This window comes from Pseudomonas sp. S12(2018) (assembly GCF_024355235.1).
GTDB lineage: Bacteria > Pseudomonadota > Gammaproteobacteria > Pseudomonadales > Pseudomonadaceae > Aquipseudomonas > Aquipseudomonas palmensis.
On record NZ_QLAD01000001.1, the window covers coordinates 224706 to 281492 of the forward strand.

The following is a 56787-nucleotide window of genomic DNA, read 5'->3' on the forward strand; positions in this document are numbered from 1 at the left end:
AAGATCAAAAGCAAAGCAACAGCAAGAGCAAGAAAACCAGCACCGGTAGACACCACTGCCGAAAAAATCTGGATCCAATTGCCCCACCCGCCCCGCCTCTCTACAATCCGCGCCATTACGGTCGACCCCGCCCATTCCCCGTCGACCCCGGAGCCTTCTATTCATGGAAGAGATTGAACAGCACTGGCTGTACGCCCTTTCTGCACCCATGGCCGCCCTCAACGGCGCCAGCCTCACCTCCCCCCGTTATTTCGAAGCCGAAGGGGACCTGGACCTGAAAAAATGGTGGGGCATCAACAACCGCCGCGAGCTGCTCGACATGCTGCGCATGGCCGACACCGGCCACGCCGAAAAACTCAACGATGCCTACTGGCAATACCCTCGCCGCCAACCCAGCCAATGGCAGGCACTGCTTGACGAGCTGGGCCCGCGCGAGCGCGCCAACTATGAATTTGCCGCACGCACCTATGCCGATTGCGGCTTCGGCGGCACCCGCGCCTGGGACCTGGGCCGCATGGGCTACCTGCTGCGCGCCGGTGTGTTCGAGAACCTGATCACCGAGCCCGAAAGCCTCTGGCTGCACAGCCGCCTGGCACTGCGCGCACGCCACTTCTACAACAGCTGGGACACCTACATCGCCGGCTACATGTTCGGCAAATCGCTATGGAACTGCTCCAGCCATGACGACGACGTCTACCCCTACCGTATCGACCGCCAGGGCGCCGAGCACTGGAACCGCTGCATCATCATGAACATGCTCAAGCGCGGCAAGGCACTGTTCGCCAGCCTGCCCTGGGACCTACCACTGGACTACCCGCCCCGGCCCGATTCGCTCGAGGAGGGCACCTGGTCATGAGTTGCTGGATAAAGCTGGGCATCGAGCCCACCAAGGACCAGGACGTCATCCGCGGCGCCTACCGCGCCCGCCTGCCGGAGTTTCACCCCGAAACCGACCCGCAGGGCTTCCAACTGCTGCGCCAGGCCTACGAGCACGCGCTCAAGCTCGCCACCCGCACGGATGACGAAGACGACGAAGAGGACGAGGACGTCGGCGAAGAACAGGCCTACGCAGAACGCCCGCCGCGCCCGCCTCGCGTGCACCCGGTCATCGCCACCTTCGCCCGCATGCTCGCCGACCCGGCCCGGCGCTACAACGTCGATGCCTGGCAGGACTACTTGCGTGAGCTCGACCAGTTGCCCCTCGAAGAACTCGAGGACGTCAGCTGGGAGCTGCTGTGGCGCCTGGAAGAAGCCGGCCAGCTGTCCAATGCCTGCGTGCAGGTGCTGGCCAAGCGCCTGGCCTGGGACAAGCAGTTGCTGCGCCTGGGCTTCGAAGAGGCGCAGGAAGTCGAGACGCTGCTGGCTCGCTTCGCCGCCCCCGACCCGTTCGACATGCGCCTGATGAACGACTGGTCTACGGCCGCGCAGTTGGAAACCCTGTGGTACCTGCGCAGCCTGGACCACCTCTACAACAACCGCCCGCTGTTCGAACTGGCCGCCTTCGCCCGGGAACACACCGTGGTCGCCCTGCCCCCGGACGCCGCACTGGTCGAACGCCTGCTGCTGCAGATCGGCCAGGCCGGGGTGGCCAGCCCGAGCCTGTACGCGCTGTGCGTCGAACGCCAGGCGCTACAACCCGACGATGTCGACGCGCTGTACCAGCTGGCCTGCCAGGCCAGCCTGCTGGGCAAGGAAGAAGAAGCGCTGTCGTGCTGGAGCCGCCTGTGGCTGGAGTTCCGCCACCCGGTGGCCGCCCGCGAGCTGCTGGACCTGTGCACCGCGCACCAGCCGCAACGCCTGCCGCTGATGATCCAGGCCTTCGACCGCCTGGCACCGGTGCGCACCTGGCCCGACGACCTGAGCGAAGACGAACAGACCCTGGGCAGCCCGGCGCAGCGCCCGGAAACCCTGACGCGCTGGTTCCAGGCCGCGCGCCTGGAACTGGACGGCATCGCGGGGCAGTTCGTCGACTGGCGGGCCACCGATGAGCGTGAGCTGGAACTGCTCGCCAGCCTGATCGACGAACACCCGGACCCGGCCCTGCAGCGTCTGTACCGCCACGCCTGGGCCCTGCACTGCGGCGACGCCGCGCTGCTGCAACAGGTGCTCGACGAACCTAAAAGCAGCCACCTGATCGATGAACTGATCCTCGACGGCTTGCGCTACCAGGCCCAACAGCAACTGGCCTGGCTGCAACAGGCGCCGATCCCCCTGGCGATCCAGGCGTTCCTGAACAGCAACTCGCCGCACCCACAACTGCCCGACGTGCTCAAGGACGGCGCCACCACGCTGTGCCGCGACTGGCTGCGCCGCCTGCGCGCCTACGACGGGCGCACCCTGGCCCGCCTGCACGAGACCTTCAGCCCGCGCGCCATGATGCCGGTACCATTCGGCCTGGAGATGCAATGCGAGCTGGGCGCCGCAGGCGTGGTGCTGCCTCCCGCACCGGCCGGCGCCGAGTTGTGGCACTGGCACCGCCAGGCACTGTTCATGCTGGCCCTGGCCCAGGCGCCACAACGCTGGCTGGCGCTGGTGACGCCGAGCATGCTCGACACCCTGCAGTGCCCACCCGGCCATCCGTTGGCAAAGGTCCATACCCTGCTGCTGAACCTGCTGCAGGAACAAGGCAACCTCGATGGGCTGCTGGGCTGGCTGGACAGCCGCGACCCGCTGCAAAAAGCCATTGCCGACAGCCTGCCCGCGCCGGACCAGGCCCTGAGCAGTGCGCGCCTGCCCAGCACGCTGGCGTTGCTGGCCAGCTACCAGAAGGACGAAGAGGCCTTCGCCGACGACCTGCTGGGCATGATGCTGTTCTGGGCGGTGCTCTACCACGACCCGGCACTGGATGCCGAACAGCACCGCGTGTTGCTGCGCACCATGGCCGACATCTCCAGTGAAGAGCCGTGGTTCGAAGCCTTTCGCAGCGGCCTGATCAAGGGCGAGCCGAGCCGGCCGCCGCGCGAGAAGCTCGATGCCTACGGCATGGACAGCGCGGTGTTCTACCAGGTCATGGATACGCTCAAGGGCCTGATCCGCTACGGCCGTGTCGGCGTACCGCGCCTCAAGGTGCTCAAGCAGCTGCAAAAGGCCAAGGATGACCCCAGCACCGGTATCGGCCTGCGCTTTGCGCTGACAGCGGTGTTGTCCTGGAGCGAGCGCCTGCTGCTGGCCCAGGCCGATCTTCAGCCGGTATCGCCCTGGGCCTTCTGGCGCTGGAACACGCGCCTGGGCCGTGGCGCATTCGTCGGCCAGCTGATGTTGTGGTTCTTCGTCACCCTGGTGCTTGCCATCACCTCCAGCGATGCGCCCGAGGCCATGGTCAAGATCGGCCTGGGCCTGGCCCTGCTGTTCGGCACCTGCCTGCGCCGGCTGCACGACATTGGCCACGGGATCGTGGTGATGGTGCTGCTGGCTGCACTGTCGGTAGCGCTGCCGTTCCTGCCGCTGGTGCTGGTGGTGATGCCCGGCGACGTGCTGCCCAACCGCTGGGGCGTGTCGCCGGAGCATCATGACCCCGACGCTCTCAGCGGCGGGCTGCAGGCTGTGCTGCGGCGCCTGATCGGCTAGAGGTTGAGTGCGTCCAGCGCCTCGTTCAACTGCTGGCGCTGGCTGGCGATCAGGCTGGACTGCTGGGTGGCCAGCACCTGGCTGAAGTCGCTCAGCCAGGTGCCGATCTGCTCGCGCTCATCGCCCAGGCACTGCATCCAGGCGCGCTCCAGGCGCGCCGTCAGGGTGCGGTTGGGCAATGCATCGCGCGGGTGGATCTTCAGCCCGGCCAGGCGCTGATGGCTGTTCTGGCGTGCCTCTTCATCCAACCCGGTGGGGCTGCGGTCGATGCTGTGGCTGTGGCGCTTGCCGGTGTCCACCAGGGTCACGTCGACTTCGAGCAGGCCGTTGATGTCGTAACTGAAGCGGATGTCCAGTGACTGGATCTTGTCCATCGGGGTCAGCTCGACGACGAAGCTGTCGATGAAGATGTTGTCACGCACCCACGGCCGCTCACCCTGGTAGACCTCGACGTTGATGGTCTTCTGCTGTTCGTGGGAGGTGTAGAAGCGCTGCACCCGCGAGGTCGGTATCACCGTGTTGCGCTCGATGATCGGCGAGAATACCCCGCTGATGTTGGCGCCGCGGGTGGTCTCGATGCCCAGGGTGTAGGGGCATACGTCGGTCAGGATCAGCTCTTCGATGGCCGAGTCGCGGGCCTTGCAGGCCGCCTGGCTGGCAGCGCCCAGGGCGACGATGGTGTCGGGGTCGAGGTGGCGGTACGGCAGGCGGCCGAACAGCTTGGCCACCATCTGCTGCACCACCGGCATGCGCGTGGCACCGCCCACCAGCACCAGGCTGTCGAGGTCGCGCGGGCTCAGCCGCGCGTCGCGCAGGGCCTGCTCGATGGGCGCGCGCACCCGGCCCAGCAGCGGCTCCCAGATCGTCTGCGCGCCCAGCTCGTCCAGGGTCCACTCGCGGGGCTCGCCGGCCCCCTTCCAGTAGACCGTCTGCGGGCCTTCGCCCAGCTTGCACTTGAGCAGTTCGATGCTGTCGTACAGGCTCGCCAGCGCCTGCGGTTCGACGCTGGACAGGGTCATGCCCCAGTCCTTCAGGCAGGCCTGCAGCAGCGCTTCGGTGAAGTCTTCGCCGCCAAGAAAGTTGTCGCCGGTGGAAGCATGCACCTCGATAAGCGGCAGGGCGTATTCGAGCACAGTGACGTCGAAGGTACCGCCCCCCAGGTCGAAGATGAGGGTGCGCTCGAATTTCTGCTCGTGCAGGCCGTAGGCCATGGCCGCGGCGGTCGGTTCGTTGATCAGGCGCTGCACCTTGAGACCCGCCAGCTCGGCGGCGAACACGGTGCGCTTGCGCTGTTCATCGCTGAAATAGGCCGGCACCGAAATCACCGCCTCGTGCACCGCGCAGCCCAGAAAGGCCTCGGCGTCGTGCTTCAGCGAGCCCAGCACCAGGGCCGAGAGCTCTTCGGGGCTGAATGCCTGCCCGCCCAGCTCCAGGCGCTTTTCGCTGCCCATGAAACGCTTGAATGCCGCGACGCTGCGATCGGGGTGGGTGGTCAATCGCGAACGGGCGGCGCGCCCCACCAGGATGCTGCCGTCGTCATCGATACTGACCACCGAGGGGGTAAGCACCTCGCCAAGGGCATTCGGGATCAGTTGGGCACGGCCTTGCTGCCATACGGCGATCAGGCTGTTGGTGGTGCCCAGGTCAATGCCCAGCAAGGGCGCGGCGGCGGGGGTTGCATCCTGCATATGAGGTCTCTGGCAGTGGTCGTCATCGGCCAGCGGCCGGAGCTCGCCCGGCCTGCTGAAAGGCGCCCTACTTTAACTGAACCCCCCACCTCGACAAACAGCGAATGCACACACGGCGAAAAAGGCCTGACCTGTAAAAAAACATATCTATGATAGTCATTCTCATTTGAGATAAGCTTGCGCATTACGTCGCACGAGCACAATGGATGTCCACCCCAACCTCCGCCGTCAACCCGCTGGTCAGCGCCTTCCAGGAGCATTACGCCGACCTTCTGGCGTTTCTTGCACGGCGCATGGGCAATGTGGAAAAGGCCGCGGACGTGGCCCAGGACACCTACCTGCGACTGGCCAGCCTGTCCGATACGGCGCAGATTCTCGAACCGCGTGCCTTTGTCTTTCGCGTTGCCAGCAACCTTGCCATCGACCGCCTGCGCCAGGAACAGCGACGCTCGGCGCTGCATGACGACGTCAGTGACAACCTGGACGTCTGCGACCCCCTCGCCTCCCCCGAGAAGCAGTTCCTGGCTGCCGAAGCAATCGAACAACTGGACCGCAGCCTGGCCCAGTTGCCCAGCAAGGCGCGCCTGGCACTGTTGCTCAATCGCCTCGAAGGCTTGACCCATGCACAGATCGCCGTGCGCCTGGACGTGTCAGAAAGCACGGTGGGCAAGTACATTGTGCAAGCCATGCGGCACTGCCGCGATTGGCTACGTCAGTCGGAATCTATTTAGAATGCCCGGTACGCCCCCTCTGAAGGTTTCAGCAGCCCCTCATCATGACTAGACCCAACCCTTCCCAACCATCCCCTGTCGAGCTGGAGGATCAGGCCATCGAGCAGTGGGTGATGCTGATGTCGGGGAATGCCAGCGAGTCGGATCATGCCGCGTTTCGCCAGTGGCGACAGCGCAGCCCGGCGCACGAAGCGGCGGCGCGGCTGGCCGAGCAGATGTGGCACGGGGTAGCACAGACGGCCACCGCGCAATCCTTCGTGCCGCCAGCGCCCCAACGCCGTGCAAAACCCTTGCGATGGGCTGCGCTGGCCGCCGGGCTGGCGGTGCTGGCCGTGACCCAGTTGGGGCAGCCAATGAAGGTGTACATGGCCGACCAGTCGACCGCCGTCGGCGAACGCAGGCACCTGGTGCTGGAGGACGGCAGCGAGGTCTGGCTCAACAGCGCCAGCGCACTGTCGGTGCGCTATTCGTCCACGCGTCGCGATATCGACCTGATCAAGGGCGAGGCGCTTTTCCAGGTCAGCAAGAACCCGGCGCGTCCATTCGTGGTGCATGCCGCCGCAGGCACGGCCCAGGCACTGGGCACCCGGTTCGACGTGAACCTGCTCGAACAGCAGGTGCGGGTCGGCGTCAGCGAGGGCGTGGTGCAGGTAACGTCCGGTGGCCAGAGCGCGCGCTTGGAACCGGCCCAGCAACTGGACTATGCCCAGGGCCTGCCACCGTCCTCCACGCGCCCGCTGGACCTGACCAGTGATTCGGCATGGCAGCGCGGCAAGCTGATCTTCAATCGACGCCCACTCGACGAGGTGGTCAGCGAAATCGGGCGCTATGTACCCGGCGCACTGGTGGTGACCGGGCAATTGCCGAGCACGGCGGTGAGCGGGGTGTTCAACCTGGACGACGGTGCGCAGATGTTCAGTACCCTGGCGCGCACCCAACCGCTGCGGGTCGTGCAACTGCCGTGGCTGACCCTGGTGATGAACCGCGAGAGCGTCGAAGAAAAATAAATCCGGATTTTGTTGGCAAGGTTGACGGCAATGAATCGTCGTTGGTTTGAACGCGAATACTTCTCATAAATATCGCTTCTTACCAACATTTGATGACGGACGATTTCAATGCAGGCGCTTTCCAACGCTTTTCCGTTCAGTGGCCGTACCCTGACGCTGGCCATCGCTCTGACCCTGGGTGGCGGGGTGCCGCTGACCCTGCCGCTGGCCCACGCAGCCGAAACCACCACGCGCCTGACCCTGAACCTGGCGCCCCAGGCGCTGGACCGGATGCTCACTCAACTGGCCGACCAGGCCAACGTACGTCTGGTGTTCAACTCCAGCGACCTGTCTGGCCGGTCCGGCCCGGCCCTGCAGGGTGCCTTTACCCTGGCCCAGGCCCTGGACCGGTTGCTGCAGGGTAGCGGCCATACCTGGCAGTTGCTGGACGGTCAGACCCTGTTGCTGGAAAAACTGCCTGCTGCCGATGCGTCCGTGGTGCTGGGCGCCACCAACATCGACAGCCGCGCAACCGAATCGGCCTACGGCCCGGTCGACGGGATCGTGGCCAAGCGCAGCGCCACCGGCTCCAAGACCGACACGGCCCTGAGCGAGATCCCGCAGACGATCAACGTCATCACCCAGGACGAAGTGAAGATGCGCGGCGCCCAGTCGGTCACCGAGGCCCTGCGCTACACCGCCGGCATGACCGGTGGCGGCTTCGCCGACCGGGTGAAGGTGTTCGATGAACCCACCTCCCGCGGCTTCTCCCCCACCCCGCTGTACCTGGACGGCCTGCACCTGCCCTACAGCGGCGGCAGCACGGGTGGCTCGCTGCAGATCGACCCCTACACCCTGGAGCGCATCGAAGTGCTCAAGGGCCCGGCGTCGGTGCTGTATGGCCAGAACCAGCCGGGCGGCATCGTCAACATGGTGAGCAAGCGCCCCACCGCCACGCCGCTGCATGAAGTGGTCATCGGTGGCGGCAGCTACGATCGCAAGTACGGGGCCTTCGACCTCGGAGGCCCGATCGACGATCAGGGTCAGTTCCTCTATCGCCTGACCGGCGTGGTCAACGACAGCAACTCGCAGATCGACTACGCCGACCAGAACCGCATGCTGCTGGCGCCCAGCCTGACCTGGCTGGCCAACGAGCGCACCACCGTCACGGTGTTCGGCCAGTACCAGAAAGACCGCGACACCCCGGAAGCCCAGGGCCTGCCGGCCAAGGGCACGGTGTACAGCACCGCCAACGGGCGCATCAGCCGCAGCCTGTTCATCGGCGAGCCGGGCCTGAACAAATATGACCGCGAGCAGTTCGTGGTCGGCTACGAGATCGCCCACGAGCTCAACGACACCTGGACCCTCAAGCAGAACGCACGCTACGCCGACCTCGACGACCGCTACGTCGCGCCACTGCACGGCTATTCATTCGGCCCCAACCCGGTCACCGGCGCCAACGACTTCAGCTACCAGGCAGACCGCTTCGGGGTGGACTGGGCGCAGCACAACCGGGTCTACGGCATCGATAGCACCGCCCAGGCCAAGTTCAAGACCGGCGAGCTGGACCACACCCTGCTGCTGGGGGTGGACTACTACCACTTCAACTCCGAGTTCCTCGGCCGATACGACCGTCGCGGCCCGGGCATCGACCTGTACAAGCCGGTCTACGGCAGCAAGTTCACCTTCACCCAGCCTTACCGCTGGGACAACACCATTACCCAGACCGGCCTGTATGCCCAGGATCAACTGCTGTGGAACAAATGGTTCCTGACCGTGGGCGGCCGCTATGACTTTGCCGAAACCGACAACAAGACGCCGCTCAACGGCGGCCACACCAACCAGAAGGATGAAAAGTTCACCGCGCGTGCGGGGCTGGGCTACTCGTTCGACAACGGTGTGACGCCCTACGTGAGTTACGCCGAGTCGTTTTTGCCGCTGTCCGGTGTCGACGCCAACGGTTCGGGTTTCGACCCCACCAACGGCAAGCAGTATGAAGTGGGCATCAAGTACGAGCCCAGGTCGATCGACGGTTTCATCCAGCTGTCCGCCTACCAGATCGACCAGGACAACATGCTGACCAACGACCGCGACGACCCGAGCCTGAGCGTGCAGAGCGGCTCGGTGCGTTCGCGTGGTGTCGAGCTGGAAGGCAAGGTCAATGTCACCGACAACCTGAGCGTGCTGGCTGCGGTATCACGCAACCAGATCAAGTGGCGCAGCATCAACGACGGCCGCGAAGGCCGTACCCTGGCCATGCAGCCACCGCTGACCGCTTCGGCGTGGGTCAACTACGACTTCGACGTTTCCACCGTACTGGCCGGGTTCGGTGTGGGCCTGGGCGCGCGCTACGTGCGCAGCAGCTACGGTTCGGACTACGTGGGCGACTCTTTCCAGATTCCGTCCTACACCGTGTATGACGCCATGGTGTCCTATGACCTGGAAAAATCGCCGCTGCACGTCAAGGGCGTGAAGCTCAAGGCCAACCTGCAGAACCTCACGGACGAGAAGTACGTGGCGGCCTGCAATGGCGGGCTGGACTGCTATTACGGCGAAGGCCGCACCCTGAGTGCAGATGTGACCTACAACTGGTAAGACGGCGCGAGGCTGTCTGGAAAAGGCGCCCTCAGCGGCGCCTTTTTCGTTGTTGGAGGGGGATGCATGGCAGGCGCGGCCAAACGCCAGGCACAAAAAAAGCGACCCTAGGGTCGCTTCGTTTGTGGCTTCAGGGAGTTCAGTGGGCCCTGAAGCTAATATATGGCGCAGCGGACGGGACTCGAACCCGCGACCCCCGGCGTGACAGGCCGGTATTCTAACCGACTGAACTACCGCTGCGCGATACACTGAGAAGTGGTGGGTGATGACGGGATCGAACCGCCGACCCTCTGCTTGTAAGGCAGATGCTCTCCCGGCTGAGCTAATCACCCTTCGTCTCGGTGTGGCGCGCATTCTACGGAGCACCTCACACTCTGGCAAGCACTTTTTTAAAATTATTTTTCAGGCCTTCCAATGACTTAGCGGGCTTGGCCTGAACACGCCGCTCGGAGAATAATGCCCTCCTTATGTACCGAGGAGAGATGCACCCCATGTGGTTCAAAAACCTGCTGCCCTACCGCCTTACCCAGGACATCCAGTTCGACGCCGAGGCGTTGGAAACCGCACTGGCCAGCAAGCCGGCGCGCCCCTGTGCCAGCCAGGAGTTGACCACCTACGGTTTCGTCGCGCCCTTCGGCAAGGGCGAAGATGCGCCCCTGGTGCATGTCAGTGGCGACTTCATGCTGATCGCGGCACGCAAGGAAGAACGCATCCTGCCCGGCAGCGTGGTGCGTGACGCGGTCAAGGAGAAGATCGACGAGATCGAAGCCGAGCAGATGCGCAAGGTCTACAAGAAGGAGCGCGACCAGATCAAGGACGAGATCATCCAGGCCTTCCTGCCCCGCGCCTTTATCCGTCGTTCGATGATCTTCGCCGCCATCGCGCCCAAGCAGGGCCTGATCCTGGTCAACTCGGCCAGCGCCAAGCGTGCCGAGGACCTGCTGTCGACCCTGCGTGAAGTGATGGGCTCATTGCCGGTGCGCCCGGTGACCGTGAAGATCGCCCCGAGCGCGACCCTGACCGACTGGGTCAAGTCGCAGAAGGCTGCGCCCGACTTCTATGTGCTGGACGAGTGCGAGCTGCGCGACACCCACGAAGACGGCGGCATCGTACGCTGCAAGCGCCAGGACCTGACCAGCGACGAGATCCAGCTGCACCTGGGTACCGGCAAGGTGGTGACGCAGCTGTCGCTGGCCTGGCAGGACAAGCTGTCGTTCGTGCTGGACGACAAGATGGTGATCAAGCGCCTGAAGTTCGAAGAGCTGCTGCAGGACCAGGCCGAGGAAGACGGCGGCGAAGAGGCCCTTGGCCAGCTCGATGCCAGCTTCACCCTGATGATGCTGACCTTCGGCGACTTCCTGCCGGCGCTGTTCGAAGCGCTGGGTGGAGAGGAGATCCCGCAGGGGGTCTGATCGTCTGCTCTCTATATAGCTATGTAGAGGCCTTGCGGGCCTCATCGCGGGTCAAGCCCGCTCCTACAGGGTCGCTGCAATCCTTGTGGGAGCGGGCTTGACCCGCGATGGGGCCGCCGATAATAAAAAAGGAGTCCCCCATGCGCGCCCTCGCCGCCCTCAGCCGCTTCGTCGGCAATACATTCGCCTGGTGGGTGCTGCTGTTTGCCCTCCTGGCCTTCTTCCAACCCGCCTGGTTCATCGGCCTCAAGGTCGCCATCGTGCCGCTGCTGGGCCTGGTGATGTTCGGCATGGGCCTGACCCTCAAGGTCGAAGACTTCGCCGCCGTGTTCCGCCAGCCCTGGCGCGTGGCCCTGGGCGTGGTCGCCCACTTCGTGATCATGCCGGGCGTGGCCTGGCTGCTGTGCCAGCTGTTCCACCTGCCCGCCGAAATCGCCGTGGGCGTGATCCTGGTCGGCTGCTGCCCAAGCGGTACTTCCTCCAATGTGATGGCGTGGCTGGCCAAGGGCGACCTGGCCCTGGCCGTGGCGATAGCCGCCGTCACCACCCTGCTCGCCCCGCTGCTGACCCCCGCGCTCATCTGGCTGCTGGCCTCGGCGTGGCTGCCGGTCTCGTTCATGGAGATGTTCTGGTCGATCCTGCAACTGGTGATGCTGCCGATCGTGCTCGGCGTGCTCGCCCAGCGCCTGCTCGGCCCGCGCGTACACCTGGCGGTGCAGGTGCTGCCGCTGGTGTCGGTGGTGAGCATCGTGCTGATCGTGTGCGCGGTGGTGGCGGCCAGCCAGGCCAAGATCGCCGAATCGGGCCTGCTGATCATGGCGGTGGTGATCCTGCACAACACCTTCGGGTTCGCCCTGGGCTACGTCACCGGCAAGCTGTTCAAGCTGCCGCTGGCCCAGCGCAAATCCCTGGCGCTGGAAGTCGGCATGCAGAACTCCGGGCTGGGCGCGGCACTGGCCAGTGCGCACTTCTCGCCCCTGGCGGCGGTGCCCAGCGCGCTGTTCAGCGTGTGGCACAACATCTCCGGTGCGCTACTCTCGACCTGGTTCCGGCGCATGGAAGAACCCGTCGCCGAAACGGCAGCGGTCGACGCCACGCGTTGACCGCCACTTGCCCCCCGGCAAGGAAATGTGCACTATAGTGCGCACTGTGAGGACGACCTCACGACGCACCGCGTGACCGATCCGGGGACGGCCCCATCAACAGATGGAGTACTGCGCATGTCCTGGATCATCCTGTTTTTCGCAGGCCTGTTCGAAGTCGGCTGGGCCATCGGCCTCAAATACACCGACGGCTTCACCCGCCCCCTGCCCACTGTGCTCACGGTTGCCGCCATGGCGGTCAGCCTCGGCCTGCTCGGCCTTGCCATGAAGGAACTGCCGCTGGGCACCGCCTATGCGATCTGGACCGGTGTGGGCGCAGTGGGTACGGTGATCGCCGGGATCATCCTGTTTGGCGAATCCATGGCGTTGATGCGCCTGGCCAGCGTGGCACTGATCATCATCGGCCTGGTGGGGCTCAAGGTCAGCGCCAGCTGACCCTGGCCCCCGCGCCTAGCGCCAGGTGCCGCGTAGTTCGCTGACCCGCTCGCGCAACAGCGCCGGTTGCGCCGTTTCCACCGGTACGGCGCTACCGGCCACCAGGGTCACCCGCGACCACAGGCGCCGGAAAAACCCCTTGGCCGGGTCACGGCTGAAGAAACTCCCCCACAGACCCTGCAGCGCCAACGGAATCACCGGCACCGGGGTGCGCTCCAGAATCAGGCTCAATCCGCCCTTGAATGCATCGATCTCGCCATCGGAGGTCAGCTTGCCTTCCGGGAAGATGCACACCAGCTCGCCGTCGGCCAGGTAGGCGGCAATTTTCTCGAACGCACGCTCGTAGGTCGGCAGGTCTTCGTTGCGCCCGGCAATCGGGATCGCCCCCGCAGTACGGAAGATGAAATTGAGCACCGGCAGGCGGTAGATCTTGTAGTACATGACAAAGCGGATCGGCCGGCGCACGGCCCCGGCAATCAGCAGCGCATCGACGAACGACACGTGGTTGCACACCAGCAGCGCCGCGCCTTCATCCGGGATCTTGTCCAGGTCGCGGTGTTCGACGCGGTACATGGAATGGCTGAGCAGCCAGATCATGAAGCGCATGCTGAACTCGGGCACGATGCGGAAGATGTAGGTGTTGACCGCGATATTGAGCAGCGACACCACCAGAAACAGCTGCGGGATACTCAGCTTGGCCAGCCCCAGCAACAGCATGGTGACCACGGCCGAGACCACCATGAACAGTGCATTGAGGATGTTGTTGGCCGCGATCACCCGGGCACGCTCGTCTTCGGGGGTGCGCGACTGGATCAGCGCGTACAGCGGCACGATGTAGAAACCACCGAAAACACCCAGGCCCATGATCGACAGCAGGATCCACCAGGCCTTGCTCATGCCCAGCAGGGCGAGCCAGTCATACGGCGCGCCGGCGGCCGGGATATCCCCCGAATGCCACCACCACAGCAGGCCGAACACCGTCAGGCCGAACGATCCGAACGGCACCAGGCCGATCTCCACCTTGCGCCCGCTGAGGCGCTCGCACAGCAGCGACCCCACCGCGATGCCCACCGAGAACAGCGTGAGAATCAGCGTGACCACGGTTTCGTCGCCGTGCATCCACTCCTGGGCATAGGCCGGGATCTGCGTGAGGTAGATGGCACCGACAAACCAGAACCACGAGTTGCCCACGATCGAGCGCGATACCGCCGGGGTCTGTTTCAGGCCCATGCGCAGGGTCGCGACGGTCTGGCTGAAGATGTTCCATTGCAGCTTGAGTTGCGGCGACGAGGCCGCGGCACGGGGGATTGCGCGGCTGGCCAGGTAGCCCAGCACCGCCACCAGCACCACCGCGCTGGCCACGATGGGCGCGTAGTGGGTGCTGGACATCATCACCCCGGCGCCGATGGTGCCGGCCAGGATCGCCAGGAAGGTACCCATCTCCACCAGGCCGTTGCCGCCCACCAGCTCCTCTTCGCGCAGGGCCTGGGGCAGGATCGAGTACTTGACCGGGCCGAACAGTGCCGAATGGGTCCCCATGGCGAACAGCGCCACCAGCATCATCCACAGGTGGTTATAGAGAAAGCCCGCGGCGCCCACGCCCATGATGACGATCTCGGCCAGCTTGATGGTGCGGATCAGCGCATCCTTGGCGAACTTTTCGCCGAACTGGCCGGCCAGGGCCGAGAACAGGAAGAACGGCAGGATGAACAGCAGCGCGCAGAGGTTGACCAGCATCGTGCCGTCGCCGCCCAGGCTGAGCTTGTAGAGAATGGCCAGGATCAGCGATTGCTTGAACAGGTTGTCGTTGAACGCCCCCAGCGACTGGGTGACGAAAAACGGCAGAAAGCGCCGTTTTTGCAGCAGGGCAAACTGTGAGGGGTGACTCATCGTCCAGGGTCCTGAGTGGGGCTTTGTTATTGGAGGAAGCCAGCCCGCAAAAAGCCACAGATGCACGGGTAAATGCAAGCCACTGCATGAACCGCTTCGCCGACAAGGCCTTCTAGCGCCAGCAAAACCCTGCCGGAGCCGGCCTTGCCGGCGAAACTGCCACCCTTGTCACTTGCCCGTGCACCCCGCAATGCACGGCGACACGAACAGTTCGCCACGCCAGGCCCCCGCCAGGGTACGGCTGGCCACCACCAGCCACAGCCCTGCCAGCGCCACCACCAGCACGTGGCCCATCACCGTGAAGAACCCCAACTGCAGCCACGCCGCCAGCTTCAACGTGGCCAGGGCATACACCCCCAGCGGAAAGGTGAAGCCCCACCAGCCCAGGTTGAACGGCATGCCATCGCGCAGATGGCGCAGCGTGATCAACACGGCAGTGAGCAACCACCACAGCCCCGCGCCCCACAGCACGATACCGGCCACCAGCCCCAGCCCGCGGGCAATCTCGCCCAGGCTGCCCAGGCCATTGGCAGCGAAGATCGCGGGTGCATCACTGCCCAGCAACATCATGCCCAGGGCACCGGTGCCGATCGGCCCGAGTGCCAGCCAGCTCGAAGCGGCCATGCTCGCCTGGGGCAGCTTGTGCAGCGCCATGCGCAGGGTGAGGATGGTCAGGATGCTGAACGCCACCGGCAACGACACCGCCCACAGCACATAGCTGGTGATCAGTACCTGGAACTGGCGATGGACGTCCGTCAGGTGCGGGGCCAGCAGGCCGCCGCTGGCCGCGGCCACTTCGGCCGCCACCACCGGCAGCAGCCATACCGCGGTCATCTGGTCGATGCTGTGCTCCTGGCGGGTGAACATCAGGTAAGGGATCGCCACCCCGCACAGCAGCGCCAGGGCCACGTCCAGCCACCACAACGCCTCGACCCACGGCAGCACCCCCGTGCCCCACCGCTCGACTCCGAATACCAGCGCCCCATTGAGAATGGTCGCCAGGCCCATGGGGATGGTGCCGAAAAACATCGAGACCGTGGAATGCGCGAAAATCCGCCGCGCCTCATCGAAGAACATCACCCAGCGCGCGGTGTAGAGCACGCTGAACAGCACGAACAGGCCAATGGTCAGCAGCCACAGCGCCTCGGCCATACCCGACAACCCCGGCACCGCCTGCCGCAGCGCCAGCGCCAGCACGCCGGTGCCCATGGTCGCGGCGAACCAGTTGGGGGTGAACTGTCGGATCACCTCGCGCGGGTGAGCCAGGCGGCTCAGCGGGCGCAAGGGGTGGGCTATCTTGCTGCAGGTCATGGTGTCGGTCTCCTGTCCTCCGGTGAGGTGAAATCGATGTTACAACCCTATGGAATATCGATATAACGGGTAATATCTCTAACTGTTATCTGTTTTACCTATATATAAGCCGTTCGCGAGCCTTTCAAGGCTGACGTATGCTGGCGGCTGACCTCACCGGACAAGGACGTGAACATGCTCGAAAGCCTGCGGGGCTATGGCGCCGAGGTTCGCCTGCTGCTGTGCACCACCTTCGTGCTGACCCTGGCGCGGGCCATCACCCTGCCGTACCTGGTGGTGTACCTGTCGGAGCACTTCGCCCTGGGCATCAGCGCCATCGGCCTGATGATCGGCGGTGCACTGATCGTCGGCTCGCTGCTGAGCCTGTACGGCGGCTACCTGATCGACACCCTGCGCAGCTACACGGTGATCGTGTTCTCCACCCTGGCCTTCGCCCTGGCGTTCTTCGTGGCCGTGGCCAGCCGGCAACTGGGGATGCTGTTTGCCTGCCTGGTGGTGATCAACCTCACCCTGGCAGTGGTGGACATTGCCGCCAAGGCCGGCTTCTGCGCGCTGTTGCCAGTGCAGGCACGCGGCGAGGTGTTCTCGATCAAGTACACCCTGAGCAACGTCGCCTATGCCGTCGGGCCTTTTGTGGGGGTGGCGCTGGTGCTATTGGATGACCGGCTGCCGTTCGTGCTGTCGGCATTGCTGGGGCTGGGCATGTGCCTGAGCTATCAACGCCGGGGCGAGCGTGCTGCACGCGCCGGGCTCGGCGGGCCGACGCTGGGCCTGCTGGCGGTCGGCAGGCACCTGCTCGGCGATCGGCGCCTGGTGTACTTCACCCTGGGCGGCGCGCTCAGTGCGGTGGTGTTCGGCCAGTTCACGGCCTACCTGTCGCAGTACCTGGTGACCACCACATCGGCCATCCAGGCCAACCAGACCGTCAGCTACCTGGTGGCGACCAACGCCATCACGGTGATCGCCCTGCAATACGCCATCGGCCGGCGCATCGGCAGTCGCCAGCTGATGCCCTGGCTGCTGGCCGGGATGCTGCTGTTCGTGATCGGGTTGCTGGGGTTCTCGCTGGCGCAGACATTGTGGGTGTGGTGCCTGGCGATGCTGGTGTTCACATTGGGCGAGATCATCGTGATCCCGGCCGAATACATGTTCATCGACAGCATTGCCCCGGAGCACCTGCGCGGGGTGTATTACGGCGCACAGAACCTGTCCAACCTGGGGGCAGCGCTGGGGCCGGTGCTGTGCGGGTTTGCGCTGGCACACCTGATGCCGACAGCGATGTTCTACCTGATGATGCTGTCGGTGGGGCTTGCGGGGCTGTTCTATTGCCTGGGGGCACGGCGCCAGGCCTGAAGGCCGGCGCCGACAAAGATCCACGCTGCTCTTGCCGCAAAACACACCACCACCGAGATCAGATAGATCGCGCTCCGCGCATCGCCGGCAGGTTCAACACCCCCGCCACCGCGCACAACCCGACCAGCACCAGCGCATACACCTCGCTGGTGACCACCAGCCCGAACTGGCGCACCATCAACCCGGCCGCCAGCGCGGGCACACAGAACGCCAGGTAGCTCAGCACGTAGAACGTGGCCATCAAGCCCGCCCGTTCATGGGCCTCGGCCAGTGGCAGGGTACTGCGCAACGCACCCAGAAACCCCGCACCAAAGCCGCTGCCCGCCACCAGCGTGGCGGCGAAGAACAGCACCAGGCTGGCGTTGTACAGCGCCAGCAGAATCAGCCCCACCCCGCCGGCCAGCAGCCCGGTGCCCAGCGCCAGCACCTGCTGTGCCGGGCGCAGGCGCAGCCGATAGATCGCCAGCGCACCACTGAGGGTCAGGGTCGCCACCAGCGCGCCACCGACCAGGCTTGAGCCCAGGCCGCTCACCTCCCGCACCAGCGACGGCCCCAGTGAGAGGAAGAACCCGCCAAGCGCCCACACCGCAATGTTAACCGGCAGCATGCGCCACACCGCGCCACGCGCCTGAGGCGGCACCAGCAGGCTCGGACGCAGGGCGCGCAGCGCGCCCGGCTGGCGGCTGACGCTCTCCGGCAAACGCCACACCAGCAGCGCCAGCACCACGAACAGCGCCAGCAGCACCCCATACACAAGGCGCAGCGGCCACGGCGCGAACTCCACCAGCACGCTGGTGCCCAGCGCCCCGCAGGCCATGCCCAGCAGCGGCGCCAGGCTGTTGACCAACGGCCCCTGTTCGCGGTCGGTATCGAGCAGCGCGGCGCCCAGCACACTGGTGGCCATGCCGGTGGCAAAGCCTTGCAGCAACCGCGCCGCAAGCAGCCAGGGCACCGACTCGGCCTGGATGAACAGCAGCATCGCCACGCTCTCGAGCAGCAACGACACGAAGATCACCGGCCGGCGCCCCAGGTAATCGGACAGCGACCCCACCGTCAGCAACGCCGCCAGCAGGCTCAAGGCATACACCGCAAACACCAGGGTCAGGGTTGCCGGCGAAAACTGCCACGCATGCTGATACAGCTGGTACAACGGCGTCGGCGCACTCGAAGCCGCCAGAAACCCGAGCAGCGCGACGGCCAGGTACACCAGCCGCAAACGCGCCGACGCCGGACGGCTGAACAATCCGATCATGTGCTTTCTCCACTAAAGCTAACCGTTAGCTTTTGTGCAGTCTGCGCGCCCTTAATCCTTAACGCAAACCCTTTGTGTTAAGGTCGCGCCATGGCGATCAAAGAAGGTATTCGCACGGGCGGTCGCAGCGCCCGTGTCCAGCAATCGGTGCACAGCGCCGTGCGGGCCCTGCTCCAGGAGCAGGACCGCGCGAGCCTGACCGTGCCCATGGTGGCCGCACGTGCCGGCGTCACCCCCTCGACCATCTACCGGCGCTGGGGTGAACTGGCGGCGCTGCTGGCCGACGTGGCGGTGGAGCGCCTGCACCCCGACAGTGAACCCCTCGACACCGGCACCTTGCGCGGCGACCTGCTGGCCTGGGCCGAGCAGTACCTGGACGAGATGAGCTCCGAGCCCGGCCGACACATGATGCGCGACGTGCTCAGCAGCGCCTGCCCCGGCTACTGCACCACCCTGCTGCGCGGCCAGCTGCAGACCCTGCTGGACCGCGCGCAACAGCGTGGCGAAGCCGGCCCCGGGGTGGAACGGCTGCTCGACCTGCTGGTGGCTCCCACGGTGTTTCGCATACTGTTCGCCGAAGCGCCCCCGAGCCTGCAGCAGCTGCATGAACTGGTCGAACTGGCCCTGCGCGACTGAGCACTGCGACGCTCTGCCACTGCGACCTTCGTCGGCGCTGACGAAGTGAGAACGGCGTGCCAGACTGATTGATCGTGGTTGGCCGTTACCGTTTTTTCGTTCGGAGTTTTCATGTCGCTGTCCAGCGGGCTGATCGCCCTGGTCGCCCTGGCCTATATGGCCATCATGTTCGCCATCGCCTTCTACGGCGACCGGCGCAGCACCCCGCTGCCGCCACGCCTGCGCGCGTGGGTGTACAGCCTGTCGCTGGCGGTGTACTGCACCAGCTGGACCTTCTTCGGCGCGGTCGGCCAGGCCGCCGAACAACTCTGGGCCTTTCTGCCCATCTACCTGGGGCCGGTACTGCTGATGCTGTTTGCACCCTGGGTGCTGCAGAAGATGGTGCTGATCAGCAAGCAGGAGAACATCACCTCCATCGCCGACTTCATTGCCGCGCGCTATGGCAAGTCCCAGACCCTGGCGGTGGTGGTGGCGCTGATCTGCCTGGTGGGCGTGCTGCCGTACATCGCCTTGCAGCTCAAGGGCATCGTGCTGGGGGTCAACCTGCTGATCGGTGCCGGGGCCGATGCCACCGGCAGCCGCGTGCAGGACACCGCGCTGGTGGTGTCGCTGGTGCTGGCGCTGTTCAGCATCGTGTTCGGTACCCGCAGCCTGGATGTGACCGAGCACCACCGCGGCATGGTGCTGGCCATCGCCTTCGAATCGCTGGTCAAGCTGCTGGCGTTTCTCGCCGTGGGCGCGTTCATCACCTTCAGTCTGTATGACGGCTTCGACGACCTGTTCAGCCAGGCCCGCCTGGCGCCCGCCCTTGACGGCTACTGGCAGGAAACCATCAACTGGCCGTCGATGATCGTGCAGACCGGCGTGGCGATGATGGCGATCATCTGCCTGCCGCGCCAGTTCCATGTCACCGTGGTGGAGAACATCGAACCGCAGGACATGCGCCTGGCACGCTGGGTGTTTCCGGCCTACCTGATCCTCGCCGCGCTGTTCGTGGTGCCGATTGCCCTGGCCGGGCAGATGCTGCTGCCCAACTCGGTGCTGCCGGACTCGTTCGTGATCAGCCTGCCGCTGGCCGAAGCACACCCGGCGCTGGCCTTGCTGGCCTTCATCGGCGGCGCCTCGGCCGCCACCGGCATGGTCATCGTCGAGGCCGTGGCGCTGTCGACCATGGTCTCCAACGACATGCTGCTGCCCTGGCTGCTGCGGCGCAACAACGCCGAGCGCCCGTTCGAGGTGTTCCGCCACTGGATGCTCACGGTACGCCGGGTGACCATCGTGGTGATCCTGCTGCTGGCCTACGTCAGCTACCGCCTGCTGGGCTCCACCGCCAGCCTGGCCACCATCGGCCAGGTCGCCTTTGCCGCCGTCACCCAACTGGCCCCGGCCATGCTCGGTGCGCTGTACTGGAAGCAGGCCAACCGCCGCGGCGTGTTCGCCGGCCTGGCCACCGGCACCTTCCTGTGGTTCTACACCCTGGTACTGCCGATTGCCGCCCACAGCGTGGGCTGGTCGCTGGAGCTGTTCCCGGGCCTGGCCTGGCTGCACGGCAACCCGCTCAACCTGCCGATCACTCCGCTGACCCAGGGCGTGGTGCTGTCGCTGGCAGGCAACTTCACGGTGTTCGCCTGGGTTTCGATCCTGTCGCGCACGCGGGTATCGGAGCACTGGCAGGCCGGGCGCTTCATTGGCCAGGAAACCAGCGCGCGGCCCAGCAGCCGTTCGCTGCTGGCGGTACAGATCGACGACCTGCTGCACCTGGCCGCGCGCTTCGTCGGCGAAGAGCGTGCGCGCCAGAGCTTCATCCGCTTCGCCTATCGCCAGGGCAAGGGCTTCAACCCCAACCAGAACGCCGACGGCGAATGGATCGAGCACACCGAGCGCCTGCTGTCCGGCGTGCTCGGCACCTCCTCGACCCGCGCCGTGGTCAAGGCGGCCATCGAAGGCCGCGACATGCAGCTGGAGGACGTGGTACGCATCGCCGATGAAGCCTCCGAGGTGCTGCAGTTCAACCGCGCCCTGCTGCAAGGGGCCATCGAGAACATCAGCCAGGGCATCAGCGTGGTCGACCAGTCGCTGCGCCTGGTGGCCTGGAACCGTCGCTACCTGGAACTGTTCAACTACCCCGACGGGCTGATCAGTGTCGGCCGGCCGATTGCCGACATCATCCGCTACAACGCCGAACGCGGCCTGTGCGGCCCGGGCGAGGCCCAGGTGCATGTGGCGCGGCGCCTGCACTGGATGCGTCAGGGGCGCGCGCACACCTCCGAGCGGCTGTTCCCCAATGGCCGGGTGATCGAGCTGATCGGCAACCCCATGCCCGGCGGCGGGTTCGTGATGAGCTTTACCGACATCACCCCCTTCCGCGAGGCCGAGCAGGCCCTCAAGGACGCCAACGAAGGCCTGGAGCAGCGCGTGGCCGAGCGAACCCACGAGCTGTCGCAACTGAACCTGGCGCTGACCGAGGCCAAGAGCCATGCCGAAGCGGCCAACAAGTCCAAGACCCGCTTCCTGGCGGCCGTGAGCCACGACCTGATGCAGCCGCTGAACGCCGCACGGCTGTTCTCCGCCGCGTTGTCGCACCAGGAAGAGGGCCTGTCGGGCGACGCCCAGCAACTGGTGCAGCACATGGACAGCGCCCTGCGTTCGGCCGAAGAGCTGATCAGCGACCTGCTGGACATCTCGCGCCTGGAGAACGGCAAGATCAACCCGGACGCCAAGCCGTTCGCCCTCAGCGAACTGTTCGACGCCCTGGGTGCCGAGTTCAAGGTACTGGCCCAGCAGCAGGGCCTGGATTTTCGCGTGCGTGGCAGCAAGCTGCGGGTGCATAGCGACGTCAAGCTGCTGCGGCGTATCCTGCAGAACTTCCTCACCAACGCCTTCCGCTATGGCAAGAGCCCGATCCTGCTGGGCGTGCGCCGCGCCGGGGACCGCCTGTGGCTGGAAGTATGGGACCGCGGCCCGGGCATTGCCGACGACAAGCTGCAGGTGATCTTCGAGGAATTCAAGCGCCTGGACAGCCACCAGACCCGCGCCGAAAAAGGCCTGGGCCTGGGCCTGGCGATCGCCGACGGCCTGTGCAAGGTGCTCGGCCACCCGCTGGAGGTGCGCTCATCGCCCGGCAAGGGCAGCGTGTTCCGCGTCAGCGTACCGCTGGCCAGCGCCGCGAGCCCGGCCCAGGCCAAGCCAGCCGAACAGGCCGGCCAGCCGCTGGCGGGGTTGCAGGTGCTGTGCGTGGACAACGAAGACAGCATCCTGATCGGCATGAACAGCCTGCTCAGCCGCTGGGGTTGCCTGGTGTCGACGGCGCGCAACCGCGAGGAATGCGCCGCCCTGCTCGACAAGGGCCTGCGCCCGCATCTGGCGCTGGTGGACTACCACCTGGACAACGGCGAAATCGGTACCGAACTGATGGCCTGGCTACGCACGCGCCTGGGCGAGCCGGTGCCGGGGGTGGTGATCAGTGCCGACGGCCACGGCGAGACCGTGGCGCGGGTACATGCCGCCGGCCTCGACTACCTGAGCAAGCCGGTCAAGCCGGCGGCCCTGCGCGCCCTGCTCAATCGTCATCTGAGCCTGGTGCAGTAAGGCCTTCGGCAAGGTTGTCGGTGCCGCCCATGGCGCGTTCCAGCAGGTCGGCCGGCAGGCTCTTGCTGGCCCGCGCGCCGAGCAGCTTGAGCTGCTCGCTGCGACTGATCAGGTTGCCGCGCCCCTCGCAGAGCTTGTTGCGCGCTGCGGCATAGGCCTTGTCGACCTGCTGCAGGCGGTTGCCCAGCTCGTCCAGGTCCTGGATGAACAACACGAACTTGTCGTACAGCCAGCCGGCGCGCTCGGCGATCTCGCGGGCGTTCTGGCTCTGGCGCTCCTGTTTCCACAGGCTGTCGATGACCCGCAGGGTGGCGAGCAACGTGGTCGGGCTGACGATCACGATCTGGCGGTCGAAGGCCTCCTGGAACAGGTTGGGCTCGGCCTGCAGCGCCGCCGAAAACGCCGCCTCGATGGGCACGAACAACAGCACGAAATCCAGGCTGTGCAGGCCTTCAAGGCGATTGTAGTCCTTGCCCGAGAGGCCTTTGACATGGTTGCGCAGCGACAGCACATGCTGCTTGAGCGCAGCCTGGGCCACGTCGGTTTCACTGGCGTTTACATATTGCTGGTAGGCCGTGAGGCTGACCTTGGAGTCGACCACCACCTGCTTGTCGCCGGGCAGCATGATCAGCACGTCGGGCTGGAAACGCTCGCCATCGGCGCTCTTGAGGCTGACCTGGGTCTGGTATTCGCGGCCCTTTTCGAGCCCCGCATGTTCCAGCACCCGCTCCAGAATCAACTCGCCCCAGTTGCCCTGGGTCTTCTGGCCCTTGAGTGCCTGGGTCAGGTTGGTGGCCTCGTCGCTCAAGCGCTGGTTCAACTGTTGCAGGCGCTCGAGTTCCTTGCCCAGCGAAAAGCGCTCGCGGGCTTCCTGCTGGTAGCTTTCCTCGACGCGCTTCTCGAACGACTGGATACGCTCCTTGAGCGGGTCGAGCAGTTGCCCCAGGTGCTGCTGGCTGGTCTGGGCGAAACGCTGCTCGCGCTCGTCGAAAATCTTCGTCGCCATTTCGGCAAACTGTGCACGCAGCTCGTCGCGCGAGCCCTGCAGATCGTTCAGGCGCTGCTGGTGGCTGTCCTGCTGCTCGCGCAGTTCGGCGGCAAGGCCGGCGCAGCGCGCTTCGAGGCGGCGCAGCTCGGCTTCACGGGCGTTGCGTTCAAGGTTCCAGGCATGGGCGGCATCGCGTGCGTTGTCGCGCTCGATCTGCAGCAACTCCAGCTCGCGGCCCTGAGCGGCCAGGCTGGCCTGCTTGGCGGCATTGGCCTGGCCCAGGTCGCTGATTTCGTCACGGCTGGCGTCGAGTTGCGCGCTCAGGCCCTCCTGGGCCAACAGCGCACTGCTCAGGCGCTCCTCGGCCAGTGCGGCGGCGGCCTGCCTGTCAGCCAACTGACGTTGCAGACGCACCAGCACCACCACAGCGGGCAAAGCCGCCACCACCATTCCCAGCACGATGCTGGTCAGATCCATTGCAGCCATAGACAGCATGCTCACCCCCAGGGAAATCCTCCAGAGCTTAACAGCCCCGGGCGGTCGATCAGTGGCTCGTGAGTTGCCCGAGCAGCCGCACGGCTTCTTTGGAGCCCTGCGCGGCAGCTTGTTCCAGCCAGTAACGTGCCTGCTCCGGCTCGTTGACCTGGGGCTGGGTGCACAGACGGCCGTATTCGAGCTGTGCCCTGCGGTCACCGGCCCGGGCAGCCTGGCGCAGCAGCTCGTGGCCGATGCGCCGGTCACGGGCGTTGCCGCAATCGCGGCACAGCATCTGCCCCAGCCGGCTCTGCGCCACCACCACACCCTGGCGTGCCGGTTGCTTGAGCAGGCGCCCGGCGAAGTGCTTGACGTTGGGGTTGTCGCCCAGGCGCGGGCTGTCGAGCAGCCACAGGGCCACCTTCAACGAAAAACGTCGGGGCTCGGCAACGGGGGGTTGGGCAGTGGGGCTTGGGGTTTTGCTGCGAAACTTCATAAAAAACGGCGAAGGCAACTCGAGAGGCGCGCCACTCTACCGGATTTTCTCGTGCATGGCCCGAGGGAATTCGAGGCTTTTTTTCCGTCAGGCGATGTTTTTTTTTGACACGTCAGTAGACATTTCGCGCGAGCCGAAATGCGCCGCGAAAATTGTCAGACACTTCCTGCATTGCTGGCACCCGCGTCCTAGAGCAGACCCGCATGACAATCCACAGAAGCTGTGGATAACTCGGTGGACAACCCCCTCCTACACCCCGCAAACCCCGGTAGAATGGGGCCCGCGCTCAAACTGACGATTTTTTCACCAGCTAAAAAAAGTGTTTTTTTTCATTGACTTGTACTTTCGAACTGGTCATCGCCAGGGCCCTGCCGCGGTGTAGCGCCACATTGACAAGAGGTGTTACAGGTGTGGACAGGTGCCCCAAAGCGAGGCACGGCATTGCACAAAAATGCTCCGCACGCGCGGTGGTGCCTCCTGGGGCCCTCTTCACAGAACAGCCTGAAATCGAGATAATGGCCGGCTTGGCGCACGAAAAGCACAAAGGGTTGCCACAACCTGGAAACTGCTGTAGTGTTGCCGGCGTTAGTACCAAGCTGAAACTCAATTCTGGCCAAAGCAGTCCTTGCAGCGTCCTGATCCGACAACGGAACAGCACCTGTTGAAACCAGGACCGGCCCACTTGATGACTCCCAGGTAACCATTACCTACTCTTGGCGAGTCACCCTGCAGATTGAACAGGATCTTCACACAGCGGCGCAGAACCTTAGCCCTGACGTGTTGCCTGTCTTCCTAGTACCTACCAGTCAGCCCTGGCGCCACCTAATCAATGCGCTTACCTCTGGCTGCCCTGTTCCAGTCAGGTTCTTCGCTCTAGCCCTAAAGCTTTGCGTTACTGGAACGTTTTATATGAACACGGCTCTTATGCTGTGTCTTTTGCAGGAACATCTAATAACTATGAATACATCCATCCATACTCAGGCTGCCATTCGCACCCTTAGCCAGGCATTTGCCCCGTTGAACTGCATGATCCATGCGGCGCGCAAGGGCAGCTTCAGCTTTACCCTGGTCAATGAACACGGCATTGCTCGTCACAGCGAGCGTCTGTATCCGGAGCAGTACGAGAGTGCTGAGCCGCTGCAAGCGGTGATTGACCGGACTCGCCAGGCACTGGTTGCCTGATGGTCGTCTGAGACGCAAGAAGCCCTGCCGGTTGGCGGGGCTTTTTTATGCCTGAAATTCAGTGACCGCCGCGCTCGACCTGCCCTCTGCAAGGCCCGGATTCATTGGCCAAACCCCAACCACCGAAAGCGCTTTAACCCCCACGGCCTAATACCCAAGCGTCATATGGGTTATGCCAAGCCACCACAATCGATTTAAAAACAGTCCTTTACAGCATAGATATGACACTACACTTCAACTCAAGCGGCCTTGCCCGCTTCCGGCGGGCCTGACCCCGACCCACCTGCTGCCAAGCACCAGCGTCCCGCCGGCCATTTACGAAGTTCGAGGGCATTATGGCTATCGCCGCGAGCGAGTTGAGTGAATTCGTCATCCGCCCCACCCTGTTGTACCTGGGCCGCTACTGCCCCAGCGCCGAAGCCCTGCTGCTGGGCATCGCAGCCAGCCAGTCGGGCATGGGTTCGGCCCTGCACGACCGCCGTGGCCACGGCCTGTACCGCATCGGCGAACTGCGCCACCAATCGATCTGGGACCAGTTCCTGGCCCACGACCCCGAACTGGCCAGCCTGGTCCGCGGCCTCGCCAGCCAGCACGCGTTCCTCAGCGGCCCGCACCTGGAACTGACCGTCAACCTGCGCTACGCCACTGCCATCGCCTGGATGCTGGTCGAAGAAAAGGCGCTGCCGCTACCAGAATCCGACGACCTGCTAGGTCTCGCAAGAATCTGGCGTCAAACATTCCAGCCCCACGCCCGTTTACGCGACTTCACCCAGGCCTGGCAGGCATGCGTCGGCAAACCGGCACTCCAGGCCTGCTGAGAACCATTTTCAAACAACCGGATAAAATCAGCGAATCTGGTCGGATTGTCCTACAAAAACGCGGTATCTCCTGATTTAGAGCCTATAGCGCACGTCCAAAATTATTGATACTTTGCGCTCCGGTGATCCCATGGAGTTCTAATAATGAAAAAAGTAATACTCAAATCCTCACTCGGCCTCGCTGTCGCTTTCGCATCAACTCAACTCTTCGCCAGCGGTTTTGCCCTCAACGAGCAAAGCATCAGCGGCATGGGCACAGGTTTCGCGGGTCGTTCTTCTTCTGCCGATGACGCCAGCACCGTGTTTGGCAACCCTGCCGGCATGTCCCGCCTCAAACGCGAACAAGTGACCGTCGGCGGCGCGGCCATCATTGCCAAGTCCGACATCAAGGGCAGCGGCACCTTCGGCGGCAGCAACGACGGCGACATGGTCCCCGTGGTTGGCGTACCGATGGGCTACTACGTCAAGCCGATCGATGACCACTGGGCATTCGGCTTCGGGGTCTACGTGCCTTTCGGCCTGATCACCGACTACGAGCACGGCTTTGCCGGCCGCTACTTCGGCAGCAAGAGCGAAGTTCAGGTCGTGACCCTGCAACCGACCATCAGCTACGCCTTCAACGACAAGGTCTCGATCGGTTTCGGCCCGACCATCAACCGTATCGACGGCACCCTGGAGTCCGCCGCGCTGAACCGCGCCACCCCAGGCAGCAACGACGGCAAGGTCAAGATCACCGGTGACGACACCGCCGTCGGCTACAACATCGGCGTGATGGTGCAGGCCACCGACAGAACCCGCGTCGGCCTGACCTACCACTCGATGGTCGACTACAAGCTCAAGGGCGACACCAAGATCAGCGGCCCGGGCTTCGGCCCGTTCAGCGGCAGCAAGTTCGACGCCTCGCTGAAGATCAAGACCCCCGAGTCGGTCGACTTCTCGGTCACCCACGAACTGGATGACAACTGGACCCTGTACGCGGGCAGCACCTGGACCCGCTGGAGCCGCCTGGAGTCCATCGTGGTCAACAACGAGGGCACCGGGCCACTGGCACCGGCACTGGGCCAGATCGCCGAAGAACAGAACTGGCACGACACCTGGGCCCACGCCATCGGCGCTGCCTACAAGCTGAACAAGGAATGGACCCTGCGCGCCGGCTTCTCCGTCGACCAGTCGCCAGCCAACAACCAGAACCGTTCGCCACGCATCCCAACCGGCGACCGCAAGGTGTTCAGCCTGGGCGCCGGCTGGAACCCGAGCGACGACATGACCATCGACGTGGCCTACTCGTACCTGATGGAAGAAGACGTCAAGATTCACCAGAGCACCGCCATCACCGACCCTTCGTTCAAGGGCTCGTACAACGCCAAGTACGAAAACAGTGCACACGGCCTGGGTGCTTCGCTGACCTACCGCTTCTGATCGCTGTTGCATGAAAAAACCGCCTTCCAAAGGCGGTTTTTTTATGCCCGCGCGCGCACGCGCCAGGCCTGCGCCAGGCAGTCCTCCACATACGCCATGAAGGCTCGCACCTTGGGCGTCAGCGCCGAGCGGTCGGCCACGCACAGGTAGATGTCCATTGGCGAGGTCTGTGCATAGGCCTGGTGGGGTTGGGCATATTCGAACAGCGGCACCAGTTGCCCGTTCTCCAGGTAAGGCCGCGCCACGAACTCGGCCAGGCGCACGATCCCCCCCCCCATCACCGCCATCTGCGCCAGCACGTCGATGTCATCGCTGATCGACACATCCCCGAACTCGGCATCGAAACGCAGGCCGTCACGCACAAAGCCCCACCGCAGAAAGCGGCCGTCCACCGGGTAACGGAACACCAGGCAGCGATGCCCCTTCAAGGCTTCCGGGGTGCCGGGCCGGCCGGCACGCTCCAGGTAGGCAGGCGCTGCGCAACAGATGAACGGGATCTGGGCAACGTGCCGCGCCAGCAGGCCGTCTTCCAGCTGGGGGGTGATGCGCACACTCACGTCAATCGACTCGCGCGCGTGGTCCACACGCCGGTCGCTCGTAAGCAATTCAATTGAAAGCTGCGGATAGCGCAGGTTGAATGCCGGCATCAGTGGCGCCAGCACATAGCGCGCGAAGGCCGAAGAAGAGGAGATGCACAACCGGCCCTGGGGTTCGCCGTCATCGGCCGTGACGGCCAGCTGCGCCAGCTCCAGATCACGCTCCACATGCCTGACCTTGTCGTAATAGGCGCGACCATTGGGCGTCAACGCCATGCTGCGGGTGGTGCGGGCCAGCAGGCGCACTTGCAGATGGGCTTCCAGGCGCGCGATGTTCTGGCTCACTGCGGCGGCGCTCAAGCCCAGGGTGCGGGCCCCACCGGCGATGCTGCCAGCCTCGACCACCTTGATGAAACTGCGTATCGAGCCCAACAGGTTCACGGCCAAACTCCAGGATTCGTAAGGTTCTCTTTATAAAGACCTAAGCTGGCGTCGTCTACCTCGTACCCTGGCAGCCTGCTAGTCTGGCGCCTCCCCTACCCTCAGGAGCCTGCATGACCAGCCAGACCCGCCCTCGCCCACGCCTGAAACTCGGCGTACGCGCCACCCCCTACGTATTCGCGTTCTACATGTCATCGATCATGGCGCTGCTGATGTGCTTCGTGATCACCGCCGCCAACAGCGGGGTCGGCGAGCATTACCTGGCCAATGTGCTCAAGGCCTACCAGCTGGCCATGCCGGTGGCCTTCGCCTGCGTGCTGGTGGTACGGCCAATCGTGCTCAAGCTGGTGGCCTGGACCGTCCACCCGGGCAAGGCCTGAGCCCGCCTCAGGGCTGCGAGGCGATGGCCTTCTCGATGGCAGCCCTGAACGCTGGATCGTCCGGCTTGGTCAGGCTGGAGAAGCTGGCCACCACCTTGCCCTGACGATCGACCACATACTTGTAGAAATTCCACCTGGGCGCATTGCTCTGCCTGGCCAGCTCGCGAAACAGCGGCGTGGCGTCGTCGCCGCGCACCTTCTGTGGCTCGGTCATGGTGAAGGTCACGCCGTAGTTGGCATAGCACACCTTGGCGGTCTTCTCGCTGTCGGCGTCTTCCTGCTTGAAGTCGTTGGACGGCACCCCGAGCATTTCCAGGCCCTGCCCGTGATAAGCCTTGTAGGTGCTCTCGAGCCCTTCGAATTGCGGCGCGAAGCCGCAATAGCTGGCGGTGTTGATCACCACCAGCGGCTTGCCGGCGAAGCGCTCGCACAGGTTCACCTGTTCCTTGGCGCGCAGCTTGGGCAACTCGCCCTGCAGCAAGGCCGGGCAGTCGGCGGCCAGCACGGCCCCCGAACCAGCCAGTATCAATAGCGGTACCAACAGCCAGCGTGCGTACATGGTGCGTCTCCCTTGCCTGAGTGCAGGGGTTCAGCTTACGCCTAGCACACGCCCATGCCCAACTGCATCAGCGCCAGACCGCCCTGGTGCCAGCCCCACCACACCAGCGCCAGCACCAGGCCAGCCAGCACCAACGCTACCAGGCGCGCGGTCATGCCGCCTCCGGCCGCGCCTGCAGCCGCGCCACCGGGCGCTCGCGCACCGGCCAGTTGAGCGCGGCAGCCAGCAGGCTGAGCAGGATCGAGATCTGCCACACCAGGTCATAGTTGCCGGTACGGTCGTACACCACACCGCCCAGCCAGCCGCCCAGGAATGCGCCCAACTGATGGAACAGAAAGACGATGCCGCCCAACATGGACAGGTTGCGCACCCCGAACAGGGTGGCGACGGTGCCGTTGGTCAGCGGCACCGTCGACAGCCACAGCAGGCCCATGGCGATACCGAACAGGTAGGCGCTGAACTGGGTCACCGGCGCCCACAGGAACAGCACGATCACCACCGCCCGCAGCAGGTACAGGGTGGTCAACAGACGCGGCTTGGACATGCGCCCGCCCAGCCAGCCGGCGGTGTAGGTGCCGACGATATTGAACAGCCCGACCAGTGCCAGCACCGTGGTGCCGATGGTGGCCGGCAGGTGCTGGTCGACCAGGTAGGCCGGCAGGTGCACGCCGATGAACACCACCTGGAAACCGCACACGAAAAAGCCCAGCGCCAGCAACCAGAAGCCCGAGTGCGAACAGGCTTCGCGCAGCGCCTGCATCAGGGTCTGTTCGTGCCCCTGGCTGGGCAGCGGGTTATCGCGCAGCATGCCCACCAGCGGCACGATGAAGGCCACCAGCAGGCCCAGCACCAGCAATGCCGCCGACCAGCCCAGCCAGCCGATCAGGCCCAGGGTGCCCGGCAGCATGGCGAACTGGCCGAAGGAGCCTGCGGCGCTGGCGATGCCCATGGCCATGCTGCGCTTGTCTGCCGGCACGGCACGTCCTACCACACCCAGGATCACCGAGAACGAGGTGCCCGACAGGCCGATGCCGATCAGCAGCCCGGCACTGAGCGACAGTGACCACGCCGAGTCCGCCATGCCCATCATCACCAGCCCCACGGCGTAGAGAATGCCGCCGATGATCACCACCTTGGCCGCGCCCAGGCGATCGGCCAGGGCACCGGCAAACGGCTGGGCCAGGCCCCAGATCAGGTTCTGCAAGGCGATGGCGAAGGCGAACACTTCGCGCCCCCAGCCGAATTCGGCGCTCATCGGCGCCAGGAACAGGCCGAAGCCATGCCGCACCCCCAGCGACAATGCCAGGATCAGCGCCGCCCCCAACAGCACCCAACCGCTCGTGCGCCATACCGATGTCATTCTTGTTCTCCCAGACCGCCGCAAGGTTACACGGGTATATACCCGCTTATTGGTGTAATACGCTCAAGCCAACTGTTCCAACAGGCGCACCAGTTCATCGCGCTGCCCTTCGCCCAGGTTGCTCACCAGGGCATCCTGGGCCTGCTCCCAGGCAGGCGTGGCGGCCACCAGGCGCGCCAGGCCTTTCTCCGTCAGCAGTACGATGCGGTTGCGCAAGTCGACACCTTCGGCCAACGCCACCAGGCCGTCGGCTTCCAACACCCGCACGTTGCGACCCAGCGTGCTGCGATCCAGGCCCATGGACTCGGCCAGCACCGAGATGCTGGGCTGATCGAGACGCTGCAGATGCCGCAGCAGGGAAAACTGGGCGACATTGATGCCGAAGCCCACAAGGGCTTCGTCATAGTGCCGGCTGACCCCACGGGCGGCCCGGCGCAGATGAGTACAGATGCAATGGCTCTTCAACATAGATGCGTGTATATACCCGGAGTTTCCAGGATGCAAGCGTTCAGTGGGGTACGCCATTGAGGGCAAGGCGTTTTCGAATCGGTTCCAACAGGCTGGAGGGCGTGCGCTTGAGCGGGTCCGGCAGGCCCTTTTCGATCGCCTGCCAATAAGCCCACGGCACTTTGGCGCTGCCCAGCTCGTAGTCCATCCCGTCCCAACTGTCTTCGCGAAAACTGTAGAAGGCCCAGTGCACCTGCTGGCGATCTAGGGTGCCCAGTACATCCTCCAGATAGGCGGTACAGCCCGCCCAGCGGCGCATGCAGCCGAACTCGCCGGCCACCAGGCGATTGGCCGGCACCGCGTGCCTGCCGGCCCAGTCCAGCGGGCGCTGCAGATACTGCTGCACCCGGGCCTTGTTCCATTGCGCAACGCTGCCGCCAAAGGGCGCGGGCCCAGGGTAGGCATAGGGCGTGGCGCGCTCCAGGTTGGGCGCGCTGGTGGCCGCGTAGGGTTCGTACATGTGAAAGCTGTAGAGCAGGCGCTGGTCGTCGAGCGCGCCAGGCCAGTACTCGAAGGCATCGGCCGCGGCGTACCAGCCGGCATCGAGCATGATCGGGGTAAGTGGATCGACTTCGCGTATCGACGCCACCAACTGGCGATACAGCGCCGGCAGGTCGCGGGTGCTGCCCTGCTGCTGTCGGTACCAGGCGCGCATCTGCTCGGCGCTGGCGTGCTCGGCCAGGCCGCCGAGTTTCTCGGGCGCCGGTTCGTTGATCAGGTTGTAGGCCGCCACGGCAGGATGGTCCTTGAGCGCCCGCGCCAGGTCACGCCAGAAGTCGGCGGCCTGGGCCCAGTAGGCCTTGTCCTGCCAGAGCCGGTCATCGAACTGGCCGGCGTTGTTCTGTGCCCAGCGCATGCCGGGCAGTGAGAGGGGCGTGATAACGACCTTGAGGCCTGCGGCGTGCGCGCGGTCCAGGGTGGCCTTGAGCGTGGCAAGGTCGGCGGCCGGCAGCCCTTGGTAGGTATCGGCATTACCGAGCAGAAAATCACGCTGCGCCGCTTGCCACTTGTCATAGGACAACCGCACCCAGCTCGCCCCGTAGCCGTGCAGCGCCTCGAAATAGGCCTGGTCGGGCGGCAGGCGGTTGAAGCTGTTGCCGCCATGGCGCGGCGTGTTCCAGAAGTCGATCAGGTCGGCGGCGTGGGCCGGCAGGGACGAACAGGCGATAAGGCAGGCCAGCAGTTGGTTGCGCATCGGGGCACCCCGCAAAGACAGAGGGACGTAAGGCTAGCGCTTGCGAAGGCTGACCACGTGCTGCATTCAGTTGCAAAACACTACGGATTCATGACCGCAGCGAAGAGCTCCTGACAGCCCCTTCAGAGTGCCAGGCTTACCACCACCGCCAGCTCCAGCAGCTCCAGCAACGCCCCTGCTGTATCCCCGGTGGTGCCCCCCAGGCGCTTGAGCATCACCTGGCGCAGCAGCGCGAACACCAGCAGCGCCACGCCCACGGCCAGGATACCGTTCCATCCCGCCAGCACCAGGCACCCCAAACCGGTCGCCAGCAACACGGCCTTGGCTTCGCCACGCGGCAGATGCTCGGCCAGCGCCTGTCCCAGGCCGCCTGCGCGCACATACGGCGTGCACAGGAACAACCCCAGCATCGCCGCCCGCCCCAGTACCGGTGCCAGCAGCAGGCCCACCGCCTGCCCGCTGTCGACCAGCGCGAGCAACGCGCAGAACTTGAGCAGCAGCACCAGTACCAGCGTCACCACCGCAATCGGACCGCTGCGCGGGTCCTTCATGATCGTCAGGGTGCGTTCGCGATCGCCGAACCCGCCCAGCCAGGCATCGGCGCTGTCGGCCAGGCCATCCAGGTGCAACGCACCGCTCAACCACACCCAGATGCACAGCAGCAGGGCCGCCTGCAGCATCGACGGGCTGCCCGCCAGCAGCGCGCTAGCCGCCCACAGCACCCCGCCGAACAACAGCCCCACCAGCGGGTAGCACAGCAGGGAGCGCCCCATCTGCTCGGGCGCGGGCATGCCCGCCAGGCGCACCGGCAGGCTGCTGAGAAACTGCAGGGCAATCCAGAACGCCTGCATCAGGCGGCTTCCGTGAAACGACCGTCGGCCGCGCAATGCAGACGGTGCACCGCGCCGTGCCCGACCACCACCTGCAGCAGCTGCTCGCGCGGCAGGCCGCGGGCACAGGCCAGCAGCAGGCGCATCACGCCGCCGTGGGTCACCAGCAGCACGCGCTCGCCGGCGTGGGCCTGATACGCCCGCGCCATGGCCGCCAGCACCCGCTCGGCAAACGCCGTGACCGGCTCGCCACCCGGCGGCGTGAAGGCATAAGGGTCGGCCCAGAACAGCCCCAGGCCCTGTTCGTCGGTAAGCATGAGGTCAGCGGTGCTGCGCCCCTCCCAGTCGCCGAAGTGCAGCTCCTGCAGGCCGGCCTCCAGTTGCATGGGCACGCCCACTTGGCCGGCAAGTTCTTCGGCAAATCGCGCGCAGCGCTGCAGCGGCGAGCTGATGATCCGCGTCCACGGCCCGCCCTCGACCACAGCCGCACGCATCTGCGCCCAGCCAAGTTCGGTCAGCGCGTCGTCCAGGCTGCCGCGCAGCCCACCGCCCAGTTCGGTTTCACCATGACGCAGCAGGTCGACGATCATGTATCGCGGTCCGCTACCGCCGCCTCGGCGAAGGTCGCCATCTGCCCGTGCAGGTCGCAGGCCATGCGCAGCAGCGGTACCGCCAGCGCCGCCCCGCTGCCCTCGCCCAGGCGCAGGCCCAGCTCCAGCAGCGGTTGCGCCTGCAACGCTTCGAGCACCCGCTGGTGCCCGGGCTCGGCGCCGCGATGACCGAACAGCAGCCAGGCCCGGCAACCGGGGTTGATGCGCGTTGCAACCAGCGCCGCCACGGTGCAGATAAAACCGTCCACCAGCACCACGATGCCTTGCTGCGCGCACGCCAGGTACGCCCCCACCAGCGCGGCAATCTCGAAGCCGCCAAAGCACAACAGCTGCTCCAATGGGTCGTCGGCCAGCGCCGCGTGGGTGAGCAGCGCGCGTTCGATCACGCGGGTCTTGTGTTCGACACCGGCAGCATTCAGGCCAGTGCCGGGGCCGGTCAGCTCGCCAGGGGTGCATTTGAGCAATGCACTGGCCACCGCACTGGCAGAGGCCGTGTTGCCGATGCCCATTTCGCCGCCGATGAACAGTTGCGCCCCGGCATCACGCGCACGCAAGGCGCTCTCGCGCCCGGCCTGCAGCGCCAGGCGCCCCTGCTCGGTGGTCATTGCCGGCACCTGGGCGAAGTTGGCGGTGCCCGCCCCGATGCGCAGATGGCGTACACCGGCAAGTTCAAGGGTCAGGTCGACCGTCCCCAGGTCGACCACCTCCAGCTGCGCACCCAACTGGCGCGCCAGCACGCTGATGGCTGCGCCGCCGCCGACGAAGTTCTGCAGCATCTGCCGCGTGACCACCTGCGGATAGGCCGAAACCCCCTCGGCCACCACGCCGTGATCGCCCGCGAAAATCGCGATCCATACCTGCCGCACGCCAGGCTTGAGCTTGCCCTGCAAGCCGGCCAGCTCCACCGCAACCTGCTCCAGCCGGCCCAGTGAGCCGGCTGGCTTGGTCAGCTCGCGCTGGCGCTCCAGCGCCTGTTCGCGCACAGCCAGGTTGATCGGCTGACACGCGTTCTGCCACCAGTTTTGACTCATGTTCAGGCTCCCTTGAGCGTAAGTGGCAGGCCGGCAACGGTCAGCACCACGTGCTGGCAACGTTCGGCAATGGCCTGATGCAGCCAGCCGGCTTCATCGACGTAACGACGGGTCAGCTCGCCCATGGGCACCACGCCCAGGCCGGTCTCGTTGCTGACCAGGATGATTTCACCCGGCAACTGCGCCAGGCAGTCCAGCAGTGCATCGCGCTCGGCGGCCAGGCGCTCGGGGTCTTCGAGCATCAGCAGGTTGGTCAGCCACAGGGTCAGGCAGTCCACCAGCAGGCAACGCTCGGGCGCGGCGGTTTCGCGCAGCACCTGCGCCAGCGCCAGCGGCTCCTCGATCAGCGCCCACTCGGCAGGGCGACGCGCACGGTGCAGTTGCACGCGGGCATTCATTTCACCGTCCAGCGGCTCGCTGGTGGCGATATAGGTCACCGCCAGCGCGCTGTCGACGGCGTATTGTTCGGCCAGGCGGCTCTTGCCCGATCGGGCGCCGCCAAGAATCAGCTTGAGCATGTCAGTCCAGCCCGCAGAGTTGACGAAGCCGGGCGCCGTCCAGGTGCGTGTCCACCAGGTCGGCCAGGCGTTCGATGTCCAGTTCACGCAGAGCATGGTAGTCCACCTGCTGCACATCGTTCAGGCCAGCCCAGCGCAGCAGCGCCGTGCACGAATGCGGCGACTCGAACAGGCCGTGCAGGTAAGTGGCCAGGATCTGCCCATCGGCGCTGACCGCGCCATCGCTGCGACCGTCGGCCAACTGTACGGCGGGCTGTGCCAGCGCCGGCCCGCAGGTGACCCCGGCATGGATCTCGTAGCCACTGACGGGCGCCTGCTCCAGGTTCAGCGTGCCGCTGACATTGCGCAGCTGCTTCTCGGCCTCCAGCTGCGTGCTGTAGTCCAGCCAGCCCAGGCCCGCGCTGCTGCCGGCGGCGCCTTCCAGGCCCAGTGGGTCATGCACGTGGGTCCCGAGCATCTGCAGGCCACCACAGATGCCCAGCAGTTTGCCGCCGTAGCGCAGGTGGCGGGTTATCGCCTCTTCCCAGCCGCGCTCGCGCAGGTGCGCCAGGTCGCCGCGCACGCTCTTGGAGCCCGGCAGGATGATCAGGTCGGCCGGCGGTATCGCGTCACCCGGCCCGATGAACTGCAGATCCACCTGCGGATGCAGGCGCAGCGGGTCGAAGTCGGTATGGTTGCTGATGCGCGGCAGCACCGGCACGATCACCTTGAGCACCTGCGCGGCTTTCTGGCCCTGGCGCCGGTCCAGGCCATCCTCGGCTTCCAGATGCAGGTCCAGCACATACGGCAGCACGCCCAGCACCGGCTTGCCGGTACGCGCCTCGAGCCAGTCCAGGCCGGGCTGCAGCAGGGCGATGTCGCCACGAAAGCGGTTGATCACGAAGCCCTTGACCCGCGCCTGCTCGCTGGGCGACAGCAGCTCCAGGGTGCCGACCAGGTGTGCGAACACCCCGCCGCGGTTGATATCGGCGATCAGGATCACCGGGCAGTCGACCGCCTCGGCAAACCCCATGTTGGCGATGTCCCCGGCCCGCAGATTGATTTCGGCCGGCGAGCCCGCGCCCTCCACCATCACCACCGGGTAGGCGTCGCTCAGGCGCTGGTGCGAGGCCAGTACCGCCTGCATGGCGATGGCCTTGTAGTCGTGATAGGCCACCGCGTTCATGCTGGTGACCGCGCGGCCATGCACGATCACCTGGGCTCCGGTCTCGCTGTTGGGCTTGAGCAGTACCGGGTTCATGTCGGTGTGCGGCGCCAGCCCGGCGGCCTGGGCCTGCACCGCCTGGGCGCGGCCGATTTCGCCGCCGTCGGCCGTCACCGCACTGTTGAGTGCCATGTTCTGCGGCTTGAACGGCACGACACCCACGCCCTGGCGCGCCAGCCAGCGGCACAGCGCGGTCACCAGGGTGCTCTTGCCGGCATCGGAGGTGGTGCCTTGCACCATCAGGGTGGTCATGGGTGTTCCTTGCGGTAGTCGTCCAGCGCCTGGACCAGGCGCTGCCAATCGGTGTCGGTGGCCGGCAGGCCGAAACGCAGGCTGCCCAGGTGCTCGAACAGGCGCAGCAGGATGCCGCGCCGCGCCATGAACTGGTGCAACTGCGCGGCGTGGGCAAGCTCCAGGTACTGGAACAGGTCGCAGCCGCCGGCCGGTGTGAAACCGGCAGCATCGAGTACCTGCGCCAGGCGTGTGCTGGCCTCGGCGCAGCGGGTGATCTGGCGCTGCTGGGCGCCATGGTCGAGCAGGCAGGCCTGGCCCAGCACCCGCGTGGGCCCGGCGATCGACCAGGGCCCCAGTTGTTCGGCCAGCAGCTGCAGCAGTTGGCGTTCGGCCAGCACGAAGCCCAGGCGTACACCGGCCAGGCCGAAGAACTTGCCGAAAGAGCGCAGCACGATCAGCCCGTTGCGCCAGGTTTCGGCGGCGATGCTGTGTTGCGGGGTGTTGTCCATGAACGCTTCATCCACCACCAGCCAGCCACCGCGCTGGGCCAGGCGGGCGTGCCAGCCCAGCAGGCACTCGGCGCTCAACAGGCGCCCGGTGGGGTTGTTGGGGTTGACCACCACCAGCACATCGAGGCTGTCGAGAAAGAACTCCACCTCGGCCTCGCCGACTTCACGCACGCGGTGCCCGGCGCGCCGCCAGCCCTCGGCATGTTCGGCGTAGCACGGCGACAGCACACCGACCTTGCCACTGCGACGCAAGCGCGGCAGGGCCTGGATGGCGGCCTGGGACCCGGCCACCGGCAGCAGTTGCGGCACGCCGTAGTACTCGCGGGCCGCCTGCTCCAGGCCATCGTCGGTTTCGGGCAGGCGTGCCCAGGCGCGCAACGGGATCTCGGGGATCGCGAAGGGCCACGGCGCGATGCCGCTGGACAGGTCGACCCAGTCCTGCACCGCGATGCCGTACTCCAGCACCGCCCGTTGCAAACGACCACCGTGTTCAAGCATAGAATTGCGCCCCCACGCACAACAGCAGCAACCACAACCACACGCCCTTGCACACCAGTTGCCAACCACGCTCGATGGCGTCGGCATCGGCCGGCGGGCCTTCGCCCAGTTGCGGGCGCTGGTGCAGCTCGCCGTGGTACACCGCCGCGCCGCCCAGTTCGACACCCAGCGCACCGGCGCCAGCTGCCATCACCGGGCCGGCGTTGGGGCTGTCCCACAACGGCGCCTGGCGACGCCAGCAGCTCAGTGCCAGGCGCGTCCTGCCCAGCACCGCGTAGGTCAGGGCCACCAGCCGCGCCGGAATATAGTTGAGCAAATCGTCGATGCGCGCTGCGGCCCAGCCAAAGCGCTCGAAGCGCTCGTTGCGATAGCCCCACATGGCATCCAGGGTATTGCTCAGGCGATACAGCACCACACCTGGCGCCCCCGCCACCACGAACCAGAACAGGGCGGCGAACACTGCATCGCTACCGTTCTCCAGTACCGATTCGGTGGCGGCACGCGCCACGGCGGTGTCATCCAGTTCGCCGGTTTCACGGCTAACCAGGTAGCCCACGCGGCGGCGCGCTTCGGCCAGGTCGCCGCCACGCAGCGCCTCGGTCACGGGCCGTACATGCTCACCAAGGCTGCGCAGGCCCAGCGCGCAGTACAGCGCCAGTATCTCCACCAGCCAGCCGATGTAGGGCAGCCACGACAGCACAGTCACCAGCAAAGTCAGGGGCACCACCGCCAGAAACCACGCGGTGACGCCATGGCTGCGCCAGCCACGACCGCCGGCATTGAAGCGTTGTTCCAGGCGTCCGGCATAACGGCCGAACGCGACCAGCGGGTGCGCACGCCGGGGCTCGCCCAGCAAGGCATCCAGCGCCACCCCGGCCACACTCAGCAAGGCCACACTCATCAACGCTCTCCCCAATGGTTTTCGTAGAGCATCTCGCTCAATGGCCGCTCGCGGGCCCAGCCTTCGAGCACCAGCATGGGCGCCTCGTAGAACGCCTCGACCGGGCCCAGGCACAGTACCGCCAGCGGTTTGGCACCGGCCGGCATGCCCAGCAGGTCGGCCAGTGCCTGCGGTTCGAACAGCGACACCCAGCCCATGCCCAGGCCCTCGGCACGGGCCGCCAGCCACAGGTTCTGGATGGCGCACGACAGCGAGGCCAGGTCCATTTCCGGCAAGGTGCGACGGCCGAAGATGTGCGCCTCGCGCCCGTCCATCAGCGCCGCCACCAGCACCTCGGCGCAATCGTTGATGCCCTCGACCTTGAGCCGCATGAAATCGTCAGAACGCTGCCCCAGTGCCTCGGCGGTGCGCACCCGCTCCTGCTCCACCAGCGCCTGGATCTGCTGGCGCAGCTCGCGACGGGTGATGCGGATGAAACGCCAGGGCTGCATCAGACCCACGCTCGGGGCCTGGTGCGCCGCCTGCAGCAGGCGTGCCAGCAGCTCGGGGGCCACCTCGCCGCCGCTGAAATGGCGCATGTCGCGGCGCTCGCCGATGGCGCGGTAGACCGCCGCGCGCTCGGCGTCGTTGAAGGCCTGGTCGCTCATGGTGCCAGCAGCGCCGCCAGCGCAGACGGGTTGGACGGGAAGTAGAAATGCACATACGAGGCCGTCAGCCGGCCGCAACGGTACACCGCCTCGGCGCCGCGCCCGCCGTTGGGGCTTTGCCCGCGGGCGATGGGTTCGAGCGCGGTGCTGGTCAGCGAATGGTGATAGGTATGCCCGCGCAGGGTGCCCTCGGGCAGCTCTACCGCTTGCAGGGCCAGGGCCGCCAGGCGCTTCTGCATCACCGCCTCGCCCGGCAGCAGGCCGGCCAGTTCGGCCCGTTCGCCGGCCACATCGGTCAGTGCATCGAGCAGGTAGAGCATGCCGCCGCATTCGGCCAGCAAGGGCTTGCCTGCCTGGTGATGGGCCCGGATCGCCGCCAGCATCGGCGTGTTGGCAGCCAGCGCATGGTGGTGCAGCTCAGGGTAGCCGCCGGGCAGGTACAGGCTGTCGCAGTCTGGCAGCAGGCGGTCGTGGATCGGCGAGAAGAAGCTCAGCTGTGCGCCCATCTCGCGCAACAGGTCCAGGCTGGCGCCATAGGTGAATGCGAAGGCTTCGTCGCGCGCCACGCCGATCCGCACGCCGGCCAGCAGTGGCTCGATGCTGCGCGGCTGCGGCGCATCGAAGGCCACCGCCGGCGGCAGGGCCGACTCGCAGCTGTCGCCCAGGGCGTTGGCGGCGGCGTCCAGGCGCAGGTCCAGGTCGGTCAGTTCGCTGGCCTGCACCAGGCCCAGGTGGCGGCTGGGCAGTTCGATGCCGGTTTCCCGCGACAGCCCGCCGTACCAGCGCAGGCCTTCGGTCAGGCTGCCTTCGAGCAGTTGCGCGTGACGCAGCGAGCCCACCCGGTTGGCCAGCACGCCGGCAAACGGCAGGTCGGGCTGGTAGCGCGCCAGGCCCAGGGCCAGCGCGCCGAAGGTCTGGGCCATGGCCGTGCCGTCGATCACCGCCAGCACCGGCACGCCGAAATGCCGCGCCAGGTCGGCGCTGGACGGCGTACCGTCGAACAGCCCCATCACCCCTTCGATCAGGATCAGGTCGGCGTCGGCGGCGGCTTCCCACAGCAGGCGCCGGCTTTCCTCGGCACCGACCATCCACAGGTCCAGCTGGTACACCGGTGCGCCACTGGCGCGCTCCAGAATCATCGGGTCGAGAAAGTCCGGGCCACACTTGAACACCCGGACCTTGCGCCCCTGGTTGCGGTGCAGGCGCGCCAGTGCGGCCGTCACCGTGGTCTTGCCCTGGCCAGATGCAGGTGCCGCGATCAGCACCGCCGGGCAATGACGGGTTTGCCTCATAGTTCCACGCCCTTCTGGGCGCGAATGCCAGCCTGGAAGGCGTGCTTGACCATGCCCATCTCGGTCACGGTGTCGGCCAGCTCGATCATCTCGGGCTTGGCGCCGCGGCCGGTGACGATCACATGCTGCATCGGCGGTCGAGCCTGCAGGTCGCCGAGCACCTGATCGAGGTCGAGGTAGCCGTGCTTGAGGGCGATGTTGAGCTCATCGAGCACTACAAAACCGATGGCCGGGTCCTGCAGCAACTGGCGCGAAACCGCCCAGGCAGCCTCGGCGGCGGCGATGTCGCGCTGGCGGTCCTGGGTTTCCCAGGTAAAGCCCTCGCCCATCACGTGGTAGCGCACCTGTTCGGGGAAGCGGCGGAAGAACAGCTCCTCGCCGGTGCTGTTGCGGCCCTTGATGAACTGCACCACGCCACATTGCATGCCGTGGCCCAGGGCCCGCGCCAGCATGCCGAAGGCCGAGCTGCTCTTGCCCTTGCCGTTGCCGCTGAGTACCAGCAGCAGGCCGCATTCATTGGGCGAGTTGGCAATGCGTTCGTCGATTACCGCTTTTTTGCGCAGCATGCGCGCCAGATGGCGTTCGTCGCGATCGGTGGTGTCGGTCATCGGAGGCTCCGTGGGCAACTGGCGCGCACAGGGACCGGGGGGATCGAGTCGGCGCGACAGCAGGTTGGCGATGGCACACGGAAAACGCGCAGGCCCTGCCACTGGCCGGGAGAACCGCGCATCACCCTCCGTGATGCCGTTGATCTGTGACAGGCCGGTCTCCGGGCTCATGGGCGGGTCTGATCGACCCGGATCGCGCGCCTTCCCGGGCTGTTGCACCCAGTGGCCCTGCGCGATCCCGACTCATTTACCGTTGCGGGGGCAGCGCCGGAATCGCACGTTGCACGTGCCCACCGGCTTCCCTGTTTCACCCTGCCGGCACCTTGGCCGCAGAGCACCTGAAACAAGTCGCGAAGGTTAGAGGGTTGGGCCATGAGCGTCAATCAAAGGCGCTGCGAAGCGGTCTGGATCAATGGCATTTATGTCATCTTGTGTCACACTCACTGCAGTGATATCACATAGCCATTATCCGCACCTCTCCGATCCACAATAACAATGGAGCACGGCATGCAAGGTCTGATCATCAACAACCCGCGTCTGGAGTTCCTGCGCCCCGCCCTGGAACGTTGGGCCGAGTGCCTGGAGCGCTACAACCAGACCCTGGGCGACAGCGACGCCCCCTACTGGCAAGGCGTGCAAAGCAACCTTGGCGTGCTGGGCGCGGCGGCCTGGCAGGCGGAGCTGGTGACCTTGCAGGGTGCGCAGACCAAGAAGCAGCGCGACGAAGGCGAGCGTGCGGCGCACTGCGACCTGGTGATCGCCAGCAAGGAAGAGACCGCCTACCTGCAGGCCACCCAGCGCTGGCCACGGGTCGGCAAGCTCGACCTCACCGATGCCCTGCAGGAGAGCGTCGCCCAGGCTCGCCTGGTGGGCTATGCCAGCCAGCTAAAGGTCGCCGCGCTGTTCGTCAGCCCGTACAAGGCCGGGCAACACGCCAGCCCCGAAGAGCTTCAGGACCTGGTCGACGACCTGCAAAAGCACAATGCATGCGCCATCGCCTGGGTGTTCCCCTATGGCTACCGCAAGCTGCACGACGACGTGGGCCGCTACCACCCCGGCATCGCGCTGCTGCTCAAGCAGGCCTGAGCCCCTGTCGAGGGAACCTCGTCGACGTGCCCGCCTCTACCTTACTGGACACGGCCAACTTCGCGAGGGACACCGATCATGGGCAACATGCGCATTGCTGTACTGCTGGCACTCACCACCGGGCTGGTGGCCTGCGGCGAGAACGCCCGCCTGGACGTCACCGATGGCACCGGCCCGTCGCCGCGCCTGCCCGAACCGAACAAGACCCTGATCCCCACGGTAAACATCGCGCCGGCCATCGGCTGGCCAGAGGGCGGCAAACCCAAGGCTGCGGCAGGCACCCAGGTGGTGGCCTTCGCCGACAAGCTCGACCACCCGCGCTGGCTGTACGTGCTGCCCAACGGCGACGTGCTGGTGGCCGAGACCAACGCGCCGCCCAAGCCCGATGACGGCAAGGGCATCAAGGGCTGGGTGATGGGCAAGGTGATGGGCCGCGCCGGCGCCGGAGTGCCCAGCCCCAACCGCATCACCCTGCTGCGTGACAGCGACAAGGACGGCGTGGCCGACACCCGCACCACCTTCATCGAGGGGCTGAACTCGCCGTTCGGCATGGCCCTGGTGGGCAACGACTTCTATGTGGCCGACACCGATCGTCTGCTGCGCTTCACCTACGAGCCAGGCGCCACCCGCCTGCAGGGCAGCGGCACCAAGGTGGTCGACCTGCCGGGCGGCACGCTCAACCACCACTGGACCAAGAACGTGATCGCCAGCCCCGACGGCAAGAAGCTGTACGTGACCGTGGGCTCCAACAGCAACGTGGCCGAGAACGGCATGGAGCAGGAGAAAGGCCGCGCCGCGATCTGGGAGGTCGACCCGGCCACCGGCAGCCAGCGCCTGTTCGCCACCGGCCTGCGCAACCCCAACGGCCTGGCCTGGGAACCCCATAGCCAGCAGCTGTGGACGGCGGTGAACGAACGTGACGAGATCGGCAGCGACCTGGTGCCGGACTACATCACGTCGGTGAAGGACGGCGCCTTCTATGGCTGGCCCTACAGCTATTACGGGCAGCATGTGGATGAACGCGTACAACCGCAGGATGCAAAGCTGGTGGCCAGCGCGATTGCGCCGGACTATGCGGTGGGGCCGCACACCGCCTCGCTGGGGCTGGCGTTTACCGTGCCGAACGCCTTGCCGGCGCCATTCGACCAGGGCGCGTTCATCGGCCAGCACGGCTCATGGAACCGCAAGCCGCACAGTGGCTACAAGGTGATCTTCGTGCCGTTCAGCACGGCGGGCAAACCGTCGGGCAAGCCCATTGATCTGCTGACCGGGTTTCTCGACGAGGACGGCAAGGCCATGGGGCGCCCGGTCGGCGTGGTGAACGATCAGCGTGGCGGGGTGCTGGTGGCCGACGACGTGGGCAATGTGATCTGGCGGGTGAGCAAGGCGCAGTAGCACTGCGCTGACGTGTTCGCCGGCAAGGTCGGCTCCTGCTGGAGCCGGCTTTGCAGGCCACGCTGTCAGGGATTGCGCGCCAGGTGTGCCGGCTGCAGCACGCGCTTGGCGTTGAGGTAGGTCTTCTGCCAGTAGCTGTTGGACAGGTAGTCCAGGCGCACCGTACCGCCCGTTGACGGTGCATGCACGAAACGCCCCTCGCCCACGTAGATACCGGCATGGCTGACCTGGGTGCCGCCATTGGTGGCGAAGAACACCAGGTCGCCCGACTGCAACGCACCCTTGTCGATGTCCGGGGCACGAATGCCGATCATCTCGCGGGTTGAGCGCGGCAGGGCGATACCCGCCGCGTCCCGGTACACGTAGCCAATCAGCCCGCTGCAATCGAACCCCGAGTCCGGGGTATTGCCGCCCCAGCGGTAAGGCGTGCCCACCAGGCCCAGGGCCCGGAACAGCACATCCTCGGCCACTGGCGAGAAATACACCTGGGGCGCCATCACCTTCGGTTCGACCACCTGAGGTTTCTGCGGGGCATGGCTGGAGCAGGCACCCAGCAGGGCCGCCAGGGAAAGTACAGCAACGCGCGCGAGTATCGACATAGTCAGAACATCCTGTCTGAAGCCGCCCGACCCCAAGTCGGAAATAGGTGAGAATTTAGATTAGACGTTTTCTGTAAACACGCACGGCGGCGAGCTTTTCAGCTACGCCGCCGTGCGGGACATCACGCGCAGACTCAGTTACGCGACAGGGTAGTCGGTGCCATGGCCAGCGCGCGCTTGGCTTCGATGAAGGTCTTGCTCCAGTAGCGGTCACCGAGATTGTCGATGCGCACGCCACCGCTGCGGCGGCTGCTGGAGTGGATGAACTGATCGTCGCCCAGATAGATGCCGGCGTGGCTGACGCGGCCGCGGCCATTGGTGCTGAAGAACAGCAGGTCGCCTGGCTTGAGCTTGTTGCGCGCAACCAGCGGGGCTTTCACGTTGATCATTTCGCGGGTGGAGCGCGGCAGGTTCATGCCGGCCTCTTCGCGGAACAGGTAGCCGATGAAGCCGCTGCAGTCGAAGCCGGACTTCTCCGAGGTGCCGCCGAAACGGTAGCGGGTACCGATCAGGGACATGCCACGTTCGAGAATGTTGTCGGCCAGGGCTGGCAGTTCGTAGGGCTTGGTGCTGGAGGAGAACGCTTCCAGGTCCTGCTCGGTGGCCAGCTCTTCTTCGAACACCGACGCAGCGGTGGAAGGCTTGGCGGCAGCCTGGGCAGCAACTGGAGCGGGAGCCTGCTGGTGGGTGACGGGACCGGTGGTCGCGCAGCCGAACAGCAAGGTCACAAGTGCGAGGGGCACGAGGGGTGCGAAGCGATTTAGCATGGGCACGACCGTGGCTTGAATTTGATGAAGCCGAGACTATGCCTTCTATCGGATCGATTTGCAAATTCAATCGAAAAAATGTGACTTTTATGTGCCGAGGCTCTGGGCCGGCCCTACCAGCCCAATGTCTCTTTCAAAAACGGGATGGTCAGCTTGCGCTGCGCCTGCAGTGAAGCCTGGTCGAGGCGTTCGAGCAGGTCGAACAGTGCGCTCATGCTGCGCGTGCCTCGGGTCAGGATGAAATGCCCGACTTCGTCGGTGAGGTGCAGGCCCCGGCGCGAGGCGCGCAATTGCAGGGCACGCAGCTTGTCTTCATCCGACAGGGCGCGCATCTGGAAGATCAGCGCCAGGGTCAGGCGCGACTTCAGGTCGGCCAGCTTGATCGGCAATTCCCGGGGGGAGCTGGACGCTGCCAGCAGCAAGCGGCGGCCGCTGTCGCGCAGGCGGTTGAACAGGTGGAACATGGCCTCTTCCCAGTCCGGCTTGCCGGCAATCACATGCAGGTCGTCCAGGCACACCAGTTCGTACTGTTCCAGGTTGTCGAGCAGTTCCACGCCGCGATCGAGCAGTTGCGCCAGAGGCAGGTACACCGCAGGCTCGCCCAGTTGCTCGAAGCGCAGGCACGCGGCCTGCAGCAGGTGGGTACGCCCTACGCCCTGCTTGCCCCACAGGTAGATCAGGCTTTCGGTCCAGCCGGCGTCGGCTTCGCAGAGTCGCTCGACGTAGCCCAATGCGGCGGCGTTGGCACCCGGATAGTAGTTGATGAAGGTGGCGTCATCACGCAGACGCACACCCAGGGGCAACTGGATCGGTTTCATGCTGGCTGGGCAGTCCCGAGGAACCGCAAGGGGCCTTTGGTGAAAAGTCCGCAAAGTCTATACCCGTGACGCCAACCGCACAATGCGTTAGCAAAATCAAAGGCTTGCGCGGCATATGGGGCAGGCATGGGTCAATCCTCCAGCAGTTCCTCTGCACTCAGGCGAAACAGCTCCACGGTGTTGATGCTCGCCCCTTCGAGCGAGCCTTCCTTATCCAGTACCTGGTTGGCCGCGTTCATCTCCGAACTGCGCCCGGCAACGCGCTGGAAAGTGCTGCGCGGTAGTGCGGCGCTCCAGCCATTCTCGAAGGTGTTGTAGGCCAGGGTCAGCGCCGCGGTGAAGTAGTGCTGATTGGCGACCGGGATCCGCACCGCATTGTCGTCCTGGTCATAGGCCGTGAAATGACTGGGCAGCGCCTTGAGCCCCAGACGCTTGAGCACCACCCAGGAAAATGCCGAGGGTACGAACATCGTGAGCTTCTCGGCCGCGTGCCGCGAGTAGCCCTGCTGCTGCAGGGCCGCTGCCACCTCATCCTCGTCGAGGTCGTCGGCCAGCAGCGGCAATGCATCCATCACGCCTGCCAATGCACAGGCGTGGTCGGTTTCATGTTCCATCACTCAGGGTGTCCTTCAAAGGTCCGGGTCGATTTCACCAGCATACATGTCCGACTCTTTATAGAGGTCGTGCATGTGCCGCAGCAACACCATGATCACCGCCGCCACCGGCAGCGCCAGCAGTACCCCGGTGAACCCGAACAGCTCGCCGCCGGCCAGGATCGCGAAGATCACCGCCACCGGGTGCAGACCGATGCGGTCGCCCACCAGCAACGGCGTGAGCACCATGCCTTCAAGCGCCTGGCCCACCATGAACACCGCGACGATGCCCAGCATCGGGTACAGGTCGCCGCCGAACTGGAACATGCCGGCGATCAATGCCGCGCCGATGCCGATGATGAAACCCATGTACGGCACGATGGCCGCAAGCCCGGCCATGATACCGATCAGCAGGCCCAGTTCGAGGCCCACCAGCATCAACCCGGCGGCGTAGATCACCCCCAGCGCCAGCATCACCAGCAACTGCCCGCGCACGAACGCACCGAGCACCTCGTGGCATTCCAGGGCCAGCGACACCACCTGCTCTTCGCGCTGGCGCGGCAACAGGCGGCGCAGCTTGGCCATCATCAGATCCCAGTCGCGCAGCAGGTAGAAGCCCACCACGGGGATCAGCACCATGTTGGCCAACCAGCCGATCAGCGCCAGCCCGGACGCGGTAGCCTGGCTGAGCACGATGCCGACGATGTCGGTGGTCTGGCCCATGTGCTCGCTGATCGCCGACTTGATCTTGTCGAACTTCCAGAAGCCATCGGCCAGCCCCAGGCGCGTCTGCACCCACGGCAGCGCCACGTGCTGCAACCAGTCGAGCATCTGTGGTGCCAGCTCGTACAGGCGCACCAACTGCTTGGCCAGCATCGGGATCAGCACCAGCAGCATCGCCATGAACACCAGGGTGAACAGGGCGAACACCACCACCACGCCCCAGGTGCGTGACAGCCCGGCGCGCTCGAGCCGGTCCACCAGCGGGTCGGCCAGGTACGCCAGGCCGATACCTATAAGGAAGGGCGAGAGGATCCCGTGCAAGAAGTACAGCAGCGTGCCGATTACCAGCACCCCCAACACCCATACCCAACGGCGTGTATCCATCATTCAGTCACGCTCCCTGCCAACGAAACCGCAAACCGGTGAACGGTGCGGGCGCAGCCACCTGGGCCTCGCCTGGGGCTGCGGGTGCGACCGGCGCTGGGGCGGCGGCCTCTGCCGGCACCTCCTGCAGCCTGGCCAGGCTCAGTTGCGCACGCACCTGTTCGGGGGTGCCGCTGACGGTGTAGGTCAAGGTATCGCCGTCCACATAGGTCAGGCGTCCGCCCAGCGGCTCAAGGGTCTGCAAAAGCTGCGCATAGCGCTCCAGGGTCATGCCCTGCACCTGTATCTGGTTTTCGCCACCGGTGCCCGGCCGCGCGACAAAGCGCGGCGCCAGGCGCGTGCTGACGGCCAGCATCACCGCGTCGGCCAGGGCGGCCTGATCGGCGCCTTCGACCTTGCCCTGCTCGCGCTGGTCGCCCAGCCACAGGCGCCAGGTGCCCTGCCATTTGCCCTCGCCCTCGGTGGCATGCACCGCCAGCAACGCATCGGCCGCGTAGCGCTCGGAGGCCTCGCGCAGGGGCGCGGGGTCGGTGCCTTCGAGGTTCTTGGCAGTGGCCACCAGTTGCTCGTTCAGGTCGCCCATGGGCAGGCGCAGCGGCAAGCCACGGTGTTGCGCGGCGCGGCGCAGCGGTTCGGCGCTGCTCTGGCCATCGCCCACCAGGCTCGAACCGCCCACGCTGTCGTTCAACCACCAGCCGAGGATGGCCGGCCGGTTGCTGCCCCACAGGGCCAGCCCGGCCTGGCGCAAAGCCCGGTCGGTGCTGCCGGGGTCGAAATCCACCAGCACGGTTTCAGGCGGGCCGGCCTCGAAACCGAACTGGCTGATGATTTGCTGCGGGTCCTTGCGTAGCCCTGCCAGGCCCGCACTCTGCGGCGCCTTGGGGTCGCCCGTGAGGCGCACCACCAGGGTACTCAGGGCATTCTGGGTGGCCTGGGCGCGGGCTTCGGTGCCCTCGCCGCTGACCGGCTCGCGCACCTGATAAAGGCCAGTGAGGGTTTCGGCCTGAACGCTCAGGCCAAACAGGGCAAGGCAGCCAACGGCCAGGTATGAACGCAAACGCATGGAGGATTCCTGTCCAGGTAAATAGAAAGCGCGGTCAGTGAAAAGTGAAGCTCTGACCACCCCCGCGGGTAAAACATTCAGCCCTGCGGTCAAATTTCATTACCTATACCTTATACAGCCCATGGCGCGGCAACCAGCGGCCATACCGAATCAATGTTTTTATGTCGAATGAGGCCCTGCCCGTCGGCCTGAGGATGGCCGCTACCGGGTAACCCTGATAAAATCGCGCGCCTTCGCAGACCGGCGACGCTCAGGCAGCAGGAAAACCCTCGCAATGCCTGGCAGGTGCCGGTCGATTCCCCCGAATCCCTCCCCCTAAAGGCCTGGATCATGAGCAAGCAACCCTCCCTGAGCTACAAGGACGCCGGTGTAGACATCGACGCCGGTGAAGCATTGGTCGAACGCATCAAAGGCGTCGCCAAGCGCACGGCGCGCCCGGAAGTCATGGGCGGCCTGGGGGGCTTCGGCGCCCTCTGCGAAATTCCGGCCGGCTACAAGCAGCCGGTGCTGGTTTCGGGCACCGACGGCGTGGGCACCAAGCTGCGCCTGGCACTGAACCTGAACAAGCACGACACCATCGGCCAGGACCTGGTCGCCATGTGCGTCAACGACCTGGTGGTGTGCGGCGCCGAGCCGCTGTTCTTCCTCGACTACTACGCCACCGGCAAGCTCAACGTCGACACCGCGGCTGACGTGGTCACCGGCATCGGCGCCGGCTGCGAACTGGCAGGCTGCTCGCTGGTAGGCGGCGAAACCGCTGAAATGCCGGGCATGTACGAAGGCGAAGACTACGACCTGGCCGGCTTCTGCGTCGGCGTGGTGGAAAAGGCCGAGATCATCGACGGCTCCAAGGTGGCTGCCGGTGACGCCCTGATCGCCCTGCCATCGTCGGGCCCGCACTCCAACGGTTACTCGCTGATCCGCAAGATCATCGAAGTGGCCGGCGCCGACATCCAGAACGTCCAGCTCGACGGCAAGCCGCTGACCGAACTGCTGATGGCCCCGACCCGCATCTACGTCAAGCCGCTGCTCAAGCTGATCAAGGACACCGGCGCGGTCAAGGCCATGGCCCACATCACCGGTGGCGGCCTGCTCGACAACATCCCGCGCGTGCTGCCAAAAGGCGCCCAGGCCGTGGTCGACGTGGCCAGCTGGCAGCGCCCGGCGGTATTCGACTGGCTGCAGCAGCAGGGCAACGTCGACGAGACCGAAATGCACCGCGTACTCAACTGCGGCGTGGGCATGGTGATCTGCGTGGGTCAGGATCAGGTCGACAACGCCCTGAACGTGCTGCGCGAAGCCGGCGAGCAGCCTTGGGTGATCGGCCAGATCGCCACCGCTGCCGAAGGCGCCGCCCAGGTCGAGCTGAAGAACCTCAAGGCGCACTGATGCCGAGCACGTCTTGTGATGTAGTGGTGCTGCTGTCCGGCACCGGCAGCAACCTGCAGGCCCTGATCGACAGTACCCGCACCGGCGACAGCCCGGTGCGGATCCGCGCGGTGATCTCCAACCGCGCCGATGCCTACGGCCTGCAGCGCGCCCGCGATGCGGGCATCGACACCGCCGTGCTCGACCACAAGGCCTTCGACGGCCGCGAGGCCTTCGACGCGGCGCTGGTCGAGCTGATCGACGGCTTTGCCCCGCAGCTGGTGGTGCTGGCCGGCTTCATGCGTATCCTCAGTGCCGGTTTCGTGCGCCATTACCACGGCCGCCTGCTCAATATCCACCCTTCCCTGCTGCCCAAGTACAAGGGCCTGCATACCCACCAGCGTGCGCTGGAAGCCGGGGATGCCGAGCATGGCTGCAGTGTGCACTTCGTCACCGAGGAACTCGATGGCGGGCCACTGGTCGTACAGGCTGTGATACCGGTAGTCTCGGATGACACGCCGGCGCAACTGGCCCAGAGGGTTCACAGCCAGGAACACCTGATTTATCCGCTGGCGGTGCGCTGGTTCGCCGAAGGCCGTTTGCGCCTTGGCGAGCACGGTGCTCTACTGGATGGCCAGCCCTTGGCGGCCAGCGGCCACTTGATTCGACCCTAGGAGATTTTATGCGTCGTGCCCTGCTCTTCGCACTTGCCGTGCTTGCACTGCCGCTTCAGGCAGCCGATCTGAAGCCTTTTTCGGCCAGCTACACCGCCGACTGGAAGCAACTGCCCATGAGCGGCACCGCCGAGCGCAGCCTGGCCAAGAACGCCAACGGGACCTGGAGCCTCAACTTCAAGGCCTCGATGATGATTGCCAGCCTGACCGAGCAAAGTACCCTGCGCCTGGACAAGGACACCCTGCTCCCGCAGACCTACCACTTCGAACGTGGCGGCCTGGGCAAGGCCAAGAAGGTCGACCTGGACTTCGACTGGTCGAGCAAGAAGATCACCGGCTCCGACCGTGGCGACGCGGTCAACCTGCCGCTCAACCGCGGCGTGCTGGACAAGTCGTCCTACCAACTGGCCCTGCAGCATGACGTGGCAGCCGGCAAGAAGAGCATGACCTACCAGGTGGTGGATGGCGACGAGATCGACACCTACGACTTCCGCGTGCTGGGTACCGAAAAGGTCAGCACCAAGACCGGCCAGGTCGATGCGATCAAGGTCGAGCGCGTGCGCGACCCGAGCCAGAGCAAGCGCGTCACCGAGCTGTGGTTCGCCAAGGACTGGGACTACCTGCTGGTGCAACTGCGCCAGGTCGAGACCGACGGCAAGGAGTACGTGATCGTGCTGCAGGACGGCACGGTCGACGGCAAGTCGGTCAAGGGCAGCTGACAGGCCGCTAGCGTGCATTACCCAAAACCCCGCCTTGTGCGGGGTTTTGTTTTTGTGGCGTGGCCCTCCCTGCAGACACCAGCCTTGCTGGCGAAGGAGTCGCCTCGACCGTGCGGCATGAAAGATGTTTCATGCGCCAAGCATTTACTTAGGCTGCTAACAAATTCTATAAAAGAGACCTGCGACACGGTGCCGCAGTTAACTGGATTTGGAGTTAGCAGATGACTGTCAAAGTAACTGAGCGCGATGAATCGAAACTGTCCCACGAAGGCCTGGCCGCAGGCGTGCGTATCTGGGATGTGCATCAGCAGGACCAGCTGGTCGGCATGTTCCACAACGAACAGGAAGCCCACAGCTACCGGATCGAACTGGAGTACCTCGAAGCCAAGCGCCAACCCCAGTAATTCCCCGTCTTCAGAAACAGCAAACCCCGCCGAGGCGGGGTTTGTCGTGTCTAGCCCAGCAGGCTTACCACATCAGGTCATCCGGGATGACGTAGGCGGCGTACGGGTCGTCCGCATCCGGCGCTTCGACCTGGGTGTTGAGCAGCACGATGCGCTGCGGGTCGCGCTCCTGGATCTTCAGCGCGGCCTCGCGCGGGATCACCTCGTAGCCACCGCCATGCTGCACGATCGCCAGCGAGCCGCTGCTCAGCTTGCTGCGCATCAACGCGTTGACCGACAGGCGCTTGACCTTCTTGTCGTCGACGAAGTTGTAGTAGTCCTCGGTGGTCAGCTTGGGCAGGCGCGACACCTCGATCAACTGCTTGACCTGGGCGGCACGGGCCTTCTGCTCGGCCTTTTCCTGCTGCTGACGGTTGAGCTCCTGGTCACGCTTGGCCTTCTCGGCCATGGCTTCCTTGGCCAGGCGCTGCTGGGTGTCGTCGACTTCGACCTGGCCTTTGTGCTCCAGGCGTTTCTGTTTCTTCTGTTCTTTGCTGACCTGCTTGACCTGCTTCTGGTTGACCAGGCCGGCTTTGAGCAGTTGGTCACGAAGGGAAAGGCTCATCGGTGTTCACTCACTTATGCAACAGCTCAGCCGCAGCTGGGCAGGTTCTTTTCCTGACGTTTGGCTTCGCCCCAGAGCGCGTCCAAGTCTTCGAGGGTGCAATCTTCAATCGGACGCCCCATGTCGCGCAATGCCTGTTCGATAAAACGGAAACGTCGTTCGAACTTGCGATTGGCACCACGCAGGGCGTTTTCCGGGTCCAGCTTGAGGTGACGGGCCAGGTTGACGGTGGCGAACAGCAAATCGCCCACCTCGTCGGCCAGCGCCGCCGGGTCGTTGTCGGCCATGGCCTGGAGTACTTCGTCCAGCTCCTCGCGCACCTTGTCCAGCACCGGCAACGGGTCGTCCCAGTCGAATCCGACCTGGGCCGCACGCTTTTGCAGTTTGGCCGCACGCGACAGGGCCGGCAAGGCCGCCGGCACGTCGTCGAGCAGCGACAGTTGTTCGGGCTCGCCCTTTTCGGCGCGCTCCTGGGCCTTGATCTCTTCCCAGCGCTGCTTGACCTGTTCTTCATCGAGCCGTGGCAGGTCCAGCGGCGCATGGAGCTCGCCGGTGGGGAATACGTGCGGGTGGCGACGGATCAGCTTGCGGGTGATGCTGTCGATCACCCCGGCGAATTCGAAACGGCCCTCTTCACGGGCCAGCTGGGCGTAATACACCACCTGGAACAGCAGGTCGCCCAGTTCGCCCTGCAAGTGTTCGAAGTCGCTGCGCTCGATGGCGTCGGCCACCTCGTAGGCTTCTTCGAGGGTGTGCGGGATGATCGTGGCGTAGGTCTGCCTGAGGTCCCACGGGCAGCCGTACTGCGGGTCGCGCAGGCGGGCCATGAGGTGGAGCAGGTCGTCTAGGGTGTACATCGTGTGCTCTCTGTTCGGCAGGTCTGGCCTCATCGCGGGTCAAGCCCGCTCCCACAAGGATCCTGCAGGAGCGGGCCTGCCCGCAATGGCGCCCTCAAGGCGTACGGTTGCGCCGCGTCTCGATGATGTTGGGCAACTGCGAAATGCGCCCCAGCAAGCGCCCCAGGGCGTCCAGGCCCGGGATCTCGATGGTCAGCGACATCAGCGCAGTGTTGTCCTCCTTGTTCGAACGGGTGTTCACCGCCAGCACGTTGATGCGCTCGTTGAGCAGCACCTGCGACACGTCGCGCAGCAGGCCCGGGCGGTCATACGCACGCACGATGATGTCCACCGGGTAGGTCTGCACCGGCACCGGGCCCCAGCTGACCTGGATGATGCGCTCCGGCTCGCGACCGGCCAGTTGCAGCACCGAGGCGCAGTCCTGGCGGTGAATGGTCACCCCACGGCCCACGGTGATGTAGCCGACGATGGCATCGCCCGGCAGCGGCTGGCAGCACCCGGCCATCTGCGTCAGCAGGTTGCCCACGCCCTGGATCTGGATATCCCCGCGCTTGCCCGGCTTGTAGCCGGTGGCCTTGCGCGGCACCAGCTCGATGTGGTCGATGCGGTCCGGCTCCACCAGTTGCTGCGCGGCGTTGACCAGGTGCGCCAGGCGCAGGTCGCCGGCGCCCAGCGAGGCGAACATGTCTTCGGCAGTCTTGAGGTTGGCCTTTTCGGCCAGGCGCTCGAAGTCCACCTGCGGCAGGCCCAGGCGGTTGAGTTCGCGCTCGAGCAGGGTCTTGCCGGCGGCGACGTTCTGGTCGCGGGCCTGCAGCTTGAACCAGTGCACGATCTTGGCCCGCGCCCGCGAGGTGGTGACGTAGCCCAGGTTCGAGTTCAGCCAGTCGCGGCTCGGATTGCCGTGCTTGCTGGTGATGATCTCCACCTGCTCGCCGGTCTGCAGGCTGTAGTTGAGCGGCACGATGCGCCCGTTGATCTTGGCGCCCCGGCAGTTGTGGCCGATCTCGGTGTGCACGCGGTAGGCGAAGTCCAGCGGCGTGGCGCCCTTGGGCAGGTCGATGGCGTGGCCGTCGGGGGTGAACACGTACACCCGGTCCGGCTCGATATCCACGCGCAGCTGTTCGGCCAGGCCGCCGATGTCCCCCAGTTCCTCGTGCCATTCCAGCACCTGGCGCAGCCACGAGATCTTCTCCTCGTAGTGGTTGGAGCTGGGCTTGACGTCGGTGCCCTTGTAGCGCCAGTGCGCGCAAACGCCCAGTTCGGCCTCCTCGTGCATGGCATGGGTGCGGATCTGCACCTCCAGCACCTTGCCCTCGGGGCCGATCACCGCGGTGTGCAGCGAGCGGTAGCCGTTCTCCTTGGGGTTGGCGATGTAGTCGTCGAACTCCTTGGGGATGTGCCGCCACAGGGTATGCACGATGCCCAGCGCGGTGTAGCAGTCGCGCATCTCGGGCACCAGCACGCGCACGGCGCGCACGTCGTAGATCTGGCTGAACTCCAGGCCCTTGCGCTGCATCTTGCGCCAGATCGAATAGATATGTTTGGCCCGGCCGCTGATGTCGGCCTTGACGCCCGTGGCCAGCAGCTCGTTCTGCAGCTGGTTCATCACGTCGCTGATGAAGCGCTCGCGGTCGAGCCGGCGCTCGTGCAGCAGCTTGGCGATCTGTTTGTACTGGTCGGGTTCCAGGTAACGGAACGAGAGGTCTTCGAGCTCCCACTTGATGTGGCCGATGCCCAGGCGGTGGGCCAGCGGCGCGTAGATGTCGAACACCTCGCGGGCCACGCGGTTGCGCTTCTCGTCGTCGGCGCCCTTCACCGCACGAATGGCGCAGGTTCGTTCGGCCAGCTTGATCAGCGCCACGCGCACGTCGTCGACCATCGCCACGAGCATCTTGCGCAGGTTCTCGACCTGCGCCTGCGAGCCCAGCACCAGCGAATGGCGCGGGCTGAGGCTGGCACTGATGGCCGCCATGCGCAGCACGCCGTCGATCAGCTTGGACACCACCGGGCCGAAACGCTGGCCCACCTCGGCCAGGGTCACCTTGCCTTCACGCACCGCACGGTAGATGACCGCCGCCACGAGGGAGTCCTGGTCGAGCTTGAGGTCGGCGAGAATCTCGGCGATCTCCAGGCCCGCCTGGAAGCTCGAGGTACCGTCGGCCCAGGAATGCTTGGCCGGGTTACCTTTTTTCTCTATGTCCTGAGCGAACTCGCAGGCCGCCTTGAGGGCTTCCCGGTCCAGCGCCAGGTCGACGCTGACCACATGATCCAGCCATGCTTCGAGATTGATACTGCCGTCGGTGTTGACCGGCTGGTGCACTCTCACCTGTACCATCTTTGTTTACCTTTCCCTACAGCGCATGCTCATGCGCTTGAAAACACGGGTGTCGCCCCTGCCAGATCGAAGGGGCTACACCGGGCGGGCCAGCGTCGCTAACCCACCTCGAATAACGCCATGGCCTCGACATGCGCAGTCTGCGGAAACATGTCGAGGATCCCGGCACATTTTAACCGGTACCCCTGCTTGACCAGCTCGACGGTGTCGCGGGCCAGCGTCGCCGGGTTGCACGACACGTAGACCAGACGTCGGGCGCCAAGTGCGGCGATGTTGCGCACCACCTCGAAGGCACCGTCGCGCGGTGGGTCCAAGAGTACCGCACAAAAGCCTCCTGCCGCCCAGCCTGAAGTCGCCAGAGGCTGGGATAAATCGGCCTGAAAAAACTGCGTGTTATGCAGTTTGTTGCGTTGGGCATTGGCCGCAGCCCGATCGACCATGGCCTGCACCCCTTCCACCGCCACCACTTCGCGGGCCTGCCGGGCCAGTGGCAGGGCAAAGTTGCCAAGGCCGCAGAACAGGTCCAGCACACGCTCGTCGGCCTGTGGCGCAAGCCATGCCAGGGCCTGCTCGATCATCGCGGTGTTGACCTGGGCATTGACCTGCACGAAGT

52 protein-coding genes, 2 tRNA genes and 1 riboswitch (1 of these 55 cut by a window edge) are annotated in these 56787 nt (G+C 65.4%); of the genes, 21 read left to right on the plus strand and 33 right to left on the minus strand.

The features are described 5' to 3' along the window. Positions 1-163: 163 nt before the first annotated feature. Together DN388_RS01120 and DN388_RS01125 are read left to right on the plus strand one after the other, a co-directional pair. Positions 164-856, plus strand: a complete 693-nt coding sequence (locus tag DN388_RS01120) for a DUF1266 domain-containing protein (protein WP_043860023.1) — start codon at positions 164-166, stop codon at positions 854-856. Continuing rightward, positions 853-3567 carry a molecular chaperone DnaJ gene (locus tag DN388_RS01125; protein WP_254996444.1) on the plus strand — a complete coding sequence of 905 codons (2715 nt, stop codon included), beginning with the start codon at positions 853-855 and terminating at the stop codon, positions 3565-3567. The genes DN388_RS01120 and DN388_RS01125 overlap by 4 nt, the downstream gene beginning before the upstream one ends. Here the strand turns inward: DN388_RS01125 and DN388_RS01130 are convergent. Then, the gene (locus tag DN388_RS01130; RefSeq protein WP_054914674.1) at positions 3564-5255 is read right to left on the minus strand and encodes a molecular chaperone HscC; all 1692 of its coding nucleotides are present in this window, start codon (positions 5253-5255) and stop codon (positions 3564-3566) included. The genes DN388_RS01125 and DN388_RS01130 overlap by 4 nt on opposite strands. A 206-nt stretch (positions 5256-5461) precedes the next feature. Between DN388_RS01130 and DN388_RS01135 the strand changes: the two genes are divergently transcribed. The 3 genes from DN388_RS01135 to DN388_RS01145 all read left to right on the plus strand — a co-directional run bounded on the left by DN388_RS01135 (position 5462) and on the right by DN388_RS01145 (position 9567). After that, the gene (locus DN388_RS01135; RefSeq protein ID WP_043860021.1) at positions 5462-5986 is read left to right on the plus strand and encodes a sigma-70 family RNA polymerase sigma factor; all 525 of its coding nucleotides are present in this window, start codon (positions 5462-5464) and stop codon (positions 5984-5986) included. Between the two features lie 44 nt (positions 5987-6030). Continuing rightward, positions 6031-6993: a FecR domain-containing protein gene (locus DN388_RS01140; RefSeq protein ID WP_043860020.1), complete on the plus strand. Its 963-nt coding sequence runs from the start codon at positions 6031-6033 to the stop codon at positions 6991-6993. 108 nt (positions 6994-7101) lie between these two features. Next, on the plus strand, positions 7102-9567 hold the full coding sequence (locus DN388_RS01145; RefSeq protein ID WP_254996448.1) for a TonB-dependent siderophore receptor: 2466 nt from the start codon (positions 7102-7104) through the stop codon (positions 9565-9567). A gap of 163 nt (positions 9568-9730) precedes the next feature. Here DN388_RS01145 and DN388_RS01150 read toward each other — a convergent pair. Both DN388_RS01150 and DN388_RS01155 read right to left on the minus strand, forming a co-directional pair. Continuing rightward, positions 9731-9807: transfer RNA gene (locus DN388_RS01150), tRNA-Asp, on the minus strand. Positions 9808-9823: 16 nt separating this feature from the next. Beyond that, positions 9824-9899 (minus strand) — tRNA-Val (locus DN388_RS01155). A 159-nt stretch (positions 9900-10058) separates the two neighbouring features. Between DN388_RS01155 and rdgC the strand changes: the two genes are divergently transcribed. The 3 genes from rdgC (at position 10059) to sugE (ending at position 12517) form a co-directional block, all read left to right on the plus strand. Continuing rightward, the gene (rdgC, locus tag DN388_RS01160; RefSeq protein ID WP_043860018.1) at positions 10059-10979 is read left to right on the plus strand and encodes a recombination-associated protein RdgC; all 921 of its coding nucleotides are present in this window, start codon (positions 10059-10061) and stop codon (positions 10977-10979) included. Positions 10980-11119: 140 nt separating this feature from the next. Further along, positions 11120-12082: a bile acid:sodium symporter family protein gene (locus DN388_RS01165; protein ID WP_043860017.1), complete on the plus strand. Its 963-nt coding sequence runs from the start codon at positions 11120-11122 to the stop codon at positions 12080-12082. A gap of 117 nt (positions 12083-12199) precedes the next feature. Next, a complete protein-coding gene (sugE, locus tag DN388_RS01170; protein ID WP_043860016.1) occupies positions 12200-12517 on the plus strand; it encodes a quaternary ammonium compound efflux SMR transporter SugE in 318 nt (105 codons plus the stop codon). 15 nt (positions 12518-12532) lie between these two features. Here the strand turns inward: sugE and DN388_RS01175 are convergent, their stop codons facing one another. Both DN388_RS01175 and DN388_RS01180 read right to left on the minus strand, forming a co-directional pair. Then, positions 12533-14407, minus strand: a complete 1875-nt coding sequence (locus DN388_RS01175; RefSeq protein WP_043860015.1) for an MFS transporter — start codon at positions 14405-14407, stop codon at positions 12533-12535. 168 nt (positions 14408-14575) lie between these two features. Continuing rightward, positions 14576-15718, minus strand: coding sequence for a TDT family transporter (locus DN388_RS01180; RefSeq protein ID WP_254996453.1), 1143 nt, complete (start codon positions 15716-15718; stop codon positions 14576-14578). Between the two features lie 174 nt (positions 15719-15892). Between DN388_RS01180 and DN388_RS01185 the strand changes: the two genes are divergently transcribed. Continuing rightward, positions 15893-17071 (plus strand): MFS transporter, encoded by a 1179-nt coding sequence (locus tag DN388_RS01185; RefSeq protein ID WP_043860013.1) that lies wholly within the window; start codon positions 15893-15895, stop codon positions 17069-17071. A gap of 58 nt (positions 17072-17129) precedes the next feature. Here the strand turns inward: DN388_RS01185 and DN388_RS01190 are convergent, their stop codons facing one another. After that, on the minus strand, positions 17130-18323 hold the full coding sequence (locus tag DN388_RS01190; RefSeq protein WP_254996456.1) for an MFS transporter: 1194 nt from the start codon (positions 18321-18323) through the stop codon (positions 17130-17132). Between the two features lie 90 nt (positions 18324-18413). Between DN388_RS01190 and DN388_RS01195 the strand changes: the two genes are divergently transcribed. Both DN388_RS01195 and DN388_RS01200 read left to right on the plus strand, forming a co-directional pair. Beyond that, positions 18414-18959: a TetR/AcrR family transcriptional regulator gene (locus DN388_RS01195; RefSeq protein ID WP_043860011.1), complete on the plus strand. Its 546-nt coding sequence runs from the start codon at positions 18414-18416 to the stop codon at positions 18957-18959. 111 nt (positions 18960-19070) lie between these two features. Then, on the plus strand, positions 19071-22547 hold the full coding sequence (locus tag DN388_RS01200; protein WP_043860010.1) for a hybrid sensor histidine kinase/response regulator: 3477 nt from the start codon (positions 19071-19073) through the stop codon (positions 22545-22547). Here DN388_RS01200 and rmuC read toward each other — a convergent pair. After that, a complete protein-coding gene (gene rmuC / locus DN388_RS01205) occupies positions 22519-23904 on the minus strand; it encodes a DNA recombination protein RmuC (RefSeq protein ID WP_162484864.1) in 1386 nt (461 codons plus the stop codon). The genes DN388_RS01200 and rmuC overlap by 29 nt on opposite strands. 175 nt (positions 23905-24079) lie before the next feature. Next, positions 24080-24505 carry a tetratricopeptide repeat protein gene (locus tag DN388_RS01210; protein ID WP_078479791.1) on the minus strand — a complete coding sequence of 142 codons (426 nt, stop codon included), beginning with the start codon at positions 24503-24505 and terminating at the stop codon, positions 24080-24082. 957 nt (positions 24506-25462) lie between these two features. Here DN388_RS01210 and DN388_RS01215 point away from each other — a divergent pair. From DN388_RS01215 to DN388_RS01225, 3 genes are all read left to right on the plus strand, one after another. Next, complete coding sequence (locus DN388_RS01215; RefSeq protein WP_043862639.1) at positions 25463-25687, plus strand: hypothetical protein; 225 nt, start codon at positions 25463-25465, stop codon at positions 25685-25687. Between the two features lie 335 nt (positions 25688-26022). Beyond that, positions 26023-26505 (plus strand): hypothetical protein, encoded by a 483-nt coding sequence (locus tag DN388_RS01220; protein WP_054914682.1) that lies wholly within the window; start codon positions 26023-26025, stop codon positions 26503-26505. Positions 26506-26649: 144 nt separating this feature from the next. Then, on the plus strand, positions 26650-27924 hold the full coding sequence (locus DN388_RS01225) for an OmpP1/FadL family transporter (RefSeq protein ID WP_043862525.1): 1275 nt from the start codon (positions 26650-26652) through the stop codon (positions 27922-27924). Between the two features lie 41 nt (positions 27925-27965). On the opposite strand, the gene DN388_RS01230 is transcribed toward DN388_RS01225, so the two are convergent. Further along, complete coding sequence (locus DN388_RS01230) at positions 27966-28901, minus strand: LysR family transcriptional regulator (protein WP_054914683.1); 936 nt, start codon at positions 28899-28901, stop codon at positions 27966-27968. Positions 28902-29014: 113 nt separating this feature from the next. Here DN388_RS01230 and DN388_RS01235 point away from each other — a divergent pair, with 113 nt between their 5' ends. Then, the gene (locus tag DN388_RS01235) at positions 29015-29281 is read left to right on the plus strand and encodes a DUF2798 domain-containing protein (protein ID WP_043862527.1); all 267 of its coding nucleotides are present in this window, start codon (positions 29015-29017) and stop codon (positions 29279-29281) included. Positions 29282-29288: 7 nt separating this feature from the next. Here DN388_RS01235 and DN388_RS01240 read toward each other — a convergent pair whose 3' ends face one another. The 14 genes from DN388_RS01240 to cobO form a co-directional block, all read right to left on the minus strand. After that, the gene (locus DN388_RS01240) at positions 29289-29840 is read right to left on the minus strand and encodes a glutathione peroxidase (RefSeq protein ID WP_043862528.1); all 552 of its coding nucleotides are present in this window, start codon (positions 29838-29840) and stop codon (positions 29289-29291) included. Between the two features lie 151 nt (positions 29841-29991). Next, positions 29992-31200: an MFS transporter gene (locus tag DN388_RS01245; RefSeq protein WP_043862529.1), complete on the minus strand. Its 1209-nt coding sequence runs from the start codon at positions 31198-31200 to the stop codon at positions 29992-29994. A 63-nt stretch (positions 31201-31263) separates the two neighbouring features. Then, complete coding sequence (locus DN388_RS01250) at positions 31264-31668, minus strand: MarR family winged helix-turn-helix transcriptional regulator (protein ID WP_043862530.1); 405 nt, start codon at positions 31666-31668, stop codon at positions 31264-31266. Positions 31669-31708: 40 nt separating this feature from the next. Next, entirely contained in the window at positions 31709-32902 is a 1194-nt protein-coding gene (locus tag DN388_RS01255) for a glycoside hydrolase family 5 protein (protein ID WP_254996470.1), read from the minus strand. A 122-nt stretch (positions 32903-33024) separates the two neighbouring features. Further along, a complete protein-coding gene (locus tag DN388_RS01260) occupies positions 33025-33753 on the minus strand; it encodes an adenosylcobinamide-GDP ribazoletransferase (RefSeq protein ID WP_254996472.1) in 729 nt (242 codons plus the stop codon). Continuing rightward, positions 33753-34322 carry an alpha-ribazole phosphatase family protein gene (cobC, locus tag DN388_RS01265; protein WP_254996474.1) on the minus strand — a complete coding sequence of 190 codons (570 nt, stop codon included), beginning with the start codon at positions 34320-34322 and terminating at the stop codon, positions 33753-33755. The genes DN388_RS01260 and cobC overlap by 1 nt, the downstream gene beginning before the upstream one ends. Continuing rightward, on the minus strand, positions 34319-35374 hold the full coding sequence (gene cobT / locus DN388_RS01270; RefSeq protein WP_104572056.1) for a nicotinate-nucleotide--dimethylbenzimidazole phosphoribosyltransferase: 1056 nt from the start codon (positions 35372-35374) through the stop codon (positions 34319-34321). Before cobT ends, cobC begins: the two co-directional genes overlap by 4 nt. A 2-nt stretch (positions 35375-35376) precedes the next feature. Then, positions 35377-35892, minus strand: a complete 516-nt coding sequence (gene cobU, locus DN388_RS01275) for a bifunctional adenosylcobinamide kinase/adenosylcobinamide-phosphate guanylyltransferase (RefSeq protein WP_043862535.1) — start codon at positions 35890-35892, stop codon at positions 35377-35379. Position 35893: 1 nt separating this feature from the next. Beyond that, positions 35894-37348, minus strand: coding sequence for a cobyric acid synthase (locus tag DN388_RS01280; RefSeq protein ID WP_254996478.1), 1455 nt, complete (start codon positions 37346-37348; stop codon positions 35894-35896). Next, positions 37345-38337, minus strand: coding sequence for a threonine-phosphate decarboxylase CobD (gene cobD / locus DN388_RS01285; protein ID WP_253086720.1), 993 nt, complete (start codon positions 38335-38337; stop codon positions 37345-37347). The genes DN388_RS01280 and cobD overlap by 4 nt, the downstream gene beginning before the upstream one ends. After that, positions 38330-39238 (minus strand): adenosylcobinamide-phosphate synthase CbiB, encoded by a 909-nt coding sequence (cbiB, locus tag DN388_RS01290; protein WP_254996482.1) that lies wholly within the window; start codon positions 39236-39238, stop codon positions 38330-38332. Before cbiB ends, cobD begins: the two co-directional genes overlap by 8 nt. Beyond that, on the minus strand, positions 39238-39885 hold the full coding sequence (gene bluB, locus DN388_RS01295) for a 5,6-dimethylbenzimidazole synthase (RefSeq protein WP_043862539.1): 648 nt from the start codon (positions 39883-39885) through the stop codon (positions 39238-39240). The genes cbiB and bluB overlap by 1 nt, the downstream gene beginning before the upstream one ends. Further along, complete coding sequence (locus DN388_RS01300) at positions 39882-41177, minus strand: cobyrinate a,c-diamide synthase (RefSeq protein ID WP_043862540.1); 1296 nt, start codon at positions 41175-41177, stop codon at positions 39882-39884. The genes bluB and DN388_RS01300 overlap by 4 nt, the downstream gene beginning before the upstream one ends. Further along, positions 41174-41785 carry a cob(I)yrinic acid a,c-diamide adenosyltransferase gene (gene cobO, locus DN388_RS01305; protein WP_054914693.1) on the minus strand — a complete coding sequence of 204 codons (612 nt, stop codon included), beginning with the start codon at positions 41783-41785 and terminating at the stop codon, positions 41174-41176. The genes DN388_RS01300 and cobO overlap by 4 nt, the downstream gene beginning before the upstream one ends. Positions 41786-41919: 134 nt before the next feature. Beyond that, positions 41920-42142: riboswitch (cobalamin riboswitch) on the minus strand. Positions 42143-42292: 150 nt separating this feature from the next. Here cobO and DN388_RS01310 point away from each other — a divergent pair. Then, positions 42293-42871, plus strand: a complete 579-nt coding sequence (locus DN388_RS01310; RefSeq protein WP_043862542.1) for a hypothetical protein — start codon at positions 42293-42295, stop codon at positions 42869-42871. Between the two features lie 78 nt (positions 42872-42949). After that, the gene (locus DN388_RS01315) at positions 42950-44266 is read left to right on the plus strand and encodes a sorbosone dehydrogenase family protein (protein WP_058541004.1); all 1317 of its coding nucleotides are present in this window, start codon (positions 42950-42952) and stop codon (positions 44264-44266) included. Between the two features lie 65 nt (positions 44267-44331). Here the strand turns inward: DN388_RS01315 and DN388_RS01320 are convergent, their stop codons facing one another. The 6 genes from DN388_RS01320 to DN388_RS01345 form a co-directional block, all read right to left on the minus strand. Continuing rightward, positions 44332-44865, minus strand: coding sequence for a C40 family peptidase (locus DN388_RS01320; RefSeq protein ID WP_054914695.1), 534 nt, complete (start codon positions 44863-44865; stop codon positions 44332-44334). 134 nt (positions 44866-44999) lie between these two features. Continuing rightward, a complete protein-coding gene (locus DN388_RS01325) occupies positions 45000-45632 on the minus strand; it encodes a C40 family peptidase (RefSeq protein ID WP_043862545.1) in 633 nt (210 codons plus the stop codon). 113 nt (positions 45633-45745) lie between these two features. Next, positions 45746-46450, minus strand: coding sequence for a DnaA regulatory inactivator Hda (hda, locus tag DN388_RS01330; RefSeq protein ID WP_043862546.1), 705 nt, complete (start codon positions 46448-46450; stop codon positions 45746-45748). A 131-nt stretch (positions 46451-46581) separates the two neighbouring features. Then, positions 46582-47064: a hypothetical protein gene (locus DN388_RS01335; protein ID WP_043862547.1), complete on the minus strand. Its 483-nt coding sequence runs from the start codon at positions 47062-47064 to the stop codon at positions 46582-46584. Between the two features lie 15 nt (positions 47065-47079). Next, a complete protein-coding gene (locus DN388_RS01340) occupies positions 47080-48153 on the minus strand; it encodes an AI-2E family transporter (protein WP_043862548.1) in 1074 nt (357 codons plus the stop codon). Positions 48154-48157: 4 nt separating this feature from the next. Continuing rightward, positions 48158-49213: a DUF2066 domain-containing protein gene (locus DN388_RS01345; protein ID WP_196933223.1), complete on the minus strand. Its 1056-nt coding sequence runs from the start codon at positions 49211-49213 to the stop codon at positions 48158-48160. A gap of 330 nt (positions 49214-49543) precedes the next feature. On the opposite strand from DN388_RS01345, the gene purM reads away from it, so the two are divergent. The 4 genes from purM (at position 49544) to DN388_RS01365 (ending at position 52378) form a co-directional block, all read left to right on the plus strand. Next, positions 49544-50602, plus strand: a complete 1059-nt coding sequence (gene purM / locus DN388_RS01350) for a phosphoribosylformylglycinamidine cyclo-ligase (protein WP_043862550.1) — start codon at positions 49544-49546, stop codon at positions 50600-50602. Then, positions 50602-51255 (plus strand): phosphoribosylglycinamide formyltransferase, encoded by a 654-nt coding sequence (gene purN / locus DN388_RS01355; RefSeq protein ID WP_054914698.1) that lies wholly within the window; start codon positions 50602-50604, stop codon positions 51253-51255. Before purM ends, purN begins: the two co-directional genes overlap by 1 nt. A gap of 8 nt (positions 51256-51263) precedes the next feature. Beyond that, a complete protein-coding gene (locus DN388_RS01360) occupies positions 51264-51974 on the plus strand; it encodes a DUF3108 domain-containing protein (protein WP_043862552.1) in 711 nt (236 codons plus the stop codon). A gap of 221 nt (positions 51975-52195) precedes the next feature. Further along, entirely contained in the window at positions 52196-52378 is a 183-nt protein-coding gene (locus DN388_RS01365; protein ID WP_043862553.1) for a hypothetical protein, read from the plus strand. Positions 52379-52442: 64 nt separating this feature from the next. Here the strand turns inward: DN388_RS01365 and DN388_RS01370 are convergent, their stop codons facing one another. From DN388_RS01370 to rlmD, 4 genes are all read right to left on the minus strand, one after another. Then, complete coding sequence (locus tag DN388_RS01370; RefSeq protein ID WP_043862554.1) at positions 52443-52982, minus strand: DUF2058 domain-containing protein; 540 nt, start codon at positions 52980-52982, stop codon at positions 52443-52445. Between the two features lie 26 nt (positions 52983-53008). Further along, entirely contained in the window at positions 53009-53839 is an 831-nt protein-coding gene (gene mazG, locus DN388_RS01375; protein ID WP_043862555.1) for a nucleoside triphosphate pyrophosphohydrolase, read from the minus strand. Between the two features lie 94 nt (positions 53840-53933). Continuing rightward, positions 53934-56174: a GTP diphosphokinase gene (gene relA, locus DN388_RS01380; RefSeq protein ID WP_054914700.1), complete on the minus strand. Its 2241-nt coding sequence runs from the start codon at positions 56172-56174 to the stop codon at positions 53934-53936. Positions 56175-56272: 98 nt separating this feature from the next. Continuing rightward, positions 56273-56787: the 3' portion of a 23S rRNA (uracil(1939)-C(5))-methyltransferase RlmD gene (gene rlmD, locus DN388_RS01385; protein WP_058541002.1), read on the minus strand. Its footprint extends 844 nt past the window's final position; only the last 515 of its 1359 coding nucleotides appear in the window; its start codon lies off the right edge, out of view; it ends in the stop codon at positions 56273-56275.

Coding starts and splice junctions, on each gene's coding strand:
- DN388_RS01120 (WP_043860023.1), top strand. CDS start 164: ATGGAAGAGATTGAACAGCACTGGCTGTACGCCCTTTCTGCACCCATG.
- DN388_RS01125 (WP_254996444.1), top strand. CDS start 853: ATGAGTTGCTGGATAAAGCTGGGCATCGAGCCCACCAAGGACCAGGAC.
- DN388_RS01130 (WP_054914674.1), bottom strand. CDS start 5,255: ATGCAGGATGCAACCCCCGCCGCCGCGCCCTTGCTGGGCATTGACCTG.
- DN388_RS01135 (WP_043860021.1), top strand. CDS start 5,462: ATGTCCACCCCAACCTCCGCCGTCAACCCGCTGGTCAGCGCCTTCCAG.
- DN388_RS01140 (WP_043860020.1), top strand. CDS start 6,031: ATGACTAGACCCAACCCTTCCCAACCATCCCCTGTCGAGCTGGAGGAT.
- DN388_RS01145 (WP_254996448.1), top strand. CDS start 7,102: ATGCAGGCGCTTTCCAACGCTTTTCCGTTCAGTGGCCGTACCCTGACG.
- rdgC (WP_043860018.1), top strand. CDS start 10,059: ATGTGGTTCAAAAACCTGCTGCCCTACCGCCTTACCCAGGACATCCAG.
- DN388_RS01165 (WP_043860017.1), top strand. CDS start 11,120: ATGCGCGCCCTCGCCGCCCTCAGCCGCTTCGTCGGCAATACATTCGCC.
- sugE (WP_043860016.1), top strand. CDS start 12,200: ATGTCCTGGATCATCCTGTTTTTCGCAGGCCTGTTCGAAGTCGGCTGG.
- DN388_RS01175 (WP_043860015.1), bottom strand. CDS start 14,407: ATGAGTCACCCCTCACAGTTTGCCCTGCTGCAAAAACGGCGCTTTCTG.
- DN388_RS01180 (WP_254996453.1), bottom strand. CDS start 15,718: ATGACCTGCAGCAAGATAGCCCACCCCTTGCGCCCGCTGAGCCGCCTG.
- DN388_RS01185 (WP_043860013.1), top strand. CDS start 15,893: ATGCTCGAAAGCCTGCGGGGCTATGGCGCCGAGGTTCGCCTGCTGCTG.
- DN388_RS01190 (WP_254996456.1), bottom strand. CDS start 18,323: ATGATCGGATTGTTCAGCCGTCCGGCGTCGGCGCGTTTGCGGCTGGTG.
- DN388_RS01195 (WP_043860011.1), top strand. CDS start 18,414: ATGGCGATCAAAGAAGGTATTCGCACGGGCGGTCGCAGCGCCCGTGTC.
- DN388_RS01200 (WP_043860010.1), top strand. CDS start 19,071: ATGTCGCTGTCCAGCGGGCTGATCGCCCTGGTCGCCCTGGCCTATATG.
- DN388_RS01210 (WP_078479791.1), bottom strand. CDS start 24,505: ATGAAGTTTCGCAGCAAAACCCCAAGCCCCACTGCCCAACCCCCCGTT.
- DN388_RS01215 (WP_043862639.1), top strand. CDS start 25,463: ATGAATACATCCATCCATACTCAGGCTGCCATTCGCACCCTTAGCCAG.
- DN388_RS01220 (WP_054914682.1), top strand. CDS start 26,023: ATGGCTATCGCCGCGAGCGAGTTGAGTGAATTCGTCATCCGCCCCACC.
- DN388_RS01225 (WP_043862525.1), top strand. CDS start 26,650: ATGAAAAAAGTAATACTCAAATCCTCACTCGGCCTCGCTGTCGCTTTC.
- DN388_RS01235 (WP_043862527.1), top strand. CDS start 29,015: ATGACCAGCCAGACCCGCCCTCGCCCACGCCTGAAACTCGGCGTACGC.
- DN388_RS01240 (WP_043862528.1), bottom strand. CDS start 29,840: ATGTACGCACGCTGGCTGTTGGTACCGCTATTGATACTGGCTGGTTCG.
- DN388_RS01245 (WP_043862529.1), bottom strand. CDS start 31,200: ATGACATCGGTATGGCGCACGAGCGGTTGGGTGCTGTTGGGGGCGGCG.
- DN388_RS01250 (WP_043862530.1), bottom strand. CDS start 31,668: ATGTTGAAGAGCCATTGCATCTGTACTCATCTGCGCCGGGCCGCCCGT.
- DN388_RS01255 (WP_254996470.1), bottom strand. CDS start 32,902: ATGCGCAACCAACTGCTGGCCTGCCTTATCGCCTGTTCGTCCCTGCCG.
- DN388_RS01260 (WP_254996472.1), bottom strand. CDS start 33,753: ATGCAGGCGTTCTGGATTGCCCTGCAGTTTCTCAGCAGCCTGCCGGTG.
- cobC (WP_254996474.1), bottom strand. CDS start 34,322: ATGATCGTCGACCTGCTGCGTCATGGTGAAACCGAACTGGGCGGTGGG.
- cobT (WP_104572056.1), bottom strand. CDS start 35,374: ATGAGTCAAAACTGGTGGCAGAACGCGTGTCAGCCGATCAACCTGGCT.
- cobU (WP_043862535.1), bottom strand. CDS start 35,892: ATGCTCAAGCTGATTCTTGGCGGCGCCCGATCGGGCAAGAGCCGCCTG.
- DN388_RS01280 (WP_254996478.1), bottom strand. CDS start 37,348: ATGACCACCCTGATGGTGCAAGGCACCACCTCCGATGCCGGCAAGAGC.
- cobD (WP_253086720.1), bottom strand. CDS start 38,337: ATGCTTGAACACGGTGGTCGTTTGCAACGGGCGGTGCTGGAGTACGGC.
- cbiB (WP_254996482.1), bottom strand. CDS start 39,238: ATGAGTGTGGCCTTGCTGAGTGTGGCCGGGGTGGCGCTGGATGCCTTG.
- bluB (WP_043862539.1), bottom strand. CDS start 39,885: ATGAGCGACCAGGCCTTCAACGACGCCGAGCGCGCGGCGGTCTACCGC.
- DN388_RS01300 (WP_043862540.1), bottom strand. CDS start 41,177: ATGAGGCAAACCCGTCATTGCCCGGCGGTGCTGATCGCGGCACCTGCA.
- cobO (WP_054914693.1), bottom strand. CDS start 41,785: ATGACCGACACCACCGATCGCGACGAACGCCATCTGGCGCGCATGCTG.
- DN388_RS01310 (WP_043862542.1), top strand. CDS start 42,293: ATGCAAGGTCTGATCATCAACAACCCGCGTCTGGAGTTCCTGCGCCCC.
- DN388_RS01315 (WP_058541004.1), top strand. CDS start 42,950: ATGGGCAACATGCGCATTGCTGTACTGCTGGCACTCACCACCGGGCTG.
- DN388_RS01320 (WP_054914695.1), bottom strand. CDS start 44,865: ATGTCGATACTCGCGCGCGTTGCTGTACTTTCCCTGGCGGCCCTGCTG.
- DN388_RS01325 (WP_043862545.1), bottom strand. CDS start 45,632: ATGCTAAATCGCTTCGCACCCCTCGTGCCCCTCGCACTTGTGACCTTG.
- hda (WP_043862546.1), bottom strand. CDS start 46,450: ATGAAACCGATCCAGTTGCCCCTGGGTGTGCGTCTGCGTGATGACGCC.
- DN388_RS01335 (WP_043862547.1), bottom strand. CDS start 47,064: ATGGAACATGAAACCGACCACGCCTGTGCATTGGCAGGCGTGATGGAT.
- DN388_RS01340 (WP_043862548.1), bottom strand. CDS start 48,153: ATGATGGATACACGCCGTTGGGTATGGGTGTTGGGGGTGCTGGTAATC.
- DN388_RS01345 (WP_196933223.1), bottom strand. CDS start 49,213: ATGCGTTTGCGTTCATACCTGGCCGTTGGCTGCCTTGCCCTGTTTGGC.
- purM (WP_043862550.1), top strand. CDS start 49,544: ATGAGCAAGCAACCCTCCCTGAGCTACAAGGACGCCGGTGTAGACATC.
- purN (WP_054914698.1), top strand. CDS start 50,602: ATGCCGAGCACGTCTTGTGATGTAGTGGTGCTGCTGTCCGGCACCGGC.
- DN388_RS01360 (WP_043862552.1), top strand. CDS start 51,264: ATGCGTCGTGCCCTGCTCTTCGCACTTGCCGTGCTTGCACTGCCGCTT.
- DN388_RS01365 (WP_043862553.1), top strand. CDS start 52,196: ATGACTGTCAAAGTAACTGAGCGCGATGAATCGAAACTGTCCCACGAA.
- DN388_RS01370 (WP_043862554.1), bottom strand. CDS start 52,982: ATGAGCCTTTCCCTTCGTGACCAACTGCTCAAAGCCGGCCTGGTCAAC.
- mazG (WP_043862555.1), bottom strand. CDS start 53,839: ATGTACACCCTAGACGACCTGCTCCACCTCATGGCCCGCCTGCGCGAC.
- relA (WP_054914700.1), bottom strand. CDS start 56,174: ATGGTACAGGTGAGAGTGCACCAGCCGGTCAACACCGACGGCAGTATC.